The sequence below is a fragment of the Bacillus sp. LK2 genome (assembly GCF_001043575.1).
Taxonomy (GTDB): Bacteria; Bacillota; Bacilli; order Bacillales; family Bacillaceae_G; genus Bacillus_A; species Bacillus_A paramycoides.
This window is the reverse complement of sequence record NZ_LDUK01000032.1, coordinates 57,672-115,039: the sequence shown is the minus strand read 5'-3', so window position 1 is coordinate 115,039 and position 57,368 is coordinate 57,672. Positions and strand designations below refer to the sequence as shown.

General features: G+C 35.6%; 66 protein-coding genes, 4 pseudogenes, 2 riboswitches and 1 other annotated feature (2 of these 73 cut by a window edge). Of the genes and pseudogenes, 29 read left to right on the top strand and 41 right to left on the bottom strand.

The window, feature by feature from the left end; genetic code table 11:
• From leuS to VK90_RS19090, 9 genes and pseudogenes are all read right to left on the bottom strand, one after another.
• Positions 1-1,105: the 5' portion of a leucine--tRNA ligase gene (gene leuS / locus VK90_RS19130; RefSeq protein WP_048374439.1), read on the bottom strand. 1,304 nt of this gene lie to the left of the window's left edge; only the first 1,105 of its 2,409 coding nucleotides appear in the window; its start codon is at positions 1,103-1,105; its stop codon lies beyond the left edge, outside the window.
• Positions 1,106-1,170: 65 nt separating this feature from the next.
• Positions 1,171-1,390, bottom strand: a binding site (T-box leader).
• A gap of 51 nt (positions 1,391-1,441) precedes the next feature.
• On the bottom strand, positions 1,442-2,635 hold the full coding sequence (locus VK90_RS19125; RefSeq protein WP_025148914.1) for an MDR family MFS transporter: 1,194 nt from the start codon (positions 2,633-2,635) through the stop codon (positions 1,442-1,444).
• 345 nt (positions 2,636-2,980) lie between these two features.
• Positions 2,981-3,289, bottom strand: a pseudogene (locus VK90_RS19120) (cation/H(+) antiporter); the annotation flags it as partial.
• 2 nt (positions 3,290-3,291) lie between these two features.
• Positions 3,292-3,534: pseudogene (locus tag VK90_RS19115) on the bottom strand (cation:proton antiporter regulatory subunit); the annotation flags it as partial.
• Between the two features lie 35 nt (positions 3,535-3,569).
• Positions 3,570-4,136, bottom strand: a complete 567-nt coding sequence (locus VK90_RS19110; protein ID WP_002173865.1) for a tyrosine-type recombinase/integrase — start codon at positions 4,134-4,136, stop codon at positions 3,570-3,572.
• A 349-nt stretch (positions 4,137-4,485) separates the two neighbouring features.
• The gene (locus VK90_RS19105) at positions 4,486-6,345 is read right to left on the bottom strand and encodes an FtsX-like permease family protein (protein WP_048374438.1); all 1,860 of its coding nucleotides are present in this window, start codon (positions 6,343-6,345) and stop codon (positions 4,486-4,488) included.
• 16 nt (positions 6,346-6,361) lie between these two features.
• Positions 6,362-7,123 carry an ABC transporter ATP-binding protein gene (locus VK90_RS19100; RefSeq protein ID WP_048374437.1) on the bottom strand — a complete coding sequence of 254 codons (762 nt, stop codon included), beginning with the start codon at positions 7,121-7,123 and terminating at the stop codon, positions 6,362-6,364.
• Positions 7,124-7,466: 343 nt separating this feature from the next.
• Positions 7,467-7,616, bottom strand: coding sequence for a hypothetical protein (locus VK90_RS19095; protein ID WP_001129340.1), 150 nt, complete (start codon positions 7,614-7,616; stop codon positions 7,467-7,469).
• A gap of 15 nt (positions 7,617-7,631) precedes the next feature.
• Positions 7,632-7,895, bottom strand: a complete 264-nt coding sequence (locus tag VK90_RS19090) for a YtzC family protein (RefSeq protein WP_000840865.1) — start codon at positions 7,893-7,895, stop codon at positions 7,632-7,634.
• A 111-nt stretch (positions 7,896-8,006) separates the two neighbouring features.
• Between VK90_RS19090 and VK90_RS19085 the strand changes: the two genes are divergently transcribed.
• The 5 genes from VK90_RS19085 (at position 8,007) to VK90_RS19065 (ending at position 12,335) form a co-directional block, all read left to right on the top strand.
• The gene (locus VK90_RS19085) at positions 8,007-8,966 is read left to right on the top strand and encodes a TIGR01212 family radical SAM protein (RefSeq protein ID WP_002173869.1); all 960 of its coding nucleotides are present in this window, start codon (positions 8,007-8,009) and stop codon (positions 8,964-8,966) included.
• Positions 8,963-9,535 carry a class I SAM-dependent methyltransferase gene (locus VK90_RS19080; protein ID WP_000764484.1) on the top strand — a complete coding sequence of 191 codons (573 nt, stop codon included), beginning with the start codon at positions 8,963-8,965 and terminating at the stop codon, positions 9,533-9,535. The genes VK90_RS19085 and VK90_RS19080 overlap by 4 nt, the downstream gene beginning before the upstream one ends.
• Before the next feature lie 129 nt (positions 9,536-9,664).
• Positions 9,665-10,336, top strand: coding sequence for an aspartate/glutamate racemase family protein (locus VK90_RS19075; RefSeq protein ID WP_048374436.1), 672 nt, complete (start codon positions 9,665-9,667; stop codon positions 10,334-10,336).
• Entirely contained in the window at positions 10,336-10,857 is a 522-nt protein-coding gene (locus VK90_RS19070) for a hypothetical protein (protein ID WP_048374435.1), read from the top strand. Before VK90_RS19075 ends, VK90_RS19070 begins: the two co-directional genes overlap by 1 nt.
• Before the next feature lie 176 nt (positions 10,858-11,033).
• On the top strand, positions 11,034-12,335 hold the full coding sequence (locus VK90_RS19065) for a PepSY-associated TM helix domain-containing protein (protein WP_048374434.1): 1,302 nt from the start codon (positions 11,034-11,036) through the stop codon (positions 12,333-12,335).
• 34 nt (positions 12,336-12,369) lie between these two features.
• On the opposite strand, the gene VK90_RS19060 is transcribed toward VK90_RS19065, so the two are convergent.
• A complete protein-coding gene (locus VK90_RS19060) occupies positions 12,370-13,434 on the bottom strand; it encodes a tetraprenyl-beta-curcumene synthase family protein (protein ID WP_025148906.1) in 1,065 nt (354 codons plus the stop codon).
• 40 nt (positions 13,435-13,474) lie between these two features.
• Complete coding sequence (locus tag VK90_RS19055; RefSeq protein WP_048374433.1) at positions 13,475-14,278, bottom strand: alpha/beta hydrolase; 804 nt, start codon at positions 14,276-14,278, stop codon at positions 13,475-13,477.
• Between the two features lie 74 nt (positions 14,279-14,352).
• On the opposite strand from VK90_RS19055, the gene VK90_RS19050 reads away from it, so the two are divergent.
• From VK90_RS19050 to VK90_RS19040, 3 genes are all read left to right on the top strand, one after another.
• Positions 14,353-14,865, top strand: a complete 513-nt coding sequence (locus VK90_RS19050) for a gamma carbonic anhydrase (RefSeq protein ID WP_002173875.1) — start codon at positions 14,353-14,355, stop codon at positions 14,863-14,865.
• 145 nt (positions 14,866-15,010) lie between these two features.
• A complete protein-coding gene (locus tag VK90_RS19045; protein WP_048374432.1) occupies positions 15,011-15,544 on the top strand; it encodes a phosphatase PAP2 family protein in 534 nt (177 codons plus the stop codon).
• 12 nt (positions 15,545-15,556) lie between these two features.
• Positions 15,557-16,699, top strand: a complete 1,143-nt coding sequence (locus VK90_RS19040) for a glycosyltransferase family 4 protein (RefSeq protein WP_048374431.1) — start codon at positions 15,557-15,559, stop codon at positions 16,697-16,699.
• Positions 16,700-16,770: 71 nt separating this feature from the next.
• Here the strand turns inward: VK90_RS19040 and VK90_RS19035 are convergent, their stop codons facing one another.
• Together VK90_RS19035 and VK90_RS19030 are read right to left on the bottom strand one after the other, a co-directional pair.
• Positions 16,771-17,373 carry a molybdenum cofactor guanylyltransferase gene (locus VK90_RS19035; protein ID WP_048374430.1) on the bottom strand — a complete coding sequence of 201 codons (603 nt, stop codon included), beginning with the start codon at positions 17,371-17,373 and terminating at the stop codon, positions 16,771-16,773.
• Positions 17,370-17,879 carry a MogA/MoaB family molybdenum cofactor biosynthesis protein gene (locus tag VK90_RS19030; RefSeq protein ID WP_048374429.1) on the bottom strand — a complete coding sequence of 170 codons (510 nt, stop codon included), beginning with the start codon at positions 17,877-17,879 and terminating at the stop codon, positions 17,370-17,372. Before VK90_RS19030 ends, VK90_RS19035 begins: the two co-directional genes overlap by 4 nt.
• 254 nt (positions 17,880-18,133) lie before the next feature.
• Between VK90_RS19030 and VK90_RS19025 the strand changes: the two genes are divergently transcribed.
• Positions 18,134-18,313 (top strand): hypothetical protein, encoded by a 180-nt coding sequence (locus VK90_RS19025; protein ID WP_025148901.1) that lies wholly within the window; start codon positions 18,134-18,136, stop codon positions 18,311-18,313.
• A gap of 6 nt (positions 18,314-18,319) precedes the next feature.
• Positions 18,320-18,499 (top strand): hypothetical protein, encoded by a 180-nt coding sequence (locus VK90_RS19020; RefSeq protein ID WP_048374428.1) that lies wholly within the window; start codon positions 18,320-18,322, stop codon positions 18,497-18,499.
• Between the two features lie 43 nt (positions 18,500-18,542).
• Here the strand turns inward: VK90_RS19020 and metK are convergent, their stop codons facing one another.
• A complete protein-coding gene (gene metK / locus VK90_RS19015) occupies positions 18,543-19,742 on the bottom strand; it encodes a methionine adenosyltransferase (RefSeq protein WP_025148899.1) in 1,200 nt (399 codons plus the stop codon).
• A gap of 169 nt (positions 19,743-19,911) precedes the next feature.
• Positions 19,912-20,034: riboswitch (SAM riboswitch) on the bottom strand.
• Positions 20,035-20,263: 229 nt separating this feature from the next.
• Between metK and pckA the strand changes: the two genes are divergently transcribed.
• Positions 20,264-21,850, top strand: a complete 1,587-nt coding sequence (pckA, locus tag VK90_RS19010; RefSeq protein ID WP_025148898.1) for a phosphoenolpyruvate carboxykinase (ATP) — start codon at positions 20,264-20,266, stop codon at positions 21,848-21,850.
• Between the two features lie 680 nt (positions 21,851-22,530).
• Here the strand turns inward: pckA and VK90_RS19005 are convergent.
• Positions 22,531-22,911: an ATP synthase subunit I gene (locus tag VK90_RS19005; RefSeq protein WP_002173884.1), complete on the bottom strand. Its 381-nt coding sequence runs from the start codon at positions 22,909-22,911 to the stop codon at positions 22,531-22,533.
• Between the two features lie 303 nt (positions 22,912-23,214).
• Between VK90_RS19005 and VK90_RS19000 the strand changes: the two genes are divergently transcribed.
• The gene (locus VK90_RS19000) at positions 23,215-23,436 is read left to right on the top strand and encodes a hypothetical protein (RefSeq protein ID WP_000639048.1); all 222 of its coding nucleotides are present in this window, start codon (positions 23,215-23,217) and stop codon (positions 23,434-23,436) included.
• A gap of 28 nt (positions 23,437-23,464) precedes the next feature.
• On the opposite strand, the gene VK90_RS18995 is transcribed toward VK90_RS19000, so the two are convergent.
• Positions 23,465-24,370, bottom strand: coding sequence for a DMT family transporter (locus VK90_RS18995; protein ID WP_048374427.1), 906 nt, complete (start codon positions 24,368-24,370; stop codon positions 23,465-23,467).
• 111 nt (positions 24,371-24,481) lie between these two features.
• Positions 24,482-24,805, bottom strand: coding sequence for an iron-sulfur cluster biosynthesis family protein (locus tag VK90_RS18990; protein ID WP_048374457.1), 324 nt, complete (start codon positions 24,803-24,805; stop codon positions 24,482-24,484).
• 120 nt (positions 24,806-24,925) lie between these two features.
• On the opposite strand from VK90_RS18990, the gene VK90_RS18985 reads away from it, so the two are divergent.
• Positions 24,926-25,846, top strand: coding sequence for a Nif3-like dinuclear metal center hexameric protein (locus VK90_RS18985; protein ID WP_048374426.1), 921 nt, complete (start codon positions 24,926-24,928; stop codon positions 25,844-25,846).
• Positions 25,847-26,158: 312 nt separating this feature from the next.
• Here the strand turns inward: VK90_RS18985 and VK90_RS18980 are convergent, their stop codons facing one another.
• The 6 genes and pseudogenes from VK90_RS18980 to VK90_RS18955 form a co-directional block, all read right to left on the bottom strand.
• Entirely contained in the window at positions 26,159-27,376 is a 1,218-nt protein-coding gene (locus VK90_RS18980) for an ATP-binding protein (protein WP_048374425.1), read from the bottom strand.
• Positions 27,377-27,401: 25 nt separating this feature from the next.
• Positions 27,402-28,631 carry an ATP-binding protein gene (locus tag VK90_RS18975; RefSeq protein WP_048374424.1) on the bottom strand — a complete coding sequence of 410 codons (1,230 nt, stop codon included), beginning with the start codon at positions 28,629-28,631 and terminating at the stop codon, positions 27,402-27,404.
• A 507-nt stretch (positions 28,632-29,138) separates the two neighbouring features.
• Positions 29,139-31,205 (bottom strand): LTA synthase family protein, encoded by a 2,067-nt coding sequence (locus VK90_RS18970; RefSeq protein ID WP_048374423.1) that lies wholly within the window; start codon positions 31,203-31,205, stop codon positions 29,139-29,141.
• Positions 31,206-31,389: 184 nt separating this feature from the next.
• Positions 31,390-31,566: pseudogene (locus VK90_RS18965) on the bottom strand (YwbE family protein); the annotation flags it as partial.
• A 104-nt stretch (positions 31,567-31,670) separates the two neighbouring features.
• The gene (locus tag VK90_RS18960) at positions 31,671-31,901 is read right to left on the bottom strand and encodes a hypothetical protein (protein ID WP_025148889.1); all 231 of its coding nucleotides are present in this window, start codon (positions 31,899-31,901) and stop codon (positions 31,671-31,673) included.
• Positions 31,902-31,911: 10 nt separating this feature from the next.
• Positions 31,912-32,208, bottom strand: a complete 297-nt coding sequence (locus VK90_RS18955) for a DUF3986 family protein (RefSeq protein WP_002173895.1) — start codon at positions 32,206-32,208, stop codon at positions 31,912-31,914.
• A gap of 118 nt (positions 32,209-32,326) precedes the next feature.
• On the opposite strand from VK90_RS18955, the gene VK90_RS18950 reads away from it, so the two are divergent.
• From VK90_RS18950 to VK90_RS18940, 3 genes are read left to right on the top strand one after another with little or no spacing between them, the layout of a single operon-like run.
• Complete coding sequence (locus VK90_RS18950; protein WP_002173896.1) at positions 32,327-33,334, top strand: ABC transporter substrate-binding protein; 1,008 nt, start codon at positions 32,327-32,329, stop codon at positions 33,332-33,334.
• 11 nt (positions 33,335-33,345) lie between these two features.
• Positions 33,346-34,110 (top strand): ABC transporter ATP-binding protein, encoded by a 765-nt coding sequence (locus VK90_RS18945; protein ID WP_048374421.1) that lies wholly within the window; start codon positions 33,346-33,348, stop codon positions 34,108-34,110.
• Positions 34,103-34,909, top strand: a complete 807-nt coding sequence (locus VK90_RS18940) for an ABC transporter permease (RefSeq protein ID WP_048374420.1) — start codon at positions 34,103-34,105, stop codon at positions 34,907-34,909. The genes VK90_RS18945 and VK90_RS18940 overlap by 8 nt, the downstream gene beginning before the upstream one ends.
• 34 nt (positions 34,910-34,943) lie before the next feature.
• Here the strand turns inward: VK90_RS18940 and VK90_RS18935 are convergent, their stop codons facing one another.
• Positions 34,944-35,171: a hypothetical protein gene (locus VK90_RS18935; protein ID WP_002173899.1), complete on the bottom strand. Its 228-nt coding sequence runs from the start codon at positions 35,169-35,171 to the stop codon at positions 34,944-34,946.
• A gap of 263 nt (positions 35,172-35,434) precedes the next feature.
• Positions 35,435-36,544, bottom strand: a complete 1,110-nt coding sequence (locus VK90_RS18930; RefSeq protein ID WP_048374419.1) for a hypothetical protein — start codon at positions 36,542-36,544, stop codon at positions 35,435-35,437.
• Between the two features lie 103 nt (positions 36,545-36,647).
• Here VK90_RS18930 and VK90_RS18925 point away from each other — a divergent pair, with 103 nt between their 5' ends.
• Positions 36,648-37,313 carry an HAD family hydrolase gene (locus VK90_RS18925; protein WP_048374418.1) on the top strand — a complete coding sequence of 222 codons (666 nt, stop codon included), beginning with the start codon at positions 36,648-36,650 and terminating at the stop codon, positions 37,311-37,313.
• Positions 37,314-37,513: 200 nt separating this feature from the next.
• On the opposite strand, the gene mutTA is transcribed toward VK90_RS18925, so the two are convergent.
• Complete coding sequence (mutTA, locus tag VK90_RS18920) at positions 37,514-37,993, bottom strand: antimutator 8-oxo-(dGTP/GTP)ase (protein WP_002015736.1); 480 nt, start codon at positions 37,991-37,993, stop codon at positions 37,514-37,516.
• Positions 37,994-38,077: 84 nt separating this feature from the next.
• On the bottom strand, positions 38,078-38,395 hold the full coding sequence (locus tag VK90_RS18915; protein ID WP_048374417.1) for a hypothetical protein: 318 nt from the start codon (positions 38,393-38,395) through the stop codon (positions 38,078-38,080).
• Positions 38,396-38,478: 83 nt separating this feature from the next.
• Here VK90_RS18915 and ytzI point away from each other — a divergent pair, with 83 nt between their 5' ends.
• The 5 genes from ytzI (at position 38,479) to VK90_RS18890 (ending at position 39,985) form a co-directional block, all read left to right on the top strand.
• Positions 38,479-38,628: a YtzI protein gene (gene ytzI, locus VK90_RS18910; RefSeq protein ID WP_048374416.1), complete on the top strand. Its 150-nt coding sequence runs from the start codon at positions 38,479-38,481 to the stop codon at positions 38,626-38,628.
• A gap of 1 nt (position 38,629) precedes the next feature.
• Positions 38,630-38,860, top strand: a complete 231-nt coding sequence (locus tag VK90_RS18905) for a DUF3953 domain-containing protein (RefSeq protein WP_048374415.1) — start codon at positions 38,630-38,632, stop codon at positions 38,858-38,860.
• A gap of 15 nt (positions 38,861-38,875) precedes the next feature.
• On the top strand, positions 38,876-39,106 hold the full coding sequence (locus VK90_RS18900) for a YczI family protein (protein WP_048374414.1): 231 nt from the start codon (positions 38,876-38,878) through the stop codon (positions 39,104-39,106).
• Between the two features lie 378 nt (positions 39,107-39,484).
• Positions 39,485-39,718, top strand: coding sequence for a DUF3953 domain-containing protein (locus VK90_RS18895; protein ID WP_048374413.1), 234 nt, complete (start codon positions 39,485-39,487; stop codon positions 39,716-39,718).
• 27 nt (positions 39,719-39,745) lie between these two features.
• Positions 39,746-39,985 carry a DUF3953 domain-containing protein gene (locus tag VK90_RS18890; protein ID WP_048374412.1) on the top strand — a complete coding sequence of 80 codons (240 nt, stop codon included), beginning with the start codon at positions 39,746-39,748 and terminating at the stop codon, positions 39,983-39,985.
• A gap of 291 nt (positions 39,986-40,276) precedes the next feature.
• Here the strand turns inward: VK90_RS18890 and VK90_RS18885 are convergent, their stop codons facing one another.
• Entirely contained in the window at positions 40,277-40,513 is a 237-nt protein-coding gene (locus tag VK90_RS18885; protein ID WP_048374411.1) for a hypothetical protein, read from the bottom strand.
• A gap of 232 nt (positions 40,514-40,745) precedes the next feature.
• Positions 40,746-41,219 (bottom strand): S-ribosylhomocysteine lyase LuxS, encoded by a 474-nt coding sequence (gene luxS / locus VK90_RS18880; protein ID WP_048374410.1) that lies wholly within the window; start codon positions 41,217-41,219, stop codon positions 40,746-40,748.
• A 128-nt stretch (positions 41,220-41,347) separates the two neighbouring features.
• Here luxS and yidD point away from each other — a divergent pair, with 128 nt between their 5' ends.
• A complete protein-coding gene (gene yidD / locus VK90_RS18875) occupies positions 41,348-41,584 on the top strand; it encodes a membrane protein insertion efficiency factor YidD (RefSeq protein ID WP_000809328.1) in 237 nt (78 codons plus the stop codon).
• Here the strand turns inward: yidD and VK90_RS18870 are convergent.
• Complete coding sequence (locus VK90_RS18870) at positions 41,581-42,144, bottom strand: beta-class carbonic anhydrase (RefSeq protein ID WP_025148877.1); 564 nt, start codon at positions 42,142-42,144, stop codon at positions 41,581-41,583. The genes yidD and VK90_RS18870 overlap by 4 nt on opposite strands.
• Before the next feature lie 223 nt (positions 42,145-42,367).
• Between VK90_RS18870 and cydA the strand changes: the two genes are divergently transcribed.
• Positions 42,368-43,717 (top strand): cytochrome ubiquinol oxidase subunit I, encoded by a 1,350-nt coding sequence (gene cydA, locus VK90_RS18865; RefSeq protein WP_048374409.1) that lies wholly within the window; start codon positions 42,368-42,370, stop codon positions 43,715-43,717.
• Complete coding sequence (cydB, locus tag VK90_RS18860; RefSeq protein WP_025148875.1) at positions 43,707-44,735, top strand: cytochrome d ubiquinol oxidase subunit II; 1,029 nt, start codon at positions 43,707-43,709, stop codon at positions 44,733-44,735. Before cydA ends, cydB begins: the two co-directional genes overlap by 11 nt.
• Positions 44,736-44,905: 170 nt before the next feature.
• On the opposite strand, the gene VK90_RS18855 is transcribed toward cydB, so the two are convergent.
• Entirely contained in the window at positions 44,906-45,139 is a 234-nt protein-coding gene (locus VK90_RS18855; RefSeq protein ID WP_025148874.1) for a spore germination protein, read from the bottom strand.
• A 714-nt stretch (positions 45,140-45,853) separates the two neighbouring features.
• On the opposite strand from VK90_RS18855, the gene VK90_RS18850 reads away from it, so the two are divergent.
• On the top strand, positions 45,854-46,888 hold the full coding sequence (locus VK90_RS18850) for a YdcF family protein (protein WP_048374408.1): 1,035 nt from the start codon (positions 45,854-45,856) through the stop codon (positions 46,886-46,888).
• Between the two features lie 104 nt (positions 46,889-46,992).
• Here VK90_RS18850 and VK90_RS18845 read toward each other — a convergent pair whose 3' ends face one another.
• Entirely contained in the window at positions 46,993-47,322 is a 330-nt protein-coding gene (locus VK90_RS18845) for a zinc ribbon domain-containing protein (protein ID WP_048374407.1), read from the bottom strand.
• A 240-nt stretch (positions 47,323-47,562) separates the two neighbouring features.
• Here VK90_RS18845 and VK90_RS18840 point away from each other — a divergent pair, with 240 nt between their 5' ends.
• Positions 47,563-48,435 (top strand): YitT family protein, encoded by an 873-nt coding sequence (locus VK90_RS18840; protein WP_048374406.1) that lies wholly within the window; start codon positions 47,563-47,565, stop codon positions 48,433-48,435.
• Positions 48,436-48,592: 157 nt separating this feature from the next.
• On the opposite strand, the pseudogene VK90_RS18835 reads toward VK90_RS18840, so the two are convergent.
• From VK90_RS18835 to VK90_RS18815, 5 genes and pseudogenes are all read right to left on the bottom strand, one after another.
• Positions 48,593-48,805, bottom strand: a pseudogene (locus VK90_RS18835) (hypothetical protein); the annotation flags it as partial.
• A gap of 96 nt (positions 48,806-48,901) precedes the next feature.
• Positions 48,902-49,717 (bottom strand): DUF4247 domain-containing protein, encoded by an 816-nt coding sequence (locus tag VK90_RS18830; RefSeq protein WP_002173917.1) that lies wholly within the window; start codon positions 49,715-49,717, stop codon positions 48,902-48,904.
• Positions 49,718-49,730: 13 nt separating this feature from the next.
• Complete coding sequence (locus tag VK90_RS18825; RefSeq protein WP_048374405.1) at positions 49,731-50,237, bottom strand: DUF4178 domain-containing protein; 507 nt, start codon at positions 50,235-50,237, stop codon at positions 49,731-49,733.
• Positions 50,238-50,258: 21 nt separating this feature from the next.
• Positions 50,259-50,663: a DUF350 domain-containing protein gene (locus VK90_RS18820; protein ID WP_048374404.1), complete on the bottom strand. Its 405-nt coding sequence runs from the start codon at positions 50,661-50,663 to the stop codon at positions 50,259-50,261.
• 80 nt (positions 50,664-50,743) lie between these two features.
• Entirely contained in the window at positions 50,744-51,409 is a 666-nt protein-coding gene (locus tag VK90_RS18815; protein WP_002173920.1) for a PspA/IM30 family protein, read from the bottom strand.
• A 412-nt stretch (positions 51,410-51,821) separates the two neighbouring features.
• Here VK90_RS18815 and VK90_RS18810 point away from each other — a divergent pair, with 412 nt between their 5' ends.
• Entirely contained in the window at positions 51,822-52,400 is a 579-nt protein-coding gene (locus VK90_RS18810) for a lipoprotein BA_5634 family protein (RefSeq protein ID WP_048374403.1), read from the top strand.
• Between the two features lie 36 nt (positions 52,401-52,436).
• Here VK90_RS18810 and VK90_RS18805 read toward each other — a convergent pair whose 3' ends face one another.
• The 3 genes from VK90_RS18805 to VK90_RS18795 are packed head-to-tail and all read right to left on the bottom strand — an operon-like array spanning position 52,437 to position 54,833.
• Positions 52,437-52,604 carry a FeoB-associated Cys-rich membrane protein gene (locus VK90_RS18805; protein WP_000989587.1) on the bottom strand — a complete coding sequence of 56 codons (168 nt, stop codon included), beginning with the start codon at positions 52,602-52,604 and terminating at the stop codon, positions 52,437-52,439.
• A gap of 16 nt (positions 52,605-52,620) precedes the next feature.
• Positions 52,621-54,609 (bottom strand): ferrous iron transport protein B, encoded by a 1,989-nt coding sequence (feoB, locus tag VK90_RS18800; protein WP_048374402.1) that lies wholly within the window; start codon positions 54,607-54,609, stop codon positions 52,621-52,623.
• Entirely contained in the window at positions 54,606-54,833 is a 228-nt protein-coding gene (locus VK90_RS18795) for a FeoA family protein (RefSeq protein ID WP_002173924.1), read from the bottom strand. Before VK90_RS18795 ends, feoB begins: the two co-directional genes overlap by 4 nt.
• 195 nt (positions 54,834-55,028) lie before the next feature.
• A riboswitch (TPP riboswitch) is annotated at positions 55,029-55,130 on the top strand.
• A gap of 85 nt (positions 55,131-55,215) precedes the next feature.
• On the opposite strand from VK90_RS18795, the gene thiT reads away from it, so the two are divergent.
• A complete protein-coding gene (thiT, locus tag VK90_RS18790; RefSeq protein ID WP_048374401.1) occupies positions 55,216-55,881 on the top strand; it encodes an energy-coupled thiamine transporter ThiT in 666 nt (221 codons plus the stop codon).
• A 219-nt stretch (positions 55,882-56,100) separates the two neighbouring features.
• On the opposite strand, the gene VK90_RS18785 is transcribed toward thiT, so the two are convergent.
• Positions 56,101-57,368, bottom strand: the 3' portion of a protein-coding gene (locus VK90_RS18785) for a sensor histidine kinase (protein WP_048374400.1). The gene runs 571 nt beyond the window's last position; only the last 1,268 of its 1,839 coding nucleotides appear in the window; its start codon lies off the right edge, out of view; its stop codon occupies positions 56,101-56,103.

Sequence of the window (57,368 nt, the reverse complement as noted above, 5' to 3'; positions counted from 1 at the left end):
CTTCTTTCGAAATGTCTCCGCCTTTTACAACTTCCTTCATTGGAAGGTTGAACGTTGATGCGAATTCATAATCACGCTCATCATGAGCTGGAACTGCCATTACAGCACCTGTTCCGTAAGTTGCAAGAACATAGTCAGCGATCCAGATTGGTAATTTCTCACCATTTACTGGGTTAACTGCATAAGCACCAGTGAATACACCAGTTTTCTCTTTCGCAAGTTCTGTACGCTCTAGGTCACTCTTCATTTTTACAGAATTAATGTAAGCTTCTACAGCTTCTTTTTGCTCTGCTGTTGTAATGTCAGCAACAAGTGCATGCTCTGGAGCAAGTACACAGTAGCTTGCGCCAAATAGTGTATCAGGACGCGTTGTGAAAACTGTGAATTTCTCATCTGTACCATCGATGTTGAAGTGTACTTCTGCACCTTCAGAACGACCGATCCAGTTACGTTGCATGTCTTTTAAGCTTTCTGGCCAATCAAGCTCATCTAGATCTTCTAATAGACGATCTCCGTAAGCTGTAATTTTTAACATCCACTGTCTCATCGGACGACGCTCAACTGGATGTCCACCGCGCTCGCTCTTACCGTCAATTATTTCTTCGTTTGCAAGTACTGTACCAAGTGCTGGGCACCAGTTTACAGGTACTTCATCAACGTAAGCTAAGCCTTTTTCAAATAGTTTTAAGAAGATCCATTGTGTCCACTTGTAGTAGTTTGGATCTGTTGTATTTACTTCACGGTCCCAATCGTAAGAGAAACCTAATGATTTAATTTGATTACGGAATGTATTAATATTATGCTCTGTAAATTCTGCTGGGCTGTTTCCAGTATCAAGTGCATATTGCTCTGCTGGAAGACCGAATGCATCCCATCCCATTGGATGAAGAACGTTATATCCTTGCATACGCTTCATACGAGATAAAATATCTGTCGCTGTATAACCTTCTGGATGTCCTACGTGTAAGCCTGCACCTGATGGATATGGGAACATATCTAGTGCATAAAATTTTGGTTTTTCTGTCTCATCTGGCGTACGGAATGTTTTATTCTCTTCCCAGTACCCTTGCCACTTCTTCTCAATTTCTTGATGATTAAAGCTCATGAGATACCCTCCTTGAAATTCTATTTATTTTCACCGCCCAAAATACAAAAAACCTCTCATCCCTAGAAAGGGACGAGAGGTTATAGATTCCCGCGGTACCACCCTAAATTAATGTAAAAATATACATTCGCTTAGATCCGTAACGTGGATTAACGGCAATTGCTACTACTAGTTTCACAACTGCAACTCAAAGGCGAGTTCATAACGAAACGTGGATTGACTTGCACCGACCGTCAACTCTCTAAACCAGCTTCTATTACTACTACTCCTTCTCACTGTTATTACAAGTATGAGTTAATTAAATATATTCTAAAACATGTTACATGTTCCGTCAAACTAAACTGCAATTTTTTCTTCAACTGTTTCTTCTACTTTTACTCGTTTATCATAAATGCTCGTTGCAATAAGCGCTACTACAAGCATTACCATGATCGCTATAAACAATACTTCCATATTGTATAAATCAACAATTGCCCCACCAACGACCGGTCCGAACATTTTACCTACAGTCGCCGCGCTATTTACAACCCCTTGATAAAACCCTAATTTATCTTTCGGTGCAAGTATATTTGCAATGGTCGGAACTGCCGGCCATACGAATAATTCACCAATCGTTAATGTCACCATCGCAACGAGGAACATCGTAAATTGCTGCGCTTGACTTAACACAATGAATGACGCCGCAAAAATGACGATTCCAATCATAATTTGTTGTTTTAAAGAACGCTTCATCCAGCGAATTAGCATACTAACGAGTGGCTGCGCACAAACAATCATCGCTCCGTTTATTGTCCATAATAAACTATAGTGACGAAGGCTAATATTTAATTCCTGCATATGTGTTGCAATCGCCCCTTGCCACTGTACGTATGTAACCCAGCATAAAGCATATGCTACACATACAATAAGAAGTGCTTTGAAGCCTGGTGTAAGTGACCAGCCTTTTTTCGTTTCGATTTCTTTTTGCACTCCTGGCTCTTTTTTGTCTTCCATACCACGGAATCCAATAAAAGCAATTAAGAAGAAAACAAAGTATAAAATAAAGTTCGCTAAGAAAATATAATCAAAACGATACGATGCAACTAATCCACCACACGCTGTTCCAATTGCAATACCAACATTTTGTCCAACATACATCGCATTAAACGCTCGTCTTCCGCCTTCTGGCCAAACCGTACCAACCATCGCATACATCGATGGGAAGACCATTCCAGAGCCAAAGCCGATTAACGCTAGCCACACAACATATAAAGGCCAACCGTGGAAGAACACAAGACCTAAAATTGATACGAGTGTAATAACAATCCCTACTAAAGTTGATTTGTATCCGCCCCATTTATCAAATAAAACACCGCCGAGCAAGTTTCCGATTACACCAGTAAGTGAGTTGATCATTAATACCATTCCAGCCACTGATAAAGATTTTCCTAGATGATCATGCAAATAAATTGTATTAAAAGGCCATAAAAAAGAAGCACCCGTGACATTAATAATCATCCCAGCTACTAATAGCCATACTTTCCTTGGCATAGTTTCCCCTCCTATTCTATTTTTTTCGTTCATATATATAACAGTAAAATTGTAGTCGTTTTTAAATAGGAAGGCAACTGATTAATAGTTGATGAAATTCAGATAATAGGACGTTAGTATATGAAATTATATCGATTGCCCATTAAAATATATCAGCGATTTTTTAAATATATCGACCGCAACTCGAAATATATCGGCGATTTCCCAATTATATCGACCGCAACTTAAAATATATCAGTGATTTTCCAATTATATCGATTTACCGACAAAAAGCGACACCGGTAACAATCTACATAAAATAAGAGGAGGTTGTATTAAGTTAATACAATCTCCTCTTATTTTAGATTATCCAACTTCTTTTTTACGTTTTGCACTTTCTTTAGAGCTCCATTTAAAGATTTTATCTAGTAAGGAGTATATCCTCCCAAATTCTTTCGTTAACAAAGGTCCTAACGATGCCAATATTAAAACATATAAGGCTGAGAACGGTTTAATCGTTGCCATTAAGCCACCAGCAATTCCAATATTCGTGGAAGCCTTATGCGATAAACCCGCTTTACGTCCAGCAATCATTCCAGCTGTAAAATTACCAATGACAGTTATGAGTACTGCTCCTAACGTTAACCAAACAGCCCCACCTAATGAAAACGGATTAAAGCCATCTCAATCGTGTCTAAAGCTTGTGGTCTATATATCATTCCACCTAATATAGCCGCAATTTGTCTCGCTTCAGAATCGCGAAGGGAAATGCTTGAAATACTCTCCTCATGATCAGCATCAAAATGATACATTTCTCTTCGACCATCATCATGAATAACAATAACCATTTTTTCATTACCTTTTGTGATTACTTCAAACTTACATTCAATACCCGGTAGTTCACTTTCTCTAATATTCATATTTTCCGCCTCCTAAAGTTGTTTAGTTACGGCTTTTATAAATCTACATCAATCTCCGTTTTAAACTTCTCATCCTTTGAGATACCTAAATACTTGAGCGTCTCTGATGGAGTCGCGTGATGGAAATGTTTTTGCAACAACGCAATCGCTATTCCTCTTTTGTACGCGTGAAACCCAAATGTTTTTCTCATTGAGTTCGTTCCAATCTTTCCAACAATCCCAACCGCTTCCGCAGCACGATGAATCACACGATATGCTTGTTGGCGCGTAATTGAATTTGTCGTTTTATTAGATTGAAATACGTAGTTCTCCCTTTGAGCATCAAAAGATTGTACGTACTCTAAAAGTGCTTCTTTTACCTTTGTATTTAAATAAATATCTTGTTTAAATTTTTCATCTTTCACAGGAAGAGAATAAAAATCTTTAACAGTCCCATCTTCATTTAATACATCTTCAAATTTCATGCTAAGTAGTTCTGTAATTTTTAATCCTGTGTTAATCCCAATAACAAATAAAAGATAATCTCGCTGTGAGTGCTCTTTTAAATACTTTTTCATAGCCTCAATTTGATTTATATCTTTTAATGCCTCTACAACTTCCATACATGTATTCTCCTCATCTTATGAACGGTAATTTTCTCATTATCCTGTTCATTTTACCTTATCACGCTATGAGATTTCCATGTATTATCCATTATTTTTACAATATACTGCTGAGGTCCCGACAATTTTTCATTTTGAAATTTACGATTGTACAAATACGGTGTGGTTAGAAAAGAAATGGGGGGATAAAAGTTCAACTTCTTTCTACAGATCGGATTCCTCCTTTCATTTCCCAGCTGATGATACTCTTATATTATGTTACTTATTTATATTATATTAGATATTTTAGTAACATCAAAGTATTTTTTCTGAAAATAATAAAAACCGAGCAGCTTCGCTCGGTTTTTTATTAATCTTCTTTCGGAAGAACAATTCCTTTATACAATTGAACTGTAATGAAGTAATAAATCGTGTAAATAACTACGAAAATTACGATTGGTACCCAAATACGGAAGTACGGATCGATTAAAATAAATCCGAAAATATTCATACCAACTAATACGTGGGCGATACCTATAATCGCCGGGAATAAGAATACTAAGAATAACTCTTTATAAATTGATTTCGTTAATAATTCACGGCGCACTCCGATTTTACGAAGCATTTGATAACGCGTAATATCTTTTGATGCACCAGAAAGAATTTTAAACATTAAACAACTTGCCATCATTGCTAAGAATGCAATTCCAAGGAAGAATCCCATAAACACTGTTCCACTCGCAACGCCATAGAACATATCGTACGCCTGATATTTACTGCTCATTTGCTCAGCTTTTACATTTTTATATTTAACTAGCTGCAACTCGTCAAGTTTTTTCCATTCTTTTGTATATGCTACAAAATCATCTGTTTTTCCGATAAATGCTATACTTTCTTTACCATTTATCCCATCGTACATTTTTTGATCTACAATTTTAATTGCATGATCTTCATATATATAATATGGATGGATTGTACTAAAAGCATCAACCCATTCTTTTGGAAGTTCTTTAGCATTCGCATCTTTTTCATTCATTTCTCTAGAAACTGCACCTACTGGTAGTTCCTCTGAAACTTTTTTCGTATTCACTAAATCCTTCATCGACTTCATATTTTCCATATCTTTTACTACAGGTCGATTTTTCTCTAAATCTTCTTTTACATAATAAACGTATTTATCATCAACTTTGTAACGATATTCACTTTTCTCTTTAAATGGAATACCGTCTAGAATTTTCTTTTCTTCAGCTGTAGGGTTATGAACAACTGAATCGTATATTACTAAACCATCAACCATTTTTATAACGTTATTTTTAAACGCCATACCACCTGAAATTGCACCGGCTCCAAGAGCAACTAACATCGCTACTGTTGCAAGTACCTTTGTTAAGCTATTAATACGGAAATTTAATTGTGCAAATGTAAAAGCGTTAAGTCCTTTTTCACTACGTTTTTTATTACTTTTTAACTTTTTAATAATAACTGGGAGAAGCGATCCAAACAGCATGTAAGTACCAGCTGTTGTTGTAATTAATGCAATAAGAATGCCCATTTCTCTTAGTTTTTCCATGTAAATCATTGATGCATAGCCAATTCCTAATAAAATAACCGCAAGGAATGCAACTAAACCTGTCATTTTCCCTTTTACCGCAACACGTTCTGTTTGTGCGTCTGCATGTACAAGTTGCAGTACAGAAATACGTGATAATTTAATACTGTTCATAATTGCCGATAATACAAATAGTGCAAAGAAGAAGATGCAAGTAACAGTCATTGATGGTAAATAAAATGCTTTATAGCCTTTACCAGCAAATTCTAATTGTTTCATTAATAACTGTCCGATACCTTCTGCAAGTCCTACACCAACTATAATACCAATCGCAAGAGACGCAGCACCTAATACGATTGTTTCAATAAACATAAGTAATGTAACTTTATGCTTTTTTGCTCCTAACATCATATACATACCAAACTCTTTTTGACGAAGAGATAGTAAGAAAGAGTTCGCATACAAAATATAGAAGAACGTTATAATAGCTAGTAAAAATGAACCTGCTTGGAATACAAATCCAATTTGGCCAATAGTAGAATTTTCCTTAAGGAAGGCTTCGTTTAACGCTAATGTTTGGAACATATAAAAAATTGAAATCGACATGACAAGACCGACAAGTAAGACGATATAATCTTTCAGCTTACTTTTTAGCCCTGACATGGAAAGTTTAAATAACATGCCTGAACCTCCTTTCTTACGCTTTTTGTGTGCCTAAGTCTGCAAGCACATCTAAAATTTCTTTGTAGAACTCTTCACGCGTACCACCACGGTGAATTTCTTTATATAGCTCACCATCTTGAATGAATAAAATACGTTGACAGTAACTTGCACTATATGGATCGTGAGTAACCATCATAATAGATACGCCTTGTTCTTCATTTAAGTTTGTCATCGCATCAAGTAAACTTGCTGCATTTTTAGAATCAAGAGCTCCTGTTGGCTCGTCCCCTAAAATAATTGCCGGCTCATGCACAAGTGCACGCGCTGCTGCTGAACGCTGTTTTTGTCCACCAGATACTTCAGATGGATACTTTTGAAGAATTTCCGAAATCCCTAACATATCCGCTACTTTTTCTACTTTCGGGCCAATATTACGTGATGGAACACCTTGAAGGGAAAGTGGAAGTGCAATGTTTTCATAAATAGATAAGTTCTCTAATAAGTTAAAATCTTGGAAGATGAATCCTAATTTTTGCGAACGGAAATCAGAAAGCTCACCTTGCTTCATTTTCGTAATGTCCGTACCCGCAATTTCAACAACGCCGCCTGTTGCTTTATCTAACGTTGAAATTACATTTAATAATGTCGTTTTACCAGAACCAGATGGTCCCATAATACCAACAAACTCACCCTCTTGAATTGAGAATGATACACCTTTTAACGCATGTGATTGGTTCTCACCTTTTTTACCGTACACTTTTTGAACGTTTTTCACGTCTACAACTGGTTTCGTCATATATATCCTCCTACACTTGTTTTTCCATTACCTATTTTGCGCTTTTTGGAGGTGAACTGCTATTTGTTAACATTACATTTACCTTACACTTTTGTAAGAAAAAAAACTGAGCGTGTAAGCTCAGTTTTTTATCCTTTTAAAACAAATTCATTTCCTTCATTAACGATTTTTAAAATATATCGATTTACCGACAAAAACTAACCTAATAAAGTGAAACTTTTATCAGTGGTTTTTTTGTTCATCCCCCACTGATTATTAGCCCACACCAATCGGGCTTTTACGGGGAGTCTTACTGCCCGCAAATAGCGGGGCAAAATGAAACCAGGTCATACTGCGACCTGGTTTACTCTGATTGTTTTGATTTTTGAGGCTGTCCTTTTTTACTGTTACGTTGTTTCACCTGAACAATCGGATCAAGTTCATTTGAAAACTCAGCGTTATGTCCATTTTGCGTTTTTTGCTCTGGGTTATTTTGATCTGAACGTTTCGCCATTACATTCACTCCTTATTAGTGCGGTGTAATAATCATTTGATGTTGCAATTGGCGAATTGCCATACGTGCTCTATTTAACTGCTCACGTTGCTCATCATTCGCATGTTGCTGCATCGTTTGTAAGTCATTATATGCTTGTTCTAATTGCAACTGAGCATCCGAATACTCCATCGTATTGTAATGCTCTTGTCTCATACCAAGATCTAATTGTTCTTTCGCATATTCCACTGCTTGTTCAGCTTGTGTAATATACGATTCAAGTGATTGACGCTCTGCCATACTTGTCCCTCCTTGCTTCAATTCTCCTTTAGTGTGTCCCTTCCATATGAACCTTATGAGTATGTTATAATGGATTTTGTTTCATTTTGACTCGTCTTAGGAGGGAAAGTAATGAAGGTTCAAAACCCTTTTCCATATACAAACGACAATAAACGTTATCATACATGGAATTATCACTTACGAAATGAATTTGGTGAGAAAATCTTTAAAGTTTCATTAGATGCTGGCTTTGATTGCCCGAACCGTGACGGTACAGTCGCTTACGGCGGCTGCACATTTTGTAGTGCTGCTGGGTCTGGTGACTTCGCTGGGGATCGCCGCGATGATGTTATAACGCAATATCATGAAATGAAAGAAAAAATGCGCTCAAAGTGGAAAGACGGAAAATGTATCGCTTATTTCCAGGCGTACACAAATACTCACGCGCCACTTGAAGTGTTAAAAGAAAAATTCGAACCGCTTCTAGCAGAAAAAGACGTTGTCGGTCTTTCTATTGCGACTCGTCCAGATTGCTTACCTGACGATGTTGTTGAATATTTAGCGGACTTAAATAAACGCACATACCTTTGGGTTGAACTCGGACTACAAACTGTCCATGAACGTACTGCAAATCTTATTAATCGTGCTCACGATTATCCATCTTATGTAGAAGGTGTTAATAAATTACGCAAGCATGGCATTAGAGTTTGCTCTCATATTATTAATGGTCTTCCACTTGAAAATTACGACATGATGATGGAAACAGCTCGTGAAGTAGCAAAGCTTGACGTACAAGGAATTAAAATCCATTTGCTTCATTTATTAAAAGGAACACCAATGGTGAAGCAATATGAAAAAGGACAATTAGAATTCCTTTCACTTGAAGATTACGTAAGTCTCGTTGTCGATCAACTTGAAATCATTCCTGAAGACGTAATTGTGCACCGCATCACAGGTGACGGTCCGCCCGATTTAATGATCGGCCCAATGTGGAGCTTAAATAAATGGGAAGTATTAAATTCCATCGATGCAGAATTTGTACGCCGCGGAAGCTGGCAAGGAAAATATGCAAATGAGGAGAAACAACAATGAAATTAGAACGCGTATTACCGTTTGCACGCACACTGCTGCAAACGGCTGTTAAAGAAGGCGATTATGCAGTAGATGCAACACTTGGAAATGGACATGACACTTGTTTCCTAGCTGAAATCGTTGGAGATAACGGAAAAGTATTTGGCTTTGATATTCAAAAAGAAGCGATTGAAAGCTCCACTATCCGCCTAAAAGAAAAAGAGCTTTTCGAACGTACTGTTTTAGTTCACGATAGTCACGATACACTCTTATCCGTACTACCGGAAGATGCAAAAGGAAAAGTAACAGGAGCAATTTTCAACTTAGGTTACCTCCCAGGCGGTGACAAGCACATCGTTACAAAGCCAAACTCAACAATCTCGGCCATCGAACAACTATTAGAAGTAATGGCACCTGAAGGTATCATTGTCCTTGTCATTTACCACGGACACCCAGAAGGACAAGTAGAACGCGACGCTGTTCTCAAATTTGCAGAAGAACTAGACCAAAAACAAGCTCACGTACTAAGATACGGCTTCATTAACCAGCAAAATAACCCGCCATTTATTGTGGCGATTGAGAAGCGATAAGATATCAACGATTTTTTCGATATATCGATTCTTCGACAAAACATAACAAAAAAAGACGTGCATTCACTGCACGTCTTTTTCTTATTCTCCTATATAATGGATATATACAATATTAAAGGGGACTAAACAATGATTGGAATACTAGCAGGAATGGGTCCAAAATCAACTGGACCATTCGTCGATACAGTTGTAGCACAATGCCAAGCAATATACGGAGCAAAGCATGATATGGACTTTCCTCATATGATGATTTATTCGTGCCCAACACCGTTTTATATGGATCGCCCTATTGATCATGCGGTGATGAAAAAAGCGATTATTGAAGGGGCACAAAAACTTGAAAGTACTGGAGTAGACTTTATCGCTATGCCTTGCAATACGGCGCATCTTTATTTCAAGGAATTACAGCATTCTCTTTCCATTCCTATTTTGAATATAGTCGATGAGACGTTACAAGCAATTCCTGATAACACGAAAAGAGTCGCTCTTCTCGCAACGCAAGCTACTGTTCAAGCTGGGATTTATCAAGATGGGATTACAAAGCGTGATATAGAGTACATTCATAATGAAAAATGGCAGGAAATGATTAATCAAATTATTACTTGTATTAAATGTGGGGAAGTTGAAGAAGCTCGCAAATTATGGAGTGCGCTCGTTTTACATTTAAAAAATGAAGTAGATACCGCTATTATCGCATGTACTGATTTGAATGTAGTTGCAAATGAAGATTTTGTAGATTCCTCTCAATGTCTTGCTGATGCCGTTGTTAGGATGTATTTAGCAAATATAAGGAGAACCTAATGAATATACCTTTTGAAATGGGTTATACATTTGACAACAGTCTTAGAGAAAAACCATTATCCCTTGCTGAAATGAAGCAGGGGATTGCATTTTTGAAAGAGCATTTACAAGAAGATCCGTTATACGGAAAAAACTGCGGATTAATCGGCGTTTATGAAAGAATCGTTGGTAACCTTTCTGAAAGTAAATATTACTTACATGAGGCAATTACCTATTTCACAAAATTAGAGAATAACCAAGGGCTCTTTATTAACAAACTACGACTTGCACATACATATCATTGGGAACGGGATTTTTATAAGGCGAACGCACTCTTTACTGAACTTCTACCCACACTGCCAAACTTCCCTACTTATGAGGATTTCCTCTACCAACATTACGGAAAAAGTAAGTTAGATGAAGGCGACTTACATACCGCCTTATCTTATTTTCAAAAGGCGCTTCAAATTCGGTTACAAAAAGGAAATGAGGAACTTATCCGCTCAACTAAGATGTGTATCGAGTATTGCATGTCACACTGATAAATATATCAACGATTTTCCTGACATATCGATTTACCGACGAAATTCGACCAAGCGACCCATCCTTCCCCTAAAACTTTTAACTTTTTTCACAATTCTTTCAAAGTAATCACACTTAATCTCGCTATATTAAATAAGTAATTTATTCATATAGGGAAGGTTAGGGGAACTGAAGTATGAAACTGAATCGTTCGCTTCATTACATTTTTTGGCGATGGCATTTTTATGCTGGGCTTTTTATTACGCCGCTTCTTATTACTTTGTCACTGAGCGGGATTGGGTATTTATTTCGAGAGGAAGTTGAAGATTTCATCTATAAAGATTTATATTTTGGGAAGAGCGCCCAAACTGAATCTATTTCGATGGCTGATTCTATTTCATTAACAGAGAAAAAGTATCCACATTATAACGTGACGAAAATTAGTGAGTTTAATGGAGATTACAATACGAGGCTCACAATCGCAAATGAATATACAGGAACACAAAAATATGTGTATTTAGATAGCAACAATCAAATTGTCGGGGATCAAAACGCAAGTGAAACGTTTGCCAATATTATGCGTGAATTGCATAGTTCCCTCTTAGTCGGCGGTACAGTTGTCAATTATTTAGTAGAACTCTCTGCATGCTGGACAATCTTTTTAATTGTAACTGGGTTGTATATGAGTATACGCCATTTTAAAAACACGCCATCATCCAATAAACGCGAACGAGCAAAACGACGTCATTCTATTATCGGTATTATATTTACAATTCCTCTCGTTCTGCTAGTCGCAACTGGATTACCTTGGTCAGGATTTATGGGCAATCAAATTTATAAAATCGCAACGTCAAATGAATCACTCGGATATCCGAAGTTATATATGTCACCACCTGAATCAAAGTTTAAAGAATTACCATGGGCAACAAGACAGGAAACTCCTCCTGAGTCTAGCTCGAATGAACAGAAAGGAATATCAGTTGATGAGTTACAAAAAGGGATTCAAATAAAGAAGCCATATGTTATTTCACTACCAGCTGATCCAAAAGCTGTATTCACTGTTTCGAAATCGAGTGGTTCTGGTATTACAGGCATGCACGTAGCACCGAATGAAGAAATTACTGCCTACTTTGATCAGTATAGTGGAGAGCTTATTTCAAAAACAGACTATCGTGACTACGGATTATTTGCAAAATGGTTCTCTTACGGTATCCCTCTTCATGAAGGACATTTATTCGGATGGCCTAATAAAATATTATGCTTATTAACGACATTATCTTTATTACTTCTCATTTATTACGGAATAAAAATGTGGTTAGCAAGAAAACCGAAAGGAAAATTAGCAGCACCTCCAAAGCAAAGAGATAAGAAAAGCGTATTCGTTTTCTTTATCATGATGGTTATACTAGGCGCTGTCATGCCTTTATTCGGACTATCTGTTTTAGTTATCTTCACAATTGAACTTCTCATATACGTATTTTCAAAAATACGATCATAATAAAAAAACCACTCTCCCTGAGTGGTTTTTTTCATCACTGCGCCATTTTCTTTCGGTACATCTTCCCGTTCCAATAGAAGAATCGTGAAGTCAGTCCCCCGTACTTTACAATGCGCCGTGCCATTTTTTGCATATTCTTTTCAGCGGATACTTTTTGATCTGATAAATAAATACCAAGTAAACCTCGGCTAATAAGACGATGAAACTTCGCATGAGGCAAATCACCAATGCTCTTTTCTGCTTTTTCTACAAAGTGCTTCATGCGTTCTAATATTACTTGTTCGTTTTCATAATAACTACAGAAATTCAAATCTCCACCGATACGGTCTTCTTCTTGATCGATGAAATAATCAAGTAAAATGTGAAGTCCTTGTACATACGGGAAATACCCTTGTCTAATTTTCGCAATATCTTCGTCATGTAATTCATCATGAAATGCATATGCTACAAGACAAAAGATTCCTAACGTTGATCCTGCACACGCCGAAAATTCAAACCAGCTCATCGGTGGTAAATTTTCTTTATGAGCTTCAAACCATGTTTTTAGACGTGGTTCTCTTTCTTCTAATTTGACATGTTTATGAATTTGCAAATCACAATAATAACAAGCAAGCTCATGAAGAATGGGAGCAATTTTTTCATAGTGCTTCGTTTTCTTTAAAACATCTTGGCATGTTTCAACAAGTTCGTCTAAATAACCACCATCATCTTGATCATCACGGTAACGATAATAATTACCGCCCCCTTCAACTTCAGGACTTAACGCCGTTAACATCGACTCATGAAGAGCCGCAAAGTCTTTCGGATCAAGTGATGTACTACGATCACATAAATTATCTAAGTAGTCACTAATCGTTTGATACGCTACGATAAAACGAATACATTCCTCTCGGTGTTCATTTGCTAATAACGCTAAAATGCCACCGCCCTCACAATGAAACGTTTTATGCTCAATACTTGCGATTGCCTGACTATGAAGCTCGTCATTCGGAATATGGTAGGCACGCTCTTTCCACATCGCTAGCTCATGGTGTACAACCGGAAACACATCACGGTATACTTTCGCCATGAGCGTTATGGGATTACTCGGTACGTTCACTTCTTCCTTCATCTCCTCTATTCAATATACAAATAATGATTTATTTGTTTGTTTTTACTATATTATTGACATGCATTTCAGTAAATGACTGAATATAATTCAAAATTTCATCACGTTCATACTCATTTAATAACTCATGATAGCAATTAGGCCATTCTTTATACGCCTTATCACTAATTTTAACATTATCAAACCATGTACGGACACGTGTTTTATCTACAAGTTTATCCTCACATGCCTGCATTAGCAAGAGCGGAACATCTGGAAACTCATCTATTTTCTCATGAGCAATCTCGATAGACTTAATCAACTCACTATACCAACGTACTGATACTTTGCGCAAGAACAATGAATCATTTTCCATCGCATCTCTCACTTCATGATTGCGAGTTGACATTTCTACAGTGAGATTTGTTGCAAATTGTAACTTCGGGGCAACAACATTTAATATTTTCGAAGCTGCACGAAGCGAAGCGGAAGGTGCAGCTAATACGCCTAAACAAGGCGAGCTTAGTACGATTCCATCTATGTCCTCTCTTTTCGTTTCTTGCATCATACGAATAACGACAAGTCCTCCCATACTATGACCAAATAAAAAAATGGGCAATCTATACTTTCTTGCTTCTTTCACCCATAACTTTATTTCTTCTATGTATTCATCAAATGACTCGATATGTCCTCTATTCCTTGAAGTTGTTCCGTGTGCTGGAAGATCTCCCATAACGACGTGATAACCGATATGATTCCACATTTCTGCAACTGCTTCATAACGCCCGTGATATTCCATAGCACCATGCACTATAATAATAACGGCTTTCGCTTCTTCCGCTTCGTAGTTCCACATACGAAACTCCTCCATTTCACTCTTTTTCATAATTTGATACACTAAAATTAGTCTCTAGGAAAGGAAGGCTTTACATGATATATCCTTACAAAGAAAAAAATCCGAAAATTGCGAGTAGTGCTTTTATCGCTGACTATGTTACTATTACAGGCGATGTGACAATTGGTGAGGAGTCTAGTATTTGGTTTAATACAGTCATTCGTGGTGATGTATCACCAACGATGATTGGAAATAGAGTAAATGTGCAAGATCAATGTACGCTTCACCAAAGCCCTCAGTATCCTCTTATTTTAGAAGATGATGTTACAGTTGGGCATCAAGTTATTTTACATAGCTGCAAAATTGAAAAAGATGCTTTAATTGGAATGGGATCTATCATATTAGATGGTGCTGAAATTGGTGAAGGAGCTTTCATCGGTGCTGGAAGTCTCGTTTCACAAGGAAAGAAAATCCCTCCTAATACGTTAGCTTTCGGTCGTCCTGCGAAGGTCATTCGCGAATTAACAGAAGAAGACCGTAAAGATATGGAACGTATCCGCACACAATACGTTGAAAAAGGACAATATTATAAATCGTTACAAAAATAATTTTACCGCTGCCATAAGACTGGCAGCTTTTTTCATAAAAAAATCTAACTTTTTCTTTACAAAACATTATTATTCCCTCAACAAAACCTTATTAGAATAGGAGCTAATATCTCCATATATATGTAAATGAGGGAGGAAAAATCTCATGAAGGTCAGTGAATTATATAAAATAGAATGTTACATTTTCAAAGGAATTAACCGCTACTTTGATCAAAAAACATTAAATATCTTTTTCCGTAACATTACTCATATCGGTGGTGCAAGCTTCTCCATCGCGCTTACCCTTTCCTTTTTATTGTTTGCAAAAGGCGCTCTATATCAAGCTACAATTGCAACTGCCATTTCTTTAGCAATTAGCCATATTCCCGTACAAATATTAAAGAAATGGTACCCAAGAAAACGCCCTTATTTAACAATTCAAGATGCGAAATATCCAGTACATCCTTTAAAAGATCATTCTTTTCCATCTGGTCATACGACAGCTGCTTTCTCTGTTTTCGTTCCATTTATTTGCTATAACCCAAGCTTACTTATTTTTCTACTGCCACTAGCACTATGCGTCGGTATCTCCCGTATTTATTTAGGGCTTCATTATCCATCAGATGTATTTGTAGGTATGTGCCTTGGCACCTGCTCTGGCATCATCTCTTTTTATCAATTCATTCCACTTTTCACGTAAAGGAGCGATATGATGAGAGTCGCCATATTTACCGATACATTTACACCACAAGTCAACGGTGTCGCGAAAACATTGGCACGGTTAACACGATATTTTCAGAAAGAAAATATCGCCTATTCTGTTTTCGCCCCTCAGCATACGGCTGAAGATAATTTCGTAGCGAATGTGAACAAAATGAGAAGTCTCCCGTTAACAATATTATATCCAGAATGCCGCTTTTCTTTTCCTACTCCGCGCATTAAACGGGAACTTCTTGCTTTTAAACCTGATATCATTCACATTGCCACACCTTTCAACATGGGACTTTGTGGGTTATATTATGCAAAAAGATTAAACATCCCAGTTGTCGGTTCTTATCATACTGATTTTGACGCCTATTTACGTTATTATAAAATTGAATTTCTCTCCACTATGCTATGGAACTATTTAAAATGGTTTCATAGCCATATGCAAAAGAACTTTGTTCCTTCCCCTGAAACATTACATCAATTAAAGAATAAAGGATTTCAAAACCTCTATATTTGGGGACGCGGTGTAGATTGCTCTCTCTATCATCCAACTTACAATAAAGACCTATTCCGAAAAAAATATAATATTACAGCGAAGTATGTTCTTTCCTACGTCGGACGCCTTGCTCCTGAAAAAGATATCGACACTCTTCAAACACTTATTCATATGACCAATAAAGAACGTAACGATATTCATTGGCTCATCGCTGGAGATGGCCCTCTTGCAAAGATCTTGCATGAAAATGTTCCAAAAACAAATGTAACCTTTACTGGATATTTACAAGGTGAGGATTTGGCTGAAGCCTATGCTTCTTCCGATCTGATGGTATTTCCATCTGCTACTGAAACATTTGGGAACGTCGTACTTGAATCACTCGCATGTGGTACACCTGTCATTGGTGCGAATAGTGGTGGGGTTAAAAATATTATTAAAGATGAAAAAACTGGATTTCTATGTGAGCCAAAAAATGAGGACTCCTTTTTATCATCTATTTATTATTTATTAAACAATGAAGAAAAATTGAAACAAATGGGGTTAGCCGCCTCGTCTTATGCGAAATCACAAAGTTGGGATGAAATCTTTCTTAATTTACTTAACCAATATGAAGAAGTCCTTCACCGAAACAAGGCAGAGCTACTAGCTTAATTATAAAATAAACTTACTCACATACCTTTATACAGCAATTGTTCCCCAATTTCTGTATATCAAAAAACCTTTCATTCATTTGAAAGGTCTTTTTGAGCCTGTACATATTCTTCTTTCGTATTCACATTTATAAACCAATACGAATTCGCTTGCACATCTTCTCCGGCAACATATTTCACATTACATTGTGATAAAAGCTGTCCCATACTTCTTTTTTCTTCCTGAAGCAGTTTATCAATTTTCCCTTTAACTCGTTTATGATACGCTGCCAATAGCGGCTGTTTTCTACCTTCAATTATAGGAACGATCGCATCATACTCATCGCTCGTTTGCTCTATTAAAATTGCAAACCATTCTTTTGAAACATTCGGCGCATCACAAGGCATTATGATATACCAGTCTGAATCTATGTATTCCATTCCTGATACAATTCCAGCAAGCGGCCCGTTCCCTTTATAGTGCGGAATGTCTTCTATAACAGAAACTTGTATTAATTGCTCCAATCGCTCTTTTATATCAACATGACTAATGACTACAATTTCTTGCAAAGTACTTTCCATTACTTTCACAATATGCTCAACAAAAGTAGTCCCTTTCCAAATCGCTAACGCTTTCGGTTCTCCGAATCTACTCGACATGCCTCCTGCTAATACAATTCCAGTACACCTTTTCATTGGCGGTGCAGCTCAAATGTAATATGACCTAATTCAGGCAAAATCAATTTATTCATCGCAAGACGAACAGCTCCGCTAGACCCTGGCATCGAAAAGACTACTTTACGCCCGATTGTACCGCCAATTGCTCTACTTAACATTGCACTACTTCCGATATCTTCTAAGTAACTAATCATGCGGAACAGCTCACCAAATCCAACAATCTCTTTATCCAATAACGCTGATACTGCCTCAATCGTTACATCACGCTTCGTAATACCAGTACCGCCATTCGTTAGCACAACATCAACATCTTCTTGATGATAACCAGCTAACACAGCCTGCTGAATACTTTCTTTATCATCTTTCACAATCTCATAAGCAGTCACTTTATGCCCCGCTTCTATTAATAATGCATGTAATAATTGCCCGCTCTTATCAGTCTCTTCCGTACGCGTATCAGAAATCGTAACAATTTTGCAGCGTACCTCTTTTGGTGCTTGTTTTTTATGTTCGATTGCGCTCATTTTGTATCCTTCCTTCCTTAAAGACTTTTCTTCATTTTATCATACATACCTTTACACAATTATGTATGAAGCCACTGATACGTCATGATACAATATAAGTATGTACAACCACAAAAAGGAAGATAAAACAATATACTTTCTTATACTCTTAGACTTCACATCATTAGCTACTCTTTAACTTTCCTTATATTTTCTGCATAGTAGAATTCAATGTTAAAACTTGCACTACAAAATAAAGTGGAGGTCTACATATTATGGAACTTTATAAAAAATTAACAACAACATTTATTCTCTTATTTATCGCTTCCATCACTGTCGGATTTTCCTTGAAAGGTGCAATCCCATACGCTACATTAATGAGCACTATTTTCGCAACACTCTTTTTACTATGTAGTGCATTTTGCGCGGGCAAAGCACGTCAAATGAAAGGGTGATCTCGCATGTTTCATAAAAAGCCAACCGTTTGCCAATCATGCAAAAAAGAAATACAAACGTATGAAAAAGCATGGGTTCATATACCATTTCCGGCAAGTGGGATGACAAATATGAAAAAGTATATTGAACTAGACGGTGAAGTGTATTGTAGTTCATGCATTCAAGTAGTAAATGAAACCAAATAAAAAAAGCTTTGCGCTCACACCGCACAAAGCTTTTTTTCATATATTATAGACTAGCTTGCTCTTTTAAAGCAGCTGCTTTGTCTGTACGTTCCCATGATAAATCTACATCAGTACGTCCGAAGTGTCCGTAAGCTGCTGTTTGTTTGTAAATCGGGCGACGTAAGTCTAGCATTTTAATAATACCAGCTGGGCGAAGATCGAAGTTGTTACGAACTAGTTCTACTAATACATCTTCAGATACTTTACCAGTGCCGAATGTATCAACTGAAATTGATACTGGTTGCGCTACGCCAATTGCGTATGCAAGTTGTACTTCCGCTTTATCAGCAAGACCAGCTGCTACGATATTTTTCGCAACATAACGAGCTGCATATGCTGCTGAACGGTCAACTTTCGTTGCATCTTTACCAGAGAATGCACCGCCACCGTGGCGAGCGTATCCACCGTAAGTATCAACGATGATTTTACGTCCTGTTAAACCAGCATCACCTTGTGGTCCACCGATTACGAAGCGACCAGTTGGGTTAATGAAGAATTTCGTTTCTCCATCCATTAATTCTGCTGGAACTACAGCTTTAATTACATGCTCTTTTAAATCGCGATCGATTTCTTCCCATGTAACATCTGGATGATGCTGTGTAGAAATTACAATTGTATCTACACGTACAGGTTTACCATTTTCATCATACTCAACTGTAACTTGCGTTTTTCCATCTGGACGTAAGTATGATAATGTGTCATCTTTACGTACTTCAGTTAAACGACGAGCTAATTTGTGAGCAAGCGAGATTGGAAGTGGCATTAATTCTTGTGTTTCATTACATGCGAAACCAAACATTAAACCTTGGTCTCCTGCACCAATTGCCTCAATCTCAGCGTCAGTCATTTGACCTTCGCGTGCTTCTAGCGCTTGGTCAACACCCATAGCGATGTCAGCAGATTGCTCATCGATAGATGTTAAAACAGCACAAGTTTCTGCATCGAATCCGTATTTTGCACGTGTGTAACCAATGCCTTGAATTGTTTCACGAACGATTTTCGGAATATCTACGTAAGTAGAAGTCGTAATTTCCCCCGCTACCAATACTAAACCAGTTGTTACAGTTGTTTCACAAGCCACACGTGCATTTGCGTCTTTTGATAAGATCGCATCTAAAATTGAATCAGAAATTTGGTCACAAATTTTATCTGGATGTCCTTCAGTTACAGACTCAGATGTGAACAGATGACGTTTTTTTGTCATGTGGTAAACCTCCCTACAGTAATTGTATATATTGTACGGAACTCATCCTTAATTTGCCACAAACTGCGACATACATTTATTCTCCCACACAAGCATACAGAAAAACCTTTCCTACTTAACATAGAGGAAAGGTTTAATTTGCTACTTGCATACTGCTTTTTGCCCTTTGCTCTTATCGTTCGAGACCATTAGCCTCGCACAGGTTTTAGCACCTATTCACTTGTTATTTACCATCACAAGTGAGGTTGCTGGGCTTCATCGGGCCTGTCCCTCCGCCAGCTCGGGATAAGAGAGTATCCGTCCCAACCTATACTAAAGAAATGATATTCATTTGTCAATTAATATTCACATTTTCCTGAAAGTTTTTCTCAATAAGCATAGAATGAAATATTAATAAGGAAATGATGCATTCACACAAACAAAAACAAATAAATAGTATACATTATTTATATGATTGTGTTATACTCTTGATGGGGATTACGAGAAATATTTCATTAAATGAAAAGGATGGTATATAAATTATGAGTACTGTGAATGTCCAAATTGGTTTACATGAATTATTGAACGGAAGCAATGCACAGATTCAACTAAGTGTTCCGCAATTAGTGGAAAAAGTATTAATGCGAAATGAAGGGAAATTAACTTCTACTGGTGCCGTTTCTGCTTCAACAGGAAAATATACAGGACGTTCTCCTAAAGATAAATTTATTGTGAAAGAAGCATCGGTTGCTGACAAAATTGCTTGGGGAGCTGTGAATCAACCGATTTCTGAAGAACATTTTAATAAATTATATACTAAAGTTTTAGAATACTTAAAAGAAAAAGAAGAGTTATTCGTATTCAAAGGATTTGCAGGCGCTGATCGCAACTATCGTCTACCAATTCAAGTTGTTAACGAATACGCATGGCATAATTTATTCGTGCATCAATTATTTATCCGTCCAACTGAAGAAGAATTAACAACTCACGAATCGGAGTTCACAATTGTTTCTGCACCAAACTTTAAAGCTGATCCAGCAGTTGACGGTACAAATTCTGAAGCATTCATTATGGTTTCATTCGAAAAACGTATCGTACTAATCGGTGGTACAGAATACGCTGGAGAAATGAAAAAATCAATCTTCTCTATTATGAACTTCTTACTTCCAGAACAAGATATTCTTTCTATGCATTGCTCTGCAAACGTAGGCGAAGAAGGCGACGTGGCACTATTCTTCGGTTTATCTGGAACAGGTAAAACAACATTATCTGCTGATCCAAACCGTAAATTAATCGGTGATGATGAGCACGGTTGGTCTGATAACGGTGTATTCAATATTGAGGGTGGTTGCTACGCAAAATGTGTAAACCTTTCTCATGAGAAAGAACCACAAATCTTCGATGCAATCAAATTCGGTTCAGTTTTAGAAAACGTTGTCATTAATGACCAAACACGCATCGCAGACTATAACGATACTACTTTAACAGAAAATACACGTGCTGCATACCCTATGCATGCGATTGACAATATCGTACTGCCAAGTGTTGCAGGACATCCAAATACAATTATTTTCTTAACTGCTGACGCATCTGGCGTATTGCCTCCAATCAGTAAGTTATCAAAAGAACAAGCTATGTACCATTTCTTAAGCGGTTACACTAGTAAACTAGCAGGAACAGAGCGCGGCGTTACATCTCCGCAAGCTACATTCTCAACTTGCTTCGGTTCACCGTTCTTACCGCTTGATGCATCTCGCTATGCTGAAATGCTTGGTGAAAAAATCGAGAAACATGATGCAAAAGTATTCTTAGTAAACACTGGCTGGACTGGTGGCGAATACGGCGTTGGTAAACGCATGAACTTAGGTTACACTCGTGCAATGATTCAAGCAGCACTAAGCGGTGAACTTGCGAAAGCAGAAACTGCAAAACACGACATCTTCGGTCTAGAAGTACCTCGTCACGTTCCAGGTGTACCTGACGAAGTATTAATGCCTGAACAAACTTGGGCTGATAAAGCTGCTTATAAAGCGAAAGCAATTGAGCTTGCGAACGAGTTTAAAGCAAACTTCAAAAAATTCGATAGCGTTTCTGAAGATATTATTAACTTAGGCGGTCCAATCGCTTAAATTTAACTTTTCTGTTGAATAACCCTTTACTCATATGAATAAGTATTGTGTAATCACAAAGTTTCGCGTACTCACCGACAAAACCCAATGCGGCTTAACGGTTACACATACTTACATAAAAAAGAAGCTTACGTTTTTCACGTAAGCTTCTTTCTATATATTCTTCAATTTATCCACATACAAATCACGACTTCGAAAACATAAACTTAGTTCCCACTCACTTACGTCTTCTGTTTTCACACGGCATGGGGCAAAAAAAGGCTCTGACCGCTTCTATCCACCGCTGGATCCTCTATTCCACCTGAAAAAGTTCCAAACCCAATTTTCAATTTATATACTTGGATTTTCTCTCATACAAATCAAGGCTTCAAAAATATAAACAGATTTCTCGCTCACTTACTCTTTCTGTTTTCACGCGGCATGGGGCAAAAAAAGGCTCTGACCACTTCTATCCATCGCTAGATCCTCTATTCCACCTGAAAAGGTTCCAAAACCAGTTTTCAATTTATATACTTGGATTTTCTTACATACAAATCAAGTCTTCAAAAATATAAACAGATTTCTCGCTCACTTACTCTTTCTGTTTTCACGCGGCATGAGGCAAAAAAAAGCTCTGACCGCTTCTATCCACCGCCGGATCCTCTATTCCAGCTAAAAAGAAGCTTTTTTAGCCTTTTTATCTATTTCGTTAATTCTTTTTCATCTTTCATACTATAGTAGCCTAAATTAATAACAATTAAAAAATAACCGCCCATAATACCAACTGCAAATGCCCACATAACCATATGGTGCTCAATTTCATACATAATAATGGCACCAAGAATTGCAGCTGCAAAACGATTAAACATACCAAGTGTCGGCGCCTTTGTTTTCTTTACAATGCTATCTCCAAGCTTCTCAATACGCCTTCCTAAAATCCAAACACAATACATGCTTACAATAAGTCCAATTCCAGCACCTAAAAAATGAGCTGAAAATGGTGTTATCGCCCAACCTAGTAACATAATCCCTAGTAGATAATACGCTTGAATTTTAAACGACCTTAATGACATACTAATCATGCTGTACTCCTCTTCAATAGTTTTTATCTATCCAACAAAGCTGTATAACTCACTTAGTTCGAGTCCATACTACTTAAAAATTCATTTACATACCTATTTCATCCAAATTAAAAACAACATAAACACAATGTTTACGTTACTAAAATGTTTTCAGGAAATAATATTATACAAGATTCCTAGTATAGAATCACCGATAAATGTGACGTTTTTCAAAACATTTTTCGTCCATTTATGAAAAAAATGATATCAATCTATGAACATACGGATATGATGTAATAAGCACATAAATAAAGGGGGCGTCTAATGATTTATTTTTTAATGGCTCTCATTCACCTCATTGTCCCTGCCCTTATTGGCCTTTCATTATATTGGTACACGAAAAATCATAGCATCTTCTATGCTGTCCTCGGTGTTCTTCTTCCAGGAATTATTCTTATTACACTCTTCCGCATTCCTTTTCTTAATTTAATTCCACTTATTACCGCCATTTTATTTCTCGTATTTTTACCTAAAATAAAAAAATAGGAAAGCAGATCATAGGTGATCTGTTTTCCTATTTTGATATAGATTCTTGCACGGTAGACTGCGCTTCTACTTTCTCTGACTTCACAAACCATAGACCGAAGAAAATGATGATTCCACCGATAATTTGCTGTAATGAAATATATTCTTTTGCCCATAGAGCTGCAAATAAAACCGCTATAAGCGGTGTAATATACATATATACCATCGTGTGCGACGCACCAATTTTTTGTACACCAACATACCACATAACTAAACCGAATACCGTTACAAAGAAAATAGAATAAAGCAAGGCAAACCATGTCATCCCATTTGCAATATGAAATGGCATTGAAAAAACGTGTGGTCCACTTAACACAGCAAGCGGAATTGCTCCAACAACTGCTGACCATGCCGTAACACGAAGAGCAGAATATTTTTTTATAAGAGGACCTGCTAAAACAGGGTAAAGTCCCCAGCATATTGATGTAATAAGTCCAATTCCGTTTCCGTAAGAAGAACTAACAAGTGAATGTCCCGCCAACAGAACAAGCACAGTACCACCGCAAGCAATAATAGAGCCGATTAACTTTCGAGAAGAAAACTTTTCTTGTTTAAGCGAAATAGCAAATAAAGTTGTAAAAATAGGTGAAATAGAAATGAGTAAAGAGGCATTTGTAGCGGATGTATATTTGACAGTTTCCATAAATAACGTTTGATACAGTACAATACCTACAACGCTAACGATGATTAATCTTGGTATATCCTTTCGCTCCATGTAAAGTGACTTTTCAATAAAGAACGTAAGTAATAATAATAACGGTGCCGCTGCCATCATTCGAAGTGCCGTAAACTCAATCGCTGTAAACTCTAAAAGTCCGTATTTCGCAATCGTATAATTGACGCCCCATATAATAACAACACTTAAAATTAATAATTCAATTCCCCATTTTCTCATGCGTAATCCCCTCCGCAAATAAAATTATACAGAAAATTCAATCATATGTACATTTCATTATGTGAAAAAACAAAGACAGAGAGGCGTATATGATACGCCTCTCTGTCTTTGTTATACTCGAATATGTAGCTTCATATTCGGATTATAAAACTGGCTCGGACTCTTCAGTAGAAAGTGCCCTCCAGATTCATGTAAATCAACCGTTAACTTATCATCCATAAATACAAGCTTTGTGCGATCTGCAATAAAGTTTAGTGCACTTGATTCAATATTTACATCGCGCTCATCTTTCTCTGAAACGGCTACTAAATCAATAATCCCGCTCATGACACAACCGCAACCTTCATTATCATAAAATAACTTTATATATTTCGCTGCACTTGGAATCGTATCCATAATCTTTTTATATGCTGCATCTGTTACAGTAACGTACATACGTGAATCTACATCCTCTCTTCTCATATCATTCATATATTGTACCACTATTTTTCTTAATTGTTGTATACAGAAAATTAAGACTAATGTTAAAATGGCAATGATAAAGGAGGAATTACAATGCCAGCCTTAAAAGAAATAGAGCGATCGCTTAATCATTTATTCCAAATTGAAAAATACGGAAAAGACAGTTCCTTTAGTCGTTTCATTCCAGCTACCTATGATCAAATCCAGTTTCCGTGGAAACAATTTTTTGAAGCAAATTTTGTTGAACAATTTAATGTTCTTATGATACGAGGGGCTGAAAATGTAAACACAGTATTTTTGGCTGTCTTCCCTACAGATGATGTTCTTGAAAAATTCATTTCACAATCTATGACAGGTGATTTACTCTTCATGCACCATCCACTTGTGATGGAATGCGGTGATCCGCTCGGGAAATCAGGGCGAGGATTTGTTCCAATTCCATCGAAATATTTGCACGCAATAAAAGAAAAACAACTTTCTATATATACATGTCACGGTCCAATGGATTTTCATCAAACATATGGAACTAGTATTTCAATTGCAAAGGCACTTCAAGCTAATGTAATTGACGGATTTGCTCACGGTGGTCCAGAGCAACAACCAGTCGGCCTTATTTGCGAAATAGATGAAACATCAACAGAAAAACTCCAAAAACATCTAAAAAAACTCTTCAACATTCCGTATACAGACTTTGAAGGTAAACAACATGACTCCATTACAAAAATTGCAATTATTGCTGGCTGCGGTGATGTCGTATCTTTAATGAAAGAAGCCGAAGAAAAAGGTGCTGAGGCTTACATTGCGGGGGAAATCCATTGTCATATTGATAACGAATACGGTAAGCATAAGTACTCACTTATTATGGATTACGTAAAAGAAACAAATATGTCACTCATCGGTGTATCGCACTCTGCCTCTGAATTTTTAGTGAAAAAGACATTGATGCACGATTGGTTTAAAGAAAATTTTGATGTGAGCATTACTTTGTTGCCGCAGGAAAAATGGTGGTTATAATTTTTAAAGAGGTATCTTACTTTAGCTACCTCTCTTTACTACACTTAACATTTCATACGTTACTTTAAAAACATGATTAGCCCCTTCAAATCCTTTCCTTCTCTTTGCTCTCTATAACGCTAAACAAAATTTTGTCCCAGCCTGTTTTGCACATTAAAAGTCATATATTAAGTCGCCTATGTATATTGTTTCATTTTGAAACTCTCATCACTGATTATTAGTTGAACCAATTGGACCTTAACGCAGAATAAATCAATAAAAAAACATCACTTTTGACAAAGTGATGTTTTCTATTTATCTCTTGCACTATCATTAAATCGGCAACATAATCTCTACCGTCGTTCCAACTCCAACTTCACTTTCAAAGTTCAATTTACCGTGGTGATCTTTAATAATTTTTTCTGTAACTACTAAACCTAAGCCCGTTCCAGTTTCTTTCGTTGTGTAAAAAGCTTCATTTAGCTTCGGAATTTTATCTTTGGGAATACCGCATCCCTCATCTATAATTTGAATAACAATTACATCTTCTACTGTAACTTTTACAGTAATAGTTCCGCCAACTGACATTGCTTCAATCGCATTTTTTACTAAATTGAAAAATACTTGCTTCAATCGTTTTTCATCGCATGTGATTGAGGGTATATCCTTACTATAAATAGCCTGTATGTTTACCCCTTGTTCTAAAGCCGGCTTTTCCATAACTCGAATAACATAAGAGATGATTTCTTTTATATTATGAGTTTCTGATTCTATCGATTTAGATTTCTCAAACCCACTTAGTTCTGTAGCGATTGTATTAATACGATCTACTTCCTGCTTCATAATCTCACTATAAATCTTATCTTCTGGATGTTTTTCCGCTTGCTTATTCACAAGTTTTTTCAACTTTGCTAGCGGTCTTTTAATCTTATCGCCAATTACTGTTGCCATTTTTCCAACAGTCGCTAATTTTTCTACCTTTTGTATTTCTTTATCCATCATTTCAAGTGTGCGAACGTAAGACTGGAATCTTAAAAATATAATCCAACATATAATAGCAAAACCGCTGCATAATGCCATTGGAATAAGGACAATAAAGGATTGAACAACGAATCCCATCAGTGCATATTTTCCGACAAGGACTCCGGCAACTAACCAAAAATACCTTTTATTCACAAAGATCGGTGCAAATAAAATAAAGAACCCTTCTACTATATTTCCACCATCAAATTCAGTATCACTTCCGTAATAAATAATGAAGTTATTAATAAAATCCAATATATTATAGCCAATTAAAATAATATACTTCACAATATATGGATTTTTCTGCTTCATAAAGTAAATTCCAGTAAAGAATAATAAGATCATCAAACTATAGAACCATAGACCTAATCCTTCTCCAAAAACATCTGCGGGCTTTTGATCTTCCACTGATAAAAGGACCATAGCCTTTTCAGCAAAATCATACACAAAAAATATGACGAAGAATAAGCTTAAAAATATTTTTAACGCCTTTATCTCTTCTTTCTCAAATATATAGCCTTTATCCATATGATAGCTCCTTTTACAACACCTCTTAATCTTGTGTTACATTGCGCTCAAGTTTTTTCGGAAGCAGTATTTCTACTCTCGTTCCTTTCTTTACTTCACTAGAAATATGTAATTCTCCAAGGTTCTCTGTAATAATTCGCTCTGCTACCGTAAGGCCTAATCCAATTTTATCTTGCTTCGTTGTATAAAAAGCCTCTGTAACTCTTCCTAAATTCTCTTTTTTTATCCCGAAACCACTATCTACTATACTTATTACTACATAATCTCTTTTTTTATCTTCAACTTGTATTTGCAATGTTCCACCATGTTCCATTGCCTCTAGAGCATTTTTAATAACATACAAAAATACACCTTTTAATTTTCGTTTATCACATTCAATCTCACTTCTATTATGCTCTTCATTAAAGGTGAAATTTATATTTAACTCGTCCATTTTTTCACGCATATTTTCTACTGCTTGTACTAGAACATCACTTACAATATGTTTTTCATAAACAGAAGGTTTACATGTAGCAGCCTCCATTAATTCACTAATCATATTATTCATATTTTCTATTTCAAGAATCATTTGTCCATAAGTCGCATCTTTTTCGTGCTTCTCTTTTTGTAATTGCGTAAACCCTTTTAATGAAGCAAGTGGATTTTTAATTTCATGTCCGACTGTCGCTGCCATTTTTCCGATAACCGCCAATTTTTGTGCCTGACTAGCCTCGGCAATACTTTTCTTGACTGCTGAAAAATATTGCACAAATCGATTTAAAATAATATATGACACGAAAAGCAACAACATATTCATAACAAGAGGTATAAACCGATTCAGTTCTCCAAATACAAATAGGTATATCATATATTTTCCTATAAGAAATGGCGCTAAGATAAATAAATATCGTTTACTTAAAAATATTGGCACGAAGAAAATGAAAATAAATTCGATTACATTCCCTTCATCAAATGCTATTGTATTATGAAAAGCATACCATCCAATATTGAAAATCTCTGCAATCATGTATGCAAATAAATATGTATATTTAACTAAATGTGCTTTTCCTCTCTCAAATAAGTAAACACCGATACCTAATATAATCATGATGTATGCAATCTTCAATATCCCTTTATGCCAATTTTCTAAAGGCATTTTATCTTCTAATATAATCGCATATGCAACCTCATATACAATCACAATGACATGCAGTACCCATAAGAAAATCTTAGCGTTTTTCTTTTCTTCTTTAGCAGATAGAAAGCTCTCTCCCACTTCAACACCCCTTCAAAATCATATCTCGAAGAATACCATTTATTATAATAAATGATTTTCATAGACAAACAAAGATAAATTGAACAAATGAGGAAAATCAATCCATGGACACCCAAATAAAAACTCTCTTAGAAATGCAAAAGAGTTTTTTTACGTGTTAAACAAATTGTCAAATTATGTACAGAATCCAAATATGAAATGGATAAAATATGTAAAACATATATTTCATCCACGTCCGATTATAACCTCATTGTCCGTTATAAAGATTACTCCTCCTAATACATATTCTAGTTCCTAAATCCAGAGGGGCTTTTATTATAACTTTCTACTCATATAATATTAAAACGGATAAAAATTCACATATTTCTCACAAATCAATCACTTAAACGATTCTATTTTAATTTATACTAAATGTACAAGTAATACTCCCTAAACCCAGCTTGTCTGTTTACCCCGTTAAATACTATGAAAAAAGAACTTGTATCGTATACAAGTTCTTTTTGTCGCTTATTTAAATAATATATCCTTACTATATTGCTTTCCAATAAGTAAGTCATATTGAATAAGCTCATATTGCTTTAACATTTCTTTTTGTTTCGCTGTTAAACTTTTTATTGCTTCTCCGTCTTTTCCTATCTTCAATTCGTCACGAAGTGCGGGAATTTCTTCATATAACTTCGATAAAAATTGATAGAACGGTACCTTATTTAATCCAGCATAATCAAGGACAAGATTTGAAAAATAAATTGGACTTACTAGGCCTAAATTGTCATTTGGTATATCAAAATTTGCATACATTAATAACGGCGTTTGTGCCATCGCTAATCGTTCACTTGGTGTTTTTTCATTTGTTATATAACCAGTCTCTTTATAAAGAGATTTATTTGTTCCTAGTGATGGGAGATGATCTCCAAAGAATACTAATAATGTAGGTCTATCTAAATTATCTAGTTGCTCTATTAAATATTGCAGAGCTTCATCTGAACGTCTTAATCCTTCTGTATAAGTCTCTAATTCAGCTTTCGATTCTTCATTTTCTAATCCACTAATCTCTATTTGATTTTCGCCAAATCTTCCTTCTGTAAATGGAAAATGATTTTGCATCGTAACTGCATGAACAAACGTAGGTTTCTTTTGCTTCTCTAATTCAGCTATTATCTCTTTACTCATAGATAAATCGCTAATATAATCTCCATCAACTTCTACATTTTCCATCGTATCTTGTGCATTAAACTTATCAAATCCTAACACTTTATATACATCATCCCGTTTAAAGAATGAGCGGCCGAACGAATGAATAGCGCTTGTGTAATACCCCTCTTTTTTCAACGTTCGGGTAATGGATGGAATTTCCACTTTATTTGTAACGACTTGCTGATATGGTATAGACCCTGGCTTTAACAAACTCATTGAATAACTCGTTAACGCCTCAAATTCAACGTTCGCAGTATTTCCTCCAAATGCCGGCGAAATAGTTTGTCCACCAGGAAAACTTTCTATATAATGATGCAAATTCGGTAAAGGATCTTCACTAAAGGAAAGATTCGTTAATTTCGTTGGATCCCAAAACGATTCACTCATTACAAAAATAATATTTGGTTTCTCTTTTTGCTTCTGCGCCCCTATGTTGCTACTATATTGTTTCTTTACATCGTTTGCTATTTGAAGCATATTTTCTTTTGAATAGTCTTTCGGCTTTTCCATGACTGTCGTATCTAAATTGCTTATAAAGCCTAACACAAAACCATTTGAAGCATAATTTTCATTTTGATTCCACAAAACGAACTCTATACCCGACTTTTGAAACCATTTATTCATAAACGTATTCGTAAAATTACCATACGCATATAAAACAAAAACGGATCCGATTATAAATAGAACTCGTACGCCTGCATGAACTTTTACATTTTGAATATATTTCCTCACATACATACCCACCAAAATGCAGGCAACAACACTTACAATAACGAGAAGAATATAACCCCAACTAAAATAATCCATCACCATCGGTATAACAGATTGCATATGTCCAATCTGTGTAAAATCAGAAGGATATAAAGGATCTCCCCTAAAAACAACTTTAAAGTAATTTACAATAGCCAAAATGATTAGCAAACTGCTTGTCAAAATCGTACTCAAAAAAATTTTTCCCAGCACGTTGTATATCAAGACATATATCGCATAAATTACAATTAAACTAAATATAAACTGTGCGTTATAATAGTAAATCCAATTCACTGTATTCACGAAATCCATATTATTTTGCATAAAAATAAAAAGCAAAGTAACCGCATGGGCTACTAAAAACATTCTAATATAAATCCTAATAATCAGTTTAAATTTATTAACTATATCTTTATTCAAATACGCAACATACAGTAATACACTCCACATCAAAATTGTCATTATACTTAAAACAATTTTTTGATTTAACATATCTTTCATCGTATCTAAACTAAAATATTTTAAAACCAAGAAAAGTGTGGGTACTACATATAGGGTTGCTAGGCCACTTAACATCACTGAAATTAATATACTTCTTCTTGGCTGATGAAATGAAAAATGATACCTCAATTCATCCCCTCTTTTCTGTTTATTAATTTCACCTCGCACCGTAATAAAATATTACTTATATAAACATAACATATTATGTACACAACGTCTTCTCATGTACATCCTCCGTATAATGTCATCTGTTACCTCTTGTACATACCGAACGAAAAAAAGAGATTTCCTAAGAAAGGAAATCTCTTTTTCATTATCCAACACTTTGAACACGACCAATTTGCCCATCTTGTAATCGAACTTTAATTCCGTACGTATGTGTTTCCATGTTTGTAAAAATATCTTTCACAACACCGCTCACAATTTTACTATAATCTTTATCTAATTGGATAACTACATGTGAACCGACCGAAATTTGTGATCTTGTCGGCACGAGTTTCGGAAAACTATTACTATAGAAAAAACCTGTCATATGACAGGTTCTTTTCGTTATTTATTATGCAAGGGAAAATGTTGAAATGATTAGCATGTTTACTATATAAGAGGAAGCATCCATATTTTCCATATGATACTCACGATTACTATAAGTACAAAATCAAAAAAATCTAATCTCGGACCCTTTTTCATAGTCATATCTAGCCACATATGAATCCACTTCACTTCTTTGTATTTATGAATATTTTTCTTTGCAAATCGGTAAATGAGCACTTGCATGATGAAAATTCCAACTACGCAAATGAATAATAAGATGAGAAATTCAACCACGAAATTCCTCCTATTTTTGAAGTGTTTTCTCTACTATATGGTTCCTCAAAACCCATTCCTCAAACTGAGCACTTCCAAATTCCCAGCTCAAATCACGAGCATGTACAGAAAAAACGTAATAACCGGCATATTCGTCCATAAACATTCCTGCCTCTACATCATCTTTCTGAATACCGTATACCCCAAAATTAAAATACACATCCCATACGTCTTCATGCTTCCTCTTATAAGCAATCGATTCCATATCACATTCAGTTCCGAAATAATCAAGATGTAAATGTATGCTATCATCGTATTCGTACTCCATTTTATCACCCCTTATATTTGTACTTCTGTACTACCCAAAAAATTCCTGCTATATACTCACATATGGGCACTAACCTACATATCATGCTTGTAGATTAACTTCTAGGAGGTGCCATATAGTGAAAAAATTAATAACCGTTTTTTGCATCATGTTACTAGCTGTTTTCACATTTGCTGCTTGTAGTAGCACAAAAGAAAGTACGAAAGAACAAGCTCAAAAAATTCGAGTTGGCGAAGTTACCCACTCTCTGTTCTACGCACCATTATATGTTGGAATTGAAAAAGGTTTTTTTAAAGATGAAGGCTTAAATATTGACTTACAAACAACCGCTGGCGGGGATAAAACGATGACTACCCTATTATCCGGCGGAATTGATATTGCTCTCGTTGGTTCAGAAACGTCCATTTATGTTCATCAACAAGGAGCAAAAGATCCTATCATTAATTTTGCACAGTTAACACAAACAGATGGCACATTTTTAGTTTCACGTAAAAAATTAGACACTTTTAATTGGAATGACGTAAAGGGCGTTACGTTTTTAGGACAGCGTAAAGGCGGCATGCCACAAATGGTTGGAGAATATGTTTTAAAGAAAAATGGCATTGATCCTCACAAAGATACGAACTTAATTCAAAATATCGAGTTTGCTAATATTGCAAATGCCTTTGCATCTGGTACAGGAGAATTTGTACAGCTCTTTGAACCGACTGCAAGTATATTTGAAAAAGAAGGAAAAGGTTATATTGTCGCTTCTTTCGGAGCTGAATCTGGTACTGTTCCTTATACAACGTTTATGGCAAAAGAAAGTTTCTTAAAGAAAGATAAAGCTGCTGCAGAAAAATTCACGCGTGCGCTATATAAAGCGCAGCAATGGGTTGATACACATAGTCCTGAAGAGATTGCTGATGCTGTTTCTCCACTATTTAAAGACACTTCAAAAGACATTTCAATAAAAGTAATTGAGCGCTACAAAAAACAACATTCTTATGCGACAAATCCATTATTAGATGCTGAAGAATGGAAACAGCTCCAAACGATTATGAAAGAAGCTGGCGAATTACAAAAAGAAGTTCCACATGAAACGCTCGTCAATACAAAAATTGCTGAAAGCGTCATTAAGAAATAGAGGCGAAATATATGAGTTTTTTACAAATACGTAACGTTTCTCACTGCTTTTTTGCAAAAGAAAATGCCAAACTTATTCTTGAAGATATGAGCTTGCAAGTGGAAGAGGGGGAATTTATTTCTATCCTTGGTCCAAGTGGTTGCGGAAAAACAACGCTCCTCTCTATTATTGCAGGGCTATTTGACCCAATTGAAGGGACCGTATTTTTAGATGGTGAGCTGATTACAACTATGACCCCATCTATGGGCTATATGCTCCAGCAAGATTACTTGTTTCCGTGGAAAACAATTGAAGAAAATATTATGCTCGGACTTCATATTCGGAAAATTTATGATGAAAATACGAAAGAACATACACTAAAGCTTTTAAAACAAGTCGGCTTACATGATATAGAACAGCAATATCCTCGTGAACTATCCGGCGGCATGCGCCAACGTGCTGCACTCGTTCGAACATTAGCGACCGATCCAAAAATTTTATTGCTAGATGAACCATTTTCCGCTCTCGATTATCAAACAAAATTAAAACTAGAAGAACTCGTCTTCACATTACTACGTAAATATAAGAAAACATCACTACTTGTGACACATGATATTGAAGAAGCAATTGCGATGAGCGATCGTATTTATTTGCTGCAAGCGAACCCTGGAAAGATTGCAAAAACATTCATCGTCCCAGGAAGTATCCGTTCCTTATCGCCATTAGAAGCACGCCACCACCATGACTTCCCAGCCCTCTTCCAAGAAATATGGAAGGAGTTGGAACGACTTGGATAATATAAAACAACTACATGAACAGTTTCGAAAAAAAGAAAGACAACGTGCATGGTTAGCTCGCTCTTTACAACTTTTACTTCTTGTTCTTTTCTTTGCACTATGGGAAATAGCTAGCAAGAAAGAGTGGATTGATCCTTTACTCTTTAGCTCTCCTTCGAGTATTTGGGATCTCTTCTTAACGAAATGGATTGACGGTTCACTTTGGATTCACATATGGACGACATTACTCGAAACAGGAGTAGGCTTCATTCTCGGAACAGTACTCGGAGCTATTATCGCCACTTTCCTTTGGTGGATGCCCCTTTTAGCTCGCGTACTTGATCCATATCTCGTTGTCCTAAATGCAATGCCAAAAGTAGCACTCGGCCCAATTATTATTGTCATTTTCGGCCCAAACATTTCATCTTCTATCGCAATGGGGGTAATCATCTCCATCATCATTACCATTCTCGTTATTTACAGCGCATTTCAAGAAGTCGATTCCAACTATATAAAAGTAATGCACACATTTGGTGCAAATAAATGGCAATGCTATAAGCACGTTATTCTCCCTTCATCCTTCCCTTCCATTATTTCAACGTTAAAAGTGAACGTTGGCTTATCATGGGTCGGTGTTATTTTCGGAGAGCTCCTCGTTTCTAAACAAGGACTTGGCTATTTAATTAGCTACGGATTCCAAGTCTTTAACTTCACACTCGTCTTACTCAGCGTATTGCTCACTTGCGTCCTTGCAACTCTTATGTATGTATTTGTCGAAGCATTTGAAAAAATCCTTGTTGGAAAACGAAAAAGAAGCTAACTCAAAGCCATACGCCAGAGTCAGCTTCTTTCTTTTATCTTTTATCGCACATTTTTGAATCATTTGTAACATTGCCATTAGCAACTGTAACTGTATGGAAACAATCTTTCACACGCACCGTAACGACATTATCTTTTCGATCAATAATATGATAATCATTAAACTGTTTATTCAATGCACTACGAATTTGCTCTCCTTCAAAAATCGGAAAACCATGAGACATTACCCAAATGAGACCAGCAACAGCAAGAATCGTTTTCATACGCTTCATTACCTCCTCTAGAGTAAACTTATAGCCCCTATAATATGCGCATTATAATTGTGTCTAATTTGTGACATTTTTATACTAATTCTATTTTAAAGCTTCAGTTCCTGCTTCTTTTTATAAAAAGACTGAATTTTCAATTTTATCAACATAAAAAAACGCAAAGAACGGAACGTCCTCGCGTTTTCATTTGATAGACTAAAAATATATCGAACATAAATCCAATTATATCGACTTACCGACAAATAGTGAAAACTACACTATGACTGCTCTATATCCCTCGAAATATTATATAATCCCGATAACACTTCTGCTCTCATTTTTACAAGCTCAGGGAATTGATAGAAGAAGGCGATTTTCTTATACTTTAACTCTGATCCTTCTTTCACCTTTTTTGAATCTTGTAAAATAAACGCTGTAAATGTATCCGCAATATCTTCTGCTACATTTGTCGTCCCATACAGTGAAACAAAATCATCATGCTTTTCCTTAAAAAATTCCATTTGAGCTTCTTCACTTTCTTCCACTTTCTTTTCTGTCCACTCCAGCTCAATTTGTTTCCAGAACAAATTATGGAATTGATTTATATAAGAGCTCTCCTTCGCACATCCTTCTTGTAAGAAAAGAGATTTACATTTATTTTGGTATGATGAAATATCTTTATCTTCTTCAAAAGCTTTTAAGTACTTTTCGTTTACTGGTATTTGTTTATGTCCCAGCGTTAATACATGAGCCGTCTCATGTATTAACGTTTTTATCACTTGATCGATATTTACTGCAGAATCAAGCGTATCTAAACTAATGGTCCACTCTTTCGGATACTCCATACTTGGCATAACGTGGGCGACAATTCCGTCGTAACCATCTGTTACCATGTCAAACTCTTTTATGTCAGTGCGATACTTAGCTGGAATAAGAGTGCTATACATCTCCCATAACGATTCATGATAATCCCTATCTTTACGTTGCTTTAATACTTCTTCTTTCGCTTCCTTATCCTCCGCAAAAGCCTTATTCAATCGTTCACGATCTAGTTTGTCGAAATAAGGATCTATAATTTCATCACCATCAATATAATAAGAAGCTAAAAAGAAATAATTTTCATCCTCCTCTTTTTTCTTCTCTGCTTCTTTCCTATCATTACTTACATGTTCTTCTACATCATAATCTTCTGGTACTTCAAGTTCTGAAAGTCCATCTATCTTTTTATATACGTTTTGAAGTGTTTTATCTCCTATTTGCGTGCATTCTTCTGTCGTTTCGCACACATCTTTCTTCTCTCTTTTCGAAGTTTGCTTCGTCATATCACATCCAGCCACTAAGCCAATTGAAATAATAAAACAAACTAACCTTCCATACAGTCCCTTCATATAAACCTCCATCGTTTCATTCTACAAAAATATAATAATCATTTTCTAACAAATATGCGATAATTACTTATGAAAATATCCCTATTTTTTAAGGAGGTTACTTATGATTCGTGCAGTACTTTTCGACTTAGATGGGACACTATTAGATCGTCGTCAATCTTTAAAGCAATTTATTCACGACCAATACAATCGCTTTTCTCTTCATTTTATAAACATAGAACAAGCCGAGTATTGTTCTCGTTTTCTTGAACTCGATAATAATGGCTACACTTGGAAAGATAAAGTATATGCTACTCTCCTTTCCGAATACAACATTACCACTTTAACACAAGAGCAACTGCTGCATGACTACACTACAAACTTTCAACATCACTGCATTCCTTTCCAAAACATGCATGAATTACTTCAGCAACTAACTCAGCACAATATAAAAATTGGTATTATTACAAACGGCTTTACTGACTTTCAAACAAATAATCTTCGTGCCTTAAACATACATACGTATACAAATACAATTCTCATTTCAGAAGCAGAAAAAATGAAGAAACCACACCGAGAAATTTTCGAACGAGCTTTGCAAAAGCTAAGTGTAAAAGCTGAAGAATGTCTTTATGTTGGAGATCATCCAGAAAACGATGTGCTTGGAGCTGAAAACGTAGGAATTTGGGGCGTTTGGAAGAAGGATTTGTTTTGGGGTGATTTTGAACATTCACGTGTGGTGGATGATTTGTTAGAGGTGATTTCGTTTTTAGAGGTGGAGATTCAGTAAACTTTTTAAACGATATGATAGTAAATGAAATTATATTAGCGATTTTCCGAATATATCGACCACAACTCCAAATATATCAGTGATTTTTAAAATATATCGATTTACCGACAGAAACTGACAATAATAAGCGGAGGCTTTGATTCCTGAATGCAAAGGTATATTCACACCATTTTTTGGGGCCAAAAAAGAAACCGGCCATTTTACTTTGTAAAACAGCCGATTTCTTCTATATGTTTCATCGTACGCGCTAATACATCATCGCGCATAATAAAGCTAAATTTCCTATCAGTTTTAATGTTATCAGGAATGTCTTTTAATAAAACAGACCCTTTCGTTTCTTCGTAATGCGTATGCTGCTCTACCGCACTAATTGTTGCAAAATAAATGTTTTTAATGATTATTTTGTCTTTTCCGGATACTTTATATTGTCCTAAGTAAGTTAAATCAGAAACTATGCCGCCGGTTTCTTCATGAACTTCCCGAACTGCCGCTTCTTCCGGTGTTTCCCCGAGTTCAACTTTACCACCTGGAAATTCAAGACCGCGACGTAAATGATGCGTTAATAACCATTGATCCCCGTACCGGCATACAACCCAAACATGCTTTGGCTCAGGAGAAAATGGATAACGTTCAAACGATAATTGTACAGTGTTGTGGTAATAATCTTTAAATTTGTACATGCCATTACTCCCCTATTGATGGTTACAAGTTTTTCCTACCACAAATTGTAGCATATTCTCGCTTTTCTGCATAATATTATCCAATTACAATCCATTGATTATTCCCATTTGCGCGACTAATTCTTTCGTTTCATGATTCCCTAGATCATAAATCATTTTATATGCTTTTTGTAGTTGTTCATCATATCGGTCATTATTCGAATCGTGATGATACTCAACGAATGGAACGTGAGAGCGTACGAATGAGCCTAAATCCTCTGTATATGCTTGATCAAAATGCTCTCTCAATTCTGTAATCTCCTCGTCATTTGCATAAATCTCAAAATTATACGTATCCGCCGTCTTCACTTGTGAAATTTGACCATTTCCTATTGATATATAATATGTTTTTTTCTTTTCCATGTAACACCCTTCTTTCATCCTTTTAATTTCTATTGTTTTCATCAATTACAAAATTATGTAAAATAAAGAAAAGGAGGGATTTCATGCTCAAAATTTTAATTATCGGCATTATAATCGTACTGATCGTATTAGTACTCTCCGTCATGACGATTAATAAAGGCTATGCATATAAACATTCCGTTGATAAGCCAGAAGATAACCCCTATACAAAAAACAACAAGGAGAAGTCATAACATGCTTCGTATACTACGCATTTTAATCGCACTCAGTGTCATCATCATATCCAGCATTGGTTTACTGACAGATCAACATAACTTTCTACCACTTTCACAATTTCTATTAGGAGCTTTAATGTTCCTCATCGCTATTGAACAAATAAAGAAAAAGGATTCAGGAACCGGATTTATTTGTATTATTGCCGGGGCTTTCTCTTGGATTGTACTCGTCATTACCTACATAAAATAGAAGGAGAGTGACTTCATGCTAAAAGGAGTACGAATTACTTTTTCGCTTATCGCTTTATCTATAGCAATCTATAGTTTTATTGCTGGCAATAGAGGAATTATGCCTTATATGTTTATCTTTTTAGGCGGTATGGCTTTCATTGTAAGTATAGAGGAAATGATGGAACATAAAAAAGTAGGGAGTACGCTCGCTTTTTTAGTCGGTGTAGCAGTTTTATATCTAGGTGTCTCAGAAATACTTCGTTAATTTGTCTATTTAAAGGAGGGATACAATGCTAACTGGATTACGGATTTTTCTCATGATTTTCATGCTTCTCGGAATCTCTCTTTGCACTTATTCTCTTATTACCGATAATTTCACACTTCTCCCATACATGCAATTTACTTTCAGTTGTTTCTTTATTCTTATGGGAATTAATGAACTGAAATCCGGACGGAAATCGATGAGTATCCCGTATTTTTTCGTTTCTAGTCTTATGTTCTTCGTTTTAATATCGACCTACTTTCGCTAAAGGTAACATGTACTTTCAAGCACCTACTGACTATTACCTTTCACCAATTTTTCTTTTTCGAACAGGTAATACATTTGATGACCATAAAAAAAATGAAAAAGGTGGAGAATAGTATGCTAAAAATATTTCGCATTATATCCGCTTTTATCGTCATCGCTCTCGCTCTATCCGGAATGCTTACAAATCCGCTTGTTACGATGCCCTATATGCTTATCGCCTTATCTTTTATGGCTTTCATCATAAGCGCAGAAGAAAAACAGAAACAACAGAAAGTAAATAGTACACTCTCCTTCTTTTCTGGCGTATTCACTTTAATCGTTGCTATTATGATTATTTTCATTCGATAACTATCTCTTTCTACTAAGGAGGCTTCCATGTTATCAAATATTCGAATCATATTATCTGCTATTGCTTTTATTCTTGCTCTATTTACTCTATTTAGCCTCTTTACACAAATCTCTATTCTTTTCCCCTACGTATTTATCCTTTTAAGCATCATATTTATCCTTTGGGGAATTGATGAAATACAACAAAAGCAAAAATCGAAAGCTATCTCTTGTTTTATCGTTGCGACAATCACTTTCTTCGTTGGGATTTCTGATATACTTCCATAAGAAAAGAAGAACAGGACAGTTGAACGAATACGACCAAAACAAATAAGAGAACCAATAAGTGTTAAACAACACAAATTCGGTTCTCTTATAACTAATTGTTATCTTCCTCTACAGACGTTCTTAGAGCAGATAGCTTATCCTTCTAATAGTACAGCCAACTTTGTATAGTAACTAATGGTTCTTGTTTAAGCATATAACGTGCTTCACATCCTCCCTTTTGACTTCAAGGTTTAAAAGAATATGGAGTGTACAGCTTATTAGAAAACATTATGTTTAGATTGTTTCTTCTTATTAATTACCGTAGTTTCCAGAAAACTGTTTTACTACAGCTTTTACTTCCTCTAATTTTTCTGGTTTTAGTAGACTAATCATTTTAGGTATAAATTGTTCAATATCCTCTTTTGAGAACGCACCTTCATCTTGTTTCTTGAAGTTTTCTGTAAGTATTGCTTTTGCTTCATCCTGCTTATCTTCTTGAACTCTTTGTAAAATAAAATTCAAAAACATTTCTTGTCCTTGCTTGTCCATTCCTTTTACCTCCTAAAGAAACTAAAAATAACACCATTTGGTTTTGTTTTTATTATAACACCTAAAGGTGTTATGTCAAATGCTATTTTCGTTTCGCTTTCCAATAATCTCACATCAATATTCTTGCCCAATTATATTTTTCATTTTGGCTACAGGTGCGTTCGTTTAACGGAAATAGGGATTATCGACAGAGGAAAAATAAAAAACTGCCCTTTCACAGGCAGTTTTCCTTTTATCCAAATACTTTCTCAAGTTCATCTTTATCTTGGCTTAACCAGAAATTCATTAAGCGTTTCGCTCCTTCTAAGTCGTGAAGCTTCGCTTGGCCACACTGCGTTTCATTTGCAGCTGGAATTTCTGTAATTTGAACCGCGTCTTTTAATGTTAGTTCTAATAAATCAATGATTTCACGAACTGTTGGTGTCCCGCTTACAACAAGATAGTATCCTGTTTGGCAACCCATTGGTGAAATGTCGATAATATCAAAATGCGGATAACGATCAATATGTTTACGTAAATTAAATGCTAATAAATGCTCTAACGTATGAATAACACCTGGTTTCATCGCTTGTTTATTCGGTTGGCAAAAACGAATATCAAATTTATTTACAATACCGTCACTACCTACATTGTGAACTCCGCAATGTCTTACATAAGGCGCCTTTACAATCGTATGGTCTAATTCAAAGCTTTCTACTGATGGCATACAACATCTCTCCCGCTTTTAATTTAATTCCGTTATATCCAATATGATATAACGGAAATCGACATTAGTAAAGAATTATGTACGGTCGTGCTATAATACTTTAAGACTATGCTGAAAAGGAGACCATTATGAAACAGATTTTTATCGGTATTATACGCTTTTATCAGAAGTTCATTTCTCCGATGACGCCACCAACATGTCGCTTTCATCCGACTTGTTCTCATTATGGATTAGAAGCGTTTCAAAAACATGGTGCACTCAAAGGATTTTGGCTTACATGTAAGCGTATATTAAAATGTCACCCTTTCCATCCAGGAGGATTTGATCCTGTCCCAGATAAAAAGGATGACAAAGTAAATTCTTAAGCTTCGTAGCCATTCACAACTAAATCTAATTTTCCTGTATCAGGGTGAATAACAAGACCGTGAACAGGTACTTCTTCAGGTAGTAACGGATGGTTGCGAAGTACTGATACACTATGTTCTACACTTTCTTCTACACTAGAGAATCCTCGCAAGAATTTTTCTAAATCGATTCCAGAATAACGAAGCGTATCTAACTTTTCTTCTGTTACACCGCGTTCTTTCATTTTTTCGATTGTGCTGCTTGCTTGAATTTTTGCCATACCACAATCGTGATGACCAACAACACATACTTCGTCAGCACCAAGCTCATATACAGCAACTAAAATACTACGCATAATACTTCCGAATGGATGAGAAATAACAGCGCCTGCTACTTTAATAATTTTCACATCACCGTTACGCATATTCATTGCTTTCGGTAATAGTTCAACAAGACGTGTATCCATACAAGAGATAATTACCATTCTTTTATTTGGAAATTTCCCAGCTACAAACTCTTCATATTTCTTCTCTTCAACGAATTTTTCATTGTACTGCAAAATCTCTTCTAATGACTTCATAGTAAAAAAACCTCTTTTCTCTCATTTACACTACATAAATAGTGTACCAAAATATGAAAAACTCAAAAAGGATATTGTCTTATTATAAAAACAATATATTTTCAGATAACCGACATAATTCTTTCAAAATATACACACAGCTTTGTAACAAGTCACACATACTCCCCCCCTATTTTCACTATAAACTAACTGTAGATAATGTAAAAAGGAGTGAATATTTATTATGTCCGACGTTCTGTTACTGAGTCGTTTTCAATTTGCAATTACTATTTTTTATCACTTTTTATTTGTACCTTTGACAATCGGACTTGTTATTTTAGTAGCATGTATGGAGACTCAATACGCCCGCACATTGAATCCAACATACCGCAAAATGGCAAATTTCTGGGGAAAACTATTTACAATTAACTTCGTAATGGGGATTATAACTGGGATTACGATGGAATTCCAATTTGGAACAAACTGGTCTGAGTATTCCAAATATATGGGAGATATTTTCGGATCACCTCTCGCAATCGAAGCACTCGTTGCCTTCTTCTTAGAATCTACTTTCATGGGAATATGGTTATTCGGTAAAGACAAAATCTCACCAAAGTTCCGTGCTTTCTGTATGTGGATGGTTGCACTTGGAACAAACATTTCTGCCCTTTGGATTATTACGGCAAACGGATTTATGCAAAATCCTGTTGGTTACGTAGTACGTAACGGCCGCGCTGAATTAAATGACTTCTGGGCTCTTGTTACAAATCCATATGCATGGAATATGTTCTTCCATACTGTAATTGGTTGTTATATTGTCGGTGCTTTCTTCGTTATGGCAATTAGCGCCTATCACTTACTACGTAAAAATGAAGTGGAATTCTTCAAAAAATCATTTAAGTTTGGTTTAATGCTAGGGTTATTCGCTGCAACTATTACACCTTTTATGGGACATCAATCCGGTGTATCAGCAGCTAAGTATCAACCAGCAAAAGGAGCTGCGATGGAGGCTGTTTGGGAAACTGGAAAAGGACAAGGCTTCTCAATCATTCAAATTCCTGATGTAAAAAATGAAAAAAACTTTGAACTGCTTACAATTCCAAAACTCGGAAGTTTCTTCTATACAAACTCATTTGATGGAGAAATTGTTGGTTTAAAAGATATTCCGAAAGAAGATCGTCCAAACGTTAACCTCGTGTACTATAGCTTCCGCTTAATGGTTGCACTTGGCATGTTCTTTATGGCATTAACTTGGTTCGGTTTCTATTTAAACCGAAAAGGAAAACTAGAAAACTCAAAACGTTATTTGAAAATTACAATGTGGTCTGTCTTACTTCCATATATCGCAATTAACGCTGGTTGGATTGTTGCTGAAGTAGGTCGTCAACCATGGACAGTATATAAATTGATGCGTACAGCAGAATCTGTATCACCTATATCAGTTCCACAAATTTGGTTCTCATTAATTAGTTTAATATTGTTCTACACTTTACTCTTAATTGCAGACGTATACTTAATGCTGAAGTTCGCGAAAAAAGGACCAGATGCATTAGAAGAACATAATACTGAGGGAGGTGTGGCTCATGTCTCATGATATGCTTGCAATCATCTGGTTCGGTTTATGGGGTGTGATTTGGACAGTTTACTTTATTCTTGACGGCTACGCACTCGGTAACGGGATGATTTTCCCGTTCGTTGCGAAAGATAGACAAGAACGAAATCAATTACAAGAAGCAATTGGACCATTCTGGGGTGGTAATGAAGTATGGCTAATTACAGCTGGTGGTGCAACATTCGCTGCCTTCCCAATCACATATGCAAATATGTTTAGTTACCTGTATACACCACTATTTTTAGTATTACTTGCACTATTTGCTCGTGCTGCTGGACTTGAGTTTATGCATAAAGACGATTCACCAATATGGCAAAAAACTTGTAAATGGGCATTTGCAATTGGTAGTTTCCTAATCGCCTTCTTATTCGGTGTTACATTCGCTAACCTATATTACGGACTACAAATCGGAAAAGATGGTTATGAAGGAAACTTACTTAGCTTACTAAACCATTACGGCATTTTAGGTGGTCTTTTCTTCACCGCTATATTCGTCGTATCTGGTGCCCTTTGGGTTATGATTAAAACAACTGGTGAAGTATCCGATCGTGCTTATAAAATCGCAAGACCATTTTCAATGGCAGCTGCTATCATTTTAGCTATTTTCTATGTAGCAACTGCAAATCGCACAAATTTATTCCAAAACTTTACGGAATATCCTGTACTATTCATTCTTCCAGTACTTGCAATGTTAATGAGTGTACTAGCACTTATTATGGTGTACAAACATAAAATCGGCCTTGCATTCACATTCGTTTGCTTAACAATCGCAATGTTTATGACAACTGGCTTTGCAGGTATGTTCCCAAGAATGTTACCATCACGTATTAACGACGCTTATAGTACAACGTTATACAACGCAGCGGGTAGTCAATTAAACTTAAAAATTATGTTCTTCGTTGCAATGGTCATGGTACCAATCGTTATTGGATATCAACTTTGGAGCTACAGCATATTTAAAAATAAAATTCATAAAGACTCTGCTAAAGGGTATCACTAAAATGAAAAAAGACACTTCAGGCGAAGTGTCTTTTTTCTTATACGTATGATTTTCGATAAGATGTTACATTTCTAATCTAACAACTATGATAAAGAAGAATCACTAACAGCTCACAGCTAAATTGTATCACAGGGCAAACACATCACTTTATGCAATTTTACATATAAAAATTATAACGTAGATTGAATTACTTGGTCATACACATCGCTATCACTTACATCCGCTGTACTAATACCATTAAATGTTCTCACATTAAATCCAGTATTTGATGACCCCGATCCATTATACGCTTTCGTTTTTTCAATTGGCTGCACATTATATTTATCACCTAAATTAACTGTTCCGTTACAGTTTTCAATAATAACTCCTTCAACAACAGCTGGCATTTTGTCACCTACTTTCATTTCGTTACTTTCAGTGTATGAACAATGCCTATAAAAATAGCTTATTTATATGCGAAAAAGCACCCAGAAGAGTGCTTTTTCTCTAATCATGAATAGCTAGTATGGAGACAGTTGACTTTTTCAAAAATTTATTAGGGGTAATATTTTGAAAAAGAAAGCCTTTCATATGTAGCTTACTACTGATGGAATATATAGTAAATTGATAATCTTTATACGGAAGATTGCCAATGTTTAGTATAGATGTTTTCCACTATTTTAATGGTGATAACTATCTGCACTACATAACAAAAAGGCGCCTTTCAAAAAGACGCTCTTTCCCCTGTTTATATACAGCCCATCCCACTTTTCGTAAACACACACTAGAAAACAGAATCATTAATTGTTACAAGATTGTTAGATACAAAAAGAGTAGAGGTAAATGTTTATATAAAATTCTGCTTTATAGCATGTATCCACAACTTATATTTTAATCCTCTTTCCCTGAAAATAAACACAATATGCATAATTACATACCCAAAAGAAAAAAGACACTCTACAGAGTGCCTTCTCAACCATTTTACTTTTAATATATCGCTTTGAATATATTTTATCATATTTATCTATATTATTTATTGAGAAAATTGCGAATCGTTATTTTTATCATTAATAACCTCAAAATCATGTAGTATTAAAGGTGCTATAAAAACATTATAAAAATTGAGGTGTACAACATTTATGTATTTCGGAATCATTCCTCTTATATTGTTTATTATTTTTCTTTTCTCTTATTTAAAAGATCCACGAAAAATAATAAATGGCTTTTTATTTAATGCCTTTTTCTGCTCATTTCTTATATTTTGTGTTATTGCATCTTTTGAATACGGCAATAACAATTTGCATTTCATTGTAATTCTTCCTATGATAGCACTTATCCTAATGATACCTTTTGGCATTGTCGCTTTAATGTTTGGGTTATTTCTTAATGCAAGGATTTTAATGAAGCGAGAAGGAAGACGCTTCACAAACTCTTTAACTTTAATTGCAGCTGTAGGGATTTTATTATTTATACTACTCCCTATCATAAATCCAGCGAGCTTAGTTTCACCGCATTTCCAACCTATTTTTGCTGGTATTTCTCTTATAACCGTATATTTCTTTATACATTTATCCAATTTCTTAACAGCATATTTTTTATACCAATTTAATAGACCACGACGTAATCAAGATTTCATCATCGTTCTTGGCAGTGGCTTAATTAATGATAAAGTACCTCCTCTTCTAGCAAGCCGTATTAATAAAGCAATCGACTTTTACTGGAAACAGGCATCGATTACTACACCACCAACAATCATTTTCTCTGGTGGACAAGGTCCAGATGAAAATCTTCCAGAAGCAGAAGCGATGCAAAAGTACGCTGTTGAAAAAGGTATTCCTCTTGAACATACGGTTCAAGAAAATCGCTCTGTAAACACATATCAAAATATGTTGTTTTCTAAAGAAATTATGGATTTATTAAAACCTGAAGGTAAGTATAAAAGCATCTTTACAACGAACAATTTCCATCTTTTCCGCGCTGGTATATATGCGAGACAAGCCGGTCTTAATAGCCAAGGAATCGGCTCAAAAACAGCATTTTATTACTGGCCTAACGCAATGATTCGTGAATATGTTGCGATTGTCGTTATGGGGCGTAAACGACATATGAAAGTGTGTGGAACTATTTTAGGATTTGCTTTATTCCTATCAATAGTTAGTTTTATACTTTTGTAATAGCTATCATAAATTTATAAAAATGATCCCCTTTTCATAAAATGGGGACCATTCTTATAAATTCCAACAGTCACTAAAGGTTTTCAGTTAAATTTTCTCTTCCTTTAAATAATTAGCATAAAAGCATACAATACGTTAATGATTCCAGAAACTATTCCAACAATAGCAAACACTTTACTTGTACCTGTCACTTTTTTATTTAAACCTAAGATAGAAAATACAATAGCTATAGTGCCAATAAGCCCCCATAAGTTAATAAACCAAGATATCAAGCCCGTTATAAAACCAACTAATGAAAAAACCTCTATATCACTATTTGGATGACTGGCTACTTGGCTTTCCTTAACTCTTTCATAATTAAGACTCTCTCCACACTGTCCACAAAACTTATTACCATCGTTCGTTTCATTTCCACATTTCGTACAGTATCTCACAGAATCCCTCCTTAAAATCAACGCCCAAAATGGACATATCCATACTGTTCATCCCCACTTGTTTATATCAAATTATGACCACTCACTAATCATCTACAGGCGTATTTAAACTAATAATATGGTGATAATATCCCCTGCATACATCCATTAAAGGAGAATTTTTTCAAATTAAATGTTAAAATAAAATTTACGTGTGAATTACGTAACAAATAAGAAACTAGTTTGAAACGAGGAAATTACATGAAGAAAATTGTCAAAAACAAGCCCAATAAGCTAAAAATTGCTTCAAAAGCTTTGATGATTATTATTGGGGCACTTATCACAGCGTACGGATTAGAAGCTGTCTTAATTCCAAATAACGTATCAGACGGTGGTGTGACTGGTTTAAGTATCGTTAGTTCAAGATTATTTGGATTACCATTAGGACTTCTAATCGCAATTATTAACATTCCTTTCGTTTGGTTAGGATATAAGCAAATTGGTAAAAGCTTTGCAATTTATTCTATTATCGGGATTGCTTCATTGGCAGTAGGTACCGTTCTCATGCACGGCGTACCAACAATTATTGAAGGTGACACGCTTTTAATTACTGTTGTTGGTGGTATTATTATCGGTTTTGGTATGGGACTTGCATTACGTAACGGTGGGGCATTAGATGGAATCGATATGCTAGCCGTATTACTTTCTCGAAAATTACCATTTGGAACAAGTGACCTTATTTTATTCTTAAATATGTTTGTCTTTATTTTTGTTTCAACAGTATTTGGTCTTCAAGGAGCTATCCTTTCGGCAATTGCTTACTTTATCGCTTCTAAAGTAATTCATATTGTTGAGGTTGGTTTAAGTGGATCAAAAACATTTAAAATCATTACAAAAGAACCTGAGCTAATGGTAGAAACGATTCGCGATCGTTTAGGCCGAAGCGCAACATACAATGAAGTTTATGGTGGTTATTCAAGAGAGAAATTTAAAGAAATTTCTTGTGTAATTAACCGTTTAGAAGAAAGTAAAATGAAAGAACTTATTCATGAAATTGATCCAAATGCCTTTATTACAGTTTATGACGTAGCAGAAGTAAAAGGCGGTAATTTCAAGAAACATGATATTCATTAATAGTTATAACAAACGAGGCTTTTCCAAAAAAATTTGGAAAAGCCTCGTTTTATTATTAGTTTGCTACCGTTGTCGGTAAATCGATATATTTTAAAAATCGCCGATATAATTTGAGTTGTGAACGATATATTCTAAAAATCGCTGATATATTTTCACTCCCCCATCTTCCTCCACCCTTAATCCATTCTACGTATTTGTGAAAGGCGGTCACTTCATGTTGAAAACGAGGCGGAATATACAGAAATAGAGTACATGTACATACTATCCATAGAATACCTACTGCAAAGTGAAATTTCACCGTTTTACTAATAAACAGACATACAAATAAGACGAGGAACATAATTGCACTAAACCTTTTATACATAGTCATACTAATCCCTCCTTATGCCTTAATTGCACCCGCTACAAGGAATTAATCCCCATAATAAAAAGACCGAAAAGCAAATTCTGCTTCTCGGTCCCTACACTATCTTCTCTTCGTAATTGTTCCTGAGCCGCCAACCCTCGTTTTCGGGGGAGACGTATTCTTTGGCGGAGTTTTAATGGATGATTTCGGCTTCACATCAGATCCACTCGAGCCACCTGGCGTTTTCGTGATTTTCCCTTTGCTTCCAGTAGACGGTGGTGGGGTATTACTTCCTTTTTCCGTAATACTACCTGTATCACCTACTGATGGTTTCGAATCAACATTATCGCCTCGCTTAATAATCGATCCTTTCCCTTCCTTCGTAATTGGAGGCGGGGTTTTCTTTTCTTCTTTCGTAGGTGGTCTTTCCGGAATAACCGGTTTATGATTTTGTCTGTCGTTATATCCGCGATAATCACCGTATGATGATTTTCGTGAACCGAATATATCGTTTATTATACTCCCCATAATATATCCTTGTAAGAAGGATGGTTGGTAATTTTGACGGACAAATTCTTCATTACTTATTTCAATTAGCGTATCAGATGGTTTCTCTTTATCCTTTTGAAGATTATACATTTTATCAGAATAAACGAGGAACATTTGATTTTCGTCTTCTTTAGATGCTTGCTTCGGTTTCCTTTCGGCTATAAGTTCCTTTGCGACTTCAGGAACTGACCGATTGGCGGCCCTATACACGTAAGATTCTTGTTTACCTTCCTTTGCGACAGACTCAAGCGGATAGCGGTCTTGAATTGACTTCGCTTGACCACTTTGACAGCCTGATAAAGCATAACCCGCAATAACAAGTAATGTAACGATAGCAAGTATAGGGATTACGAACGATTTAATCATGGTAAACAATCGGTTTGACATGATTACGCCCCCCTTATGTTGCTCTTATGATTTGTACATCAGCAGGAATAATTGTTTCTCCCTCATACATCATTGTGCGACCATTTTGCCATTCAATACGTAATAATTTACGATTATCAGACTGGAATTCCCATACGTACTGTTCCTCCGAAGCAGCGAATGGTGTTTTCCCCATTACAACAACACGTCCATTATATTGCTCTTCCATATGGTACTCTGTATCATCCATTTCAATTGTCGTCGGAATTTCATCGATTGAATCTAAACGACCGTCAATTGGTGTATATAATTTGTAATACGTATTTTCACGGTCTTCAATTTTTAAATAGCGAATGTCTTTCCCGTCCTGCAGGGTTAAAACAATCTCCTTACGAGAATGCATGCTCGTTTTCCCAATCAATTCGTACATTACTAACGAAACTTCAATCATATCGCCAGGAGCTAACGTTAAAAGACTCTTTTCTGGTTTCGGTTGCTCCGGGCTTTTCATTATATTTTTAATACGTTTAAATAAGCTCACAATCTACCCCTCCTTTTTTCTTTATAAACAAGCACCTAAAATAAGTGCACCAACGATATGTAATGAACCAGCTAACATCGCATGTGCTACGCTGCCTTCTTTCGTTCCTTCTTCTAAATCAAGACCTACCATTTTTCTTAAAACAAATTCAATAAACATTTCTACAATTAATAAAATAACGAATGAAACTGCTGAGGCAAGAAGCGCTTGCCATAAATCATTCGCTTTCGTTATTGATTGTGACAAGATGTATCCTTGAGCGAATAGCTTCATAACGAAACGTGTTGTCACAGCTGTGTTCCCGTTTTTTATTTCTTTTAAATCATTGTATTTTGTAAAAATCGAATCAACCCACATAATTGCAAATAAAAGTACCGCACTCGCCCCTGTCCATACGAGCATAGCTAACACATTCATCCATGTCATTGCAAAACCTCCTCTAAAATATAATAGAAAACCGACATGAATATATTTAGACATGTCGGTCCATTTGTCTCTATTCTATATTATTTCTCATACTGCTTCATAATACGAGCTAATTCATCGTCAACAGCAGAATTTTTGTTTAAGCTTGCGAATTCATCATCTAATGATTTTTCTTTTTTGTAAATTTCACCGCTCGCTTCTGCCTCAGCCTCTAATTGAAGAGCTTTCTCTTCCATACGGCTTAAACCAGCTTTTGCTGTATTTGCATCAAATCCAGACATCGCCTGATTAATATTCTTTTGTGCTTTCGCTGCATTTACACGTGCTACAAGTGTTTCACGTTTATTTTTCAGCTCTGTTAATTGCTTACGCATTTCTTCTAGCTTCGCACGAAGGTTATCAGCAGCAGCTTTATTTTGTTCATAGCTCGCTTTATATTCATTCATCTTTTGCTCTGCATTTTGTTTTTCTTCAAGAGCACGACGCGCAAGATCTAAGTTACTAGCTTGAACAGCCATATGTGCTTGCTCTTCACGTTTTTTCACAAGTGCTTCTTGCTCTTCGAATAATAACTTGAACTTTTTCTCAAGTGCGATTTGAGCAGCTACACTTTTCTCAGCTTCTTGTACATCCGCTTGCATATCACGTAAATATTGATCCGTCATCTTAACTGGATCTTCAGCTTTTTCAATTAATGAATACACATTTGACATTGTTAAATCTCGTAATCGTTTAAATACAGACATTCAAATTCCTCCTATGATATACCTCATATTTCAAATTCACTACTTAGAAAAATTAAAAATCTCCCTTTACAGTAAGAATATTCATTTTTACAACCTATGTGTTTATTATAACAAAACTAAGATATCCTTACATGTTATTTCCAAAATACATCCAATATAATATGACATTCTAGATAGAATATTGTATTCCTACTATATTCTTATTATTTCTTTTCTCGAAATTAACTTATTTTTACATACTTTCACTAAATTACATCATTGTAATGTTACTGTAAGCTAACTCGATAGTTGCATCTCCATATTTCTTATACACTAATACCAGAAGCAACGGAATAACAAAAATGCTTCTCATAATTTCAGGACTAATACAGAATGTGTATTTACTATAAAACATATAAAAGGAGAAATCATCATGAAAAAATTAGTAGGAATCGGATTAGCAGCAGCAATTTCATTCGGAGCATTATCAGGTTGTTCTTTATTAGGAGAAAAAGCGAACGGCTTTGTATTATACGGAACAGAAGAGCAAGTTCAGCAAATTGCGGATAAAAATAAAAAAGAAGTAAAAGAAAAAGATATGTATAAAATGAAACTTACAACACTTGAAGATAAAAAGGTTCTTGTAATGGATAAGAAAACTGGCGAAGAACTTGTTAAGAAAGAACTCCTTAGAAAAGTCGATAAAAATGACGACACAAAAGCAATTGATAAATTACCAGCTGTAACAGCAGAGCAAGGCGTACTATTTGCAAAAGAGAAGGTAGAAAATGCTACACTTGATGGGGCAAAATTAAACTATGAAGGTAACACAATTATCGGAAGCGGCCGCGCATATGCAGACATGTTCGCAATCGTTGACGATGCAACTTACGGAAATGTAAAAGGTGAAGAGAAATCTGTAGGCGTACTAAAATTCGATAAGGATCCTAGTAAAGAATTCCCTGGAAAAAATGGTGTAGAAGGAGCTCAACTTGTTACAATTAAAAAGTAAATAAAAAAGCTTTGCGAAATTCGCAAAGCTTTTTTTCTATTTATGGGCAATTTGCTCCATATCTGGACTACAAGTTTGCGACTGACATGACTTATTTAAAGAGCATGCTGCGCATTTTCCTTTTTTACTTCTCTTTGCAAAATTAACTAACGTATATGCTGCATAACCAAAAATGATAGCTCCAATTATAATATTGACCATCATTGTAATACATCTCCTTCTAGAATCCGAGTAAGAATCCAACTTGGTATATAATGAACGTTAATACATAAGCAACAACAAGTGGATAAACGACAGAGAAAATTGTCCATTTCACCGATCCTGTTTCACGTTTAATAACAGCTACTGTCGCTAAGCACGGAACATATAATAAAACAAAGAACATAAATGCGTACGCTGATAACGCAGTATAATGCGCTCCCATTACATTTCCTAGCACATCTTCTTTAACCGCATAAATAATCGCCATTGTTGAAACGACAACTTCTTTCGCTAAAAATCCTGTTAAAAGGGATGCCCCAGCTTGCCAAGTTCCAAAGCCGAGCGGTGCGAATAGTGGAGCGATAAAACCACCAATCATCGCTAAGAAACTGTCTCCCATATCAACACCAAACCCTGATGGACCTGCATAATTTAATAACCAAATGACAACAGAACCACCGAAGATAAATGTACCTGCTTTACGAACAAACCCTTTACCTTTCTCCCACGTGCTCAGCCATAGTGTTTTCGCTTGGGGCACACGGTAAGGAGGTAGTTCAATTACAAAAATAGATTTTTCCGCCTTTAAAATTGTAAGGGACATAATTTTTGTAACGAGTAACGCAAGAACAATACCTGCAACATATAAAGAAAACACAACAGTCGCCTGACTATGAGGGAAAAACACTCCCGCAAATAATGCATATACAGGTAAACGTGCTGAACAAGACATGAATGGTGTTACTAAAATTGTAAGTAAACGTTCTTTCTCCTGTTCAATCGTTCTCGCTGCCATAATACCTGGAACGTTACATCCAAAGCCGATAATCATCGGGATAAATGCTTTTCCGTTTAAGCCGAAAAACTCCATAGTTCTATCCATAACAACTGCAATTCGCGCCATATATCCTGAGTCTTCTAATAATGAAATGAAGAAGAATAGTGCAAAGATTTGTGGAACGAATACTAATACCGCACCAACACCGGCAATAATACCTTCTGTAACGAGCGCTTGAATAAAGTCAGAAGCACCAACACTTGCGAGACCAGCTGTAACCCAATCAGTAAGTTGCCCGCCAAAAAATCCATCAAGCATATCAGATAAAGGTGTACCAATCCACGTAAACGTAACTTGAAAAATAAAAAACATAACTGCTAAAAAGATTGGAAGTCCTAAAATTTTATGTGTAATTAACTTATCGATTGTTTCCGAAAAAGGAATTTTTCCTTCTTTCTCATGCTGAATTACATTTGTTTTTAACTTTTCAATATACGCTTCACGAGTTTTGTAAATATGCTCCTCCAACGTACAATCAAGTTTTCCTTCTAAACGAGATCGAATGGCTATAAGTTCCTTATAAATTGGTAATGCTTTCATTTCTTTTTCTACTACTTCGTTATTGCTTAAAAATTGAAGGGCTAACCATCTTGGATGCTCATAATTCGCTGTCTCTAAAAGAGTGATTACCTCTCCAATCCCTTCATCCATTTGTACACCATATGAAATAACGAATGGTTTTTTCTCTTTTTGCTTCTCTTCATGAAGAGTAGCAAGTAATTCTTCACAGCCCTTTCCGCTTCTTGCAACGACAGGAACGACTGTTACTCCTAATATTTCTGATAATCGTTTGACATTAATAACAATTCCTCTTTGCTTTGCCACATCAATCATATTTAAACCAATTGAAACTGGCTTACCAAATTCAAGTAATTGCAATGTTAAATGCATATTTCGCTCAAATTGCGAAGAGTCCACTATATTTAACATATGATGAAATTCGTCTGTTAATAGAAAATTTGTAACGACGCCTTCATCACGTGAAACTGGATTTAAATCATAAACGCCTGGTAAATCAATTAATGTTCCTTGCTTATCTTTTAATTTACCAACCTTCTTTTCTACTGTTACACCGCTCCAGTTCCCTACATATTCATAAGAACCAGTGAGTGCATTAAATAATGATGTTTTCCCTGTATTCGGATTCCCTAGCAAAGCAACCTTATTCACGCTAATTCCACCTTTATCATTTTCGCGTCACAATGACGAATACTAATTAACTGCCCACGACACTCCAATGTACAAGGACCTTTAAACATCGCTTTCTGTTTTAGGCGAAGTTCGCTTCCTTCTGAAAGACCGAAAGCAGCTAATCTACGCTTTAATAACTGATCTAACGACTGAATACTTTTTACTAGCACTTTCTCACCAATTTTAATATCTACTAAGCTCATAACCTTCCCCCCTCAGAAGAGAATGATAATTATTTTCAAACAAATTATATCATACTCTATTTCATTTGGACTATATCTTTTTGCTTCATATTTATTAACATTTCAATACAATTATATTTCAACAATTGTCATACAAGGTTTATTTGCCATTCTCATCCATTTCGCTTACAATAAACAATAGCAAATAAAGAATCTCGTTATCACAGGGGGAGCCTTGCCGCTGAGAGGGAACACTTCGTTCCGACCCTTCGAACCTGTTAGTTAATGCTAACGCAGGGATTGTGCAAACGTCCGAAATACATACCTCTTTTTTATTTACGTATTTCGTATCCTCCTATGATAATGTTCTTTTTTGTGCAACTTGGATTTAGGGGGAGACAACATGCGTAACACCAATTTACAAGCGATGATCGAATCCGCAATTCTTGCAGCCTTCGCCTTGATTATCGACATTTTACCATTATCAATTAAACTTCCAACAGGCGGTTCCATTTCATTTGCTATGATTCCTATTTTTATTATCGCATACCGCTGGGGCTTCAAAATGGCCTTCTTAGGAGGCTTAATTTGGGGACTTTTACAAATTGTCGTAGGTGATGCTTACATTTTAACGCCAGTGCAAGCATTCATTGAATACTTCATAGCCTTTGCATTTATCGGCTTTGCTGGATTATTCTATCGTCCAATTCAAAAAGCTCTTGCTTCAAACAACAGTGATGCAGAACATTCAAGTTTTGGCAGTCGCAAAGATAAACCTACATCAAAACAAAACAATGGAAAAAAAGCACTCGTTTATATTATCTTTGCCACATTTGTCGGTAGCTTTGCACGTTATTTCTGCCACTTTATTGCTGGTATTATTTTTTGGGGACAATACGCGCCGAAAGGACAATCAGCTGTTTTATATTCATTAATTGTAAACGGCAGTACAATGATCGGTTCTTTCATACTATGTACTGTATTACTAATTCTTTTATTTACTACTTCACCACGCTTATTCAAAAGCATGAGTGCTTATCAAATGAATTCACAAAAAAAGGGCGCTTAATTAGCGCTCTTTTTTTATCAAAGCTCTCAATGAGTAATATCAATAATAAATACAATAAATGCACAAAAGAAAATAAATGCCATCACACCTAGTAAATTGCTATTCACGGCTAATCTACTCCTTACATAACCTCTTTTTCTAACCAGATTATATCGCTTAAAAATAAAGATTAAGTAAAAATAATATGAAATTAAATTAAAAAAGCGTAGATTGTATCATCTACGCTTTTTTCGGTAAATAGAAGTAAAATAACACACCATCTTCTGTATTCTTTGCCCCATATTCAGCATCGTGCAATTCTAAAATATTTTTAGAAATGGCCAGCCCAAGCCCCGTTCCACCTTGTGAACGCTGGCGAGCTGCATCCACTCTATAAAAACGATCCCAAATTTTATCTAATTGTTCTTCTTCAATGTGAGCACCTTTATTTTCAATACACACTTTTATATGATTCGTCTCGTCTATTGTGGAAATAATAATATCTTCTTTATCTGGTGTATAACGTATTGCATTCGTAATGAAGTTCACGATGACTTGTTCAATACGATTTTGATTTGCAATTACTTCAACTGAACATATATTTTTATGAACATGAAGTTCTTTTTTCTCTATCTCCACGGAAAGCTGTTCGCATATGTCTTCAATTACTGTATCAATATAAAATGAATCTTTTTTCATTTTATATGTGCCGGACTCAAATTTTGCTAGCTCAAGCATATCCAAAATTAAAGTATCCATCTTGTCTACTTCTCGCTCCATCGCTTGAAAATAGTACTCTTTTTTATGCTCCGCTACCCCATCTTTTAAAATAGAAATACAGCTTTTCATAATACTTAACGGTGTTTTTAATTCATGTGAAACACCTGAAATAAATTCTTTTCTCGTATTTTCTAATTTTCTTTCCTTCTCAATATCTTGTTCAAGCTGTCCAATATGTGAATGTAGTTTATTAGATAGTGTATTAATATTTTGCGATAAATCACCAATCTCATCTTTTGAAGTAATCGGAATTTTTTCTGTGAAATCTAAATGAGCTATTTTCTTCGTTGTACCATTTATTTTTAGTAACGGTTTTGCAATTTGTTTTGAGTAATAGAACGAAGCTAGAAATATAAGAACGACTACAAATGCAATGATGTAGATGTAATAATCTTGCACCATTTGTACAGCTTCATCGACTGGTTGCAAAGATGCCATTGCATATATATATGTCACTGATCCGTCTTTATCTTTTATTGGTTTAATTAATAATTTATATTTTATATCATTTTTTTCATAATCCATTGTTTGTGTTGCATACTGTATTTTATTACTTTCTTTTAGTAATAAATCAGTTTGAAATTCTTTTATATTATCCAAAAATAAATTGTTTTTATAAATTGGATTTACAGGTCCTTTTACATCAGGAACCTGTGCCTTCGTAATAGTCCCATGCATATTGAAATCTGAATTTTGAGCAGCCCACTTCTTTTCTTCATCACTCAAAC

Coding starts and splice junctions, on each gene's coding strand:
- VK90_RS19020 (WP_048374428.1), top strand. CDS start 18,320: ATGTTTCATAAAAAGCCAACCGTTTGCCAATCATGCAAAAAAGAAATA.
- VK90_RS19125 (WP_025148914.1), bottom strand. CDS start 2,635: ATGCCAAGGAAAGTATGGCTATTAGTAGCTGGGATGATTATTAATGTC.
- yidD (WP_000809328.1), top strand. CDS start 41,348: ATGAAACAGATTTTTATCGGTATTATACGCTTTTATCAGAAGTTCATT.
- luxS (WP_048374410.1), bottom strand. CDS start 41,219: ATGCCATCAGTAGAAAGCTTTGAATTAGACCATACGATTGTAAAGGCG.
- VK90_RS18885 (WP_048374411.1), bottom strand. CDS start 40,513: ATGGACAAGCAAGGACAAGAAATGTTTTTGAATTTTATTTTACAAAGA.
- VK90_RS18905 (WP_048374415.1), top strand. CDS start 38,630: ATGCTTCGTATACTACGCATTTTAATCGCACTCAGTGTCATCATCATA.
- VK90_RS18795 (WP_002173924.1), bottom strand. CDS start 54,833: ATGAGCTTAGTAGATATTAAAATTGGTGAGAAAGTGCTAGTAAAAAGT.
- VK90_RS19075 (WP_048374436.1), top strand. CDS start 9,665: ATGATTGGAATACTAGCAGGAATGGGTCCAAAATCAACTGGACCATTC.
- VK90_RS19105 (WP_048374438.1), bottom strand. CDS start 6,345: ATGTTATTTAAACTTTCCATGTCAGGGCTAAAAAGTAAGCTGAAAGAT.
- VK90_RS19000 (WP_000639048.1), top strand. CDS start 23,215: ATGATTTATTTTTTAATGGCTCTCATTCACCTCATTGTCCCTGCCCTT.
- VK90_RS19005 (WP_002173884.1), bottom strand. CDS start 22,911: ATGATTAGTATGTCATTAAGGTCGTTTAAAATTCAAGCGTATTATCTA.
- VK90_RS19100 (WP_048374437.1), bottom strand. CDS start 7,123: ATGACGAAACCAGTTGTAGACGTGAAAAACGTTCAAAAAGTGTACGGT.
- VK90_RS18850 (WP_048374408.1), top strand. CDS start 45,854: ATGTATTTCGGAATCATTCCTCTTATATTGTTTATTATTTTTCTTTTC.
- VK90_RS18945 (WP_048374421.1), top strand. CDS start 33,346: ATGAGTTTTTTACAAATACGTAACGTTTCTCACTGCTTTTTTGCAAAA.
- VK90_RS18915 (WP_048374417.1), bottom strand. CDS start 38,395: ATGGAAAAGAAAAAAACATATTATATATCAATAGGAAATGGTCAAATT.
- VK90_RS18995 (WP_048374427.1), bottom strand. CDS start 24,370: ATGAGAAAATGGGGAATTGAATTATTAATTTTAAGTGTTGTTATTATA.
- VK90_RS18890 (WP_048374412.1), top strand. CDS start 39,746: ATGTTATCAAATATTCGAATCATATTATCTGCTATTGCTTTTATTCTT.
- VK90_RS18805 (WP_000989587.1), bottom strand. CDS start 52,604: ATGATGGTCAATATTATAATTGGAGCTATCATTTTTGGTTATGCAGCA.
- VK90_RS19085 (WP_002173869.1), top strand. CDS start 8,007: ATGAAGGTTCAAAACCCTTTTCCATATACAAACGACAATAAACGTTAT.
- VK90_RS19080 (WP_000764484.1), top strand. CDS start 8,963: ATGAAATTAGAACGCGTATTACCGTTTGCACGCACACTGCTGCAAACG.
- VK90_RS19045 (WP_048374432.1), top strand. CDS start 15,011: ATGAAGGTCAGTGAATTATATAAAATAGAATGTTACATTTTCAAAGGA.
- VK90_RS18935 (WP_002173899.1), bottom strand. CDS start 35,171: ATGAAAACGATTCTTGCTGTTGCTGGTCTCATTTGGGTAATGTCTCAT.
- cydB (WP_025148875.1), top strand. CDS start 43,707: ATGTCTCATGATATGCTTGCAATCATCTGGTTCGGTTTATGGGGTGTG.
- VK90_RS19090 (WP_000840865.1), bottom strand. CDS start 7,895: ATGGCAGAGCGTCAATCACTTGAATCGTATATTACACAAGCTGAACAA.
- VK90_RS18870 (WP_025148877.1), bottom strand. CDS start 42,144: ATGAAGTCATTAGAAGAGATTTTGCAGTACAATGAAAAATTCGTTGAA.
- VK90_RS19050 (WP_002173875.1), top strand. CDS start 14,353: ATGATATATCCTTACAAAGAAAAAAATCCGAAAATTGCGAGTAGTGCT.
- VK90_RS18855 (WP_025148874.1), bottom strand. CDS start 45,139: ATGAAAGTAGGTGACAAAATGCCAGCTGTTGTTGAAGGAGTTATTATT.
- VK90_RS18955 (WP_002173895.1), bottom strand. CDS start 32,208: ATGGAGTACGAATACGATGATAGCATACATTTACATCTTGATTATTTC.
- VK90_RS18895 (WP_048374413.1), top strand. CDS start 39,485: ATGCTAAAAATATTTCGCATTATATCCGCTTTTATCGTCATCGCTCTC.
- VK90_RS18820 (WP_048374404.1), bottom strand. CDS start 50,663: ATGACATGGATGAATGTGTTAGCTATGCTCGTATGGACAGGGGCGAGT.
- VK90_RS19070 (WP_048374435.1), top strand. CDS start 10,336: ATGAATATACCTTTTGAAATGGGTTATACATTTGACAACAGTCTTAGA.
- VK90_RS19055 (WP_048374433.1), bottom strand. CDS start 14,278: ATGTGGAACTACGAAGCGGAAGAAGCGAAAGCCGTTATTATTATAGTG.
- VK90_RS18980 (WP_048374425.1), bottom strand. CDS start 27,376: ATGGATAAAGGCTATATATTTGAGAAAGAAGAGATAAAGGCGTTAAAA.
- thiT (WP_048374401.1), top strand. CDS start 55,216: ATGCGTAACACCAATTTACAAGCGATGATCGAATCCGCAATTCTTGCA.
- VK90_RS19025 (WP_025148901.1), top strand. CDS start 18,134: ATGGAACTTTATAAAAAATTAACAACAACATTTATTCTCTTATTTATC.
- VK90_RS18830 (WP_002173917.1), bottom strand. CDS start 49,717: ATGTCAAACCGATTGTTTACCATGATTAAATCGTTCGTAATCCCTATA.
- VK90_RS18990 (WP_048374457.1), bottom strand. CDS start 24,805: ATGTACGTTACTGTAACAGATGCAGCATATAAAAAGATTATGGATACG.
- VK90_RS19095 (WP_001129340.1), bottom strand. CDS start 7,616: ATGGCGAAACGTTCAGATCAAAATAACCCAGAGCAAAAAACGCAAAAT.
- VK90_RS19065 (WP_048374434.1), top strand. CDS start 11,034: ATGAAACTGAATCGTTCGCTTCATTACATTTTTTGGCGATGGCATTTT.
- ytzI (WP_048374416.1), top strand. CDS start 38,479: ATGCTCAAAATTTTAATTATCGGCATTATAATCGTACTGATCGTATTA.
- pckA (WP_025148898.1), top strand. CDS start 20,264: ATGAGTACTGTGAATGTCCAAATTGGTTTACATGAATTATTGAACGGA.
- VK90_RS18840 (WP_048374406.1), top strand. CDS start 47,563: ATGAAGAAAATTGTCAAAAACAAGCCCAATAAGCTAAAAATTGCTTCA.
- mutTA (WP_002015736.1), bottom strand. CDS start 37,993: ATGTACAAATTTAAAGATTATTACCACAACACTGTACAATTATCGTTT.
- VK90_RS18815 (WP_002173920.1), bottom strand. CDS start 51,409: ATGTCTGTATTTAAACGATTACGAGATTTAACAATGTCAAATGTGTAT.
- VK90_RS18985 (WP_048374426.1), top strand. CDS start 24,926: ATGCCAGCCTTAAAAGAAATAGAGCGATCGCTTAATCATTTATTCCAA.
- VK90_RS18930 (WP_048374419.1), bottom strand. CDS start 36,544: ATGAAGGGACTGTATGGAAGGTTAGTTTGTTTTATTATTTCAATTGGC.
- VK90_RS19040 (WP_048374431.1), top strand. CDS start 15,557: ATGAGAGTCGCCATATTTACCGATACATTTACACCACAAGTCAACGGT.
- VK90_RS18925 (WP_048374418.1), top strand. CDS start 36,648: ATGATTCGTGCAGTACTTTTCGACTTAGATGGGACACTATTAGATCGT.
- VK90_RS19030 (WP_048374429.1), bottom strand. CDS start 17,879: ATGAGCGCAATCGAACATAAAAAACAAGCACCAAAAGAGGTACGCTGC.
- VK90_RS19110 (WP_002173865.1), bottom strand. CDS start 4,136: ATGGAAGTTGTAGAGGCATTAAAAGATATAAATCAAATTGAGGCTATG.
- metK (WP_025148899.1), bottom strand. CDS start 19,742: ATGACAAAAAAACGTCATCTGTTCACATCTGAGTCTGTAACTGAAGGA.
- VK90_RS18900 (WP_048374414.1), top strand. CDS start 38,876: ATGCTAAAAGGAGTACGAATTACTTTTTCGCTTATCGCTTTATCTATA.
- VK90_RS18810 (WP_048374403.1), top strand. CDS start 51,822: ATGAAAAAATTAGTAGGAATCGGATTAGCAGCAGCAATTTCATTCGGA.
- VK90_RS19035 (WP_048374430.1), bottom strand. CDS start 17,373: ATGAAAAGGTGTACTGGAATTGTATTAGCAGGAGGCATGTCGAGTAGA.
- cydA (WP_048374409.1), top strand. CDS start 42,368: ATGTCCGACGTTCTGTTACTGAGTCGTTTTCAATTTGCAATTACTATT.